General features: G+C 55.5%; 56 protein-coding genes and 1 other RNA gene (2 of these 57 only partly in view). 35 read left to right on the forward strand and 22 right to left on the reverse strand.

Going from position 1 to position 56065, the window contains the following annotated elements; genetic code table 11:
* The 7 genes from queA to ACZ6J2_RS13040 form a co-directional block, all read left to right on the forward strand.
* On the forward strand, positions 1-376 hold the 3' portion of the coding sequence (gene queA, locus ACZ6J2_RS13010) for a tRNA preQ1(34) S-adenosylmethionine ribosyltransferase-isomerase QueA (RefSeq protein ID WP_143347476.1). 695 nt of this gene lie to the left of the window's left edge; only the last 376 of its 1071 coding nucleotides appear in the window; the start codon falls outside the window, past its left edge; it ends in the stop codon at positions 374-376.
* 53 nt (positions 377-429) lie between these two features.
* Entirely contained in the window at positions 430-1557 is a 1128-nt protein-coding gene (gene tgt, locus ACZ6J2_RS13015; protein WP_003859110.1) for a tRNA guanosine(34) transglycosylase Tgt, read from the forward strand.
* A 22-nt stretch (positions 1558-1579) separates the two neighbouring features.
* Positions 1580-1912: a preprotein translocase subunit YajC gene (gene yajC / locus ACZ6J2_RS13020; protein WP_003859109.1), complete on the forward strand. Its 333-nt coding sequence runs from the start codon at positions 1580-1582 to the stop codon at positions 1910-1912.
* Positions 1913-1939: 27 nt separating this feature from the next.
* Positions 1940-3787 carry a protein translocase subunit SecD gene (gene secD / locus ACZ6J2_RS13025; RefSeq protein WP_471725898.1) on the forward strand — a complete coding sequence of 616 codons (1848 nt, stop codon included), beginning with the start codon at positions 1940-1942 and terminating at the stop codon, positions 3785-3787.
* A 10-nt stretch (positions 3788-3797) separates the two neighbouring features.
* Positions 3798-4769, forward strand: coding sequence for a protein translocase subunit SecF (gene secF / locus ACZ6J2_RS13030; RefSeq protein ID WP_008503342.1), 972 nt, complete (start codon positions 3798-3800; stop codon positions 4767-4769).
* A gap of 142 nt (positions 4770-4911) precedes the next feature.
* Entirely contained in the window at positions 4912-5277 is a 366-nt protein-coding gene (locus tag ACZ6J2_RS13035; protein ID WP_023310553.1) for a VOC family protein, read from the forward strand.
* 14 nt (positions 5278-5291) lie between these two features.
* Positions 5292-5972 (forward strand): helix-turn-helix transcriptional regulator, encoded by a 681-nt coding sequence (locus ACZ6J2_RS13040; protein ID WP_039263922.1) that lies wholly within the window; start codon positions 5292-5294, stop codon positions 5970-5972.
* Positions 5973-6116: 144 nt separating this feature from the next.
* Here the strand turns inward: ACZ6J2_RS13040 and ACZ6J2_RS13045 are convergent, their stop codons facing one another.
* Entirely contained in the window at positions 6117-6995 is an 879-nt protein-coding gene (locus ACZ6J2_RS13045; RefSeq protein WP_039264090.1) for a nucleoside-specific channel-forming protein Tsx, read from the reverse strand.
* Between the two features lie 267 nt (positions 6996-7262).
* A complete protein-coding gene (locus tag ACZ6J2_RS13050; RefSeq protein ID WP_471725899.1) occupies positions 7263-7802 on the reverse strand; it encodes a SadB/YajI family lipoprotein in 540 nt (179 codons plus the stop codon).
* A 152-nt stretch (positions 7803-7954) separates the two neighbouring features.
* Here ACZ6J2_RS13050 and nrdR point away from each other — a divergent pair, with 152 nt between their 5' ends.
* The 5 genes from nrdR (at position 7955) to thiL (ending at position 11560) form a co-directional block, all read left to right on the forward strand.
* On the forward strand, positions 7955-8404 hold the full coding sequence (gene nrdR, locus ACZ6J2_RS13055) for a transcriptional regulator NrdR (RefSeq protein ID WP_008503337.1): 450 nt from the start codon (positions 7955-7957) through the stop codon (positions 8402-8404).
* A 4-nt stretch (positions 8405-8408) separates the two neighbouring features.
* On the forward strand, positions 8409-9512 hold the full coding sequence (gene ribD, locus ACZ6J2_RS13060; RefSeq protein ID WP_471725901.1) for a bifunctional diaminohydroxyphosphoribosylaminopyrimidine deaminase/5-amino-6-(5-phosphoribosylamino)uracil reductase RibD: 1104 nt from the start codon (positions 8409-8411) through the stop codon (positions 9510-9512).
* Positions 9513-9599: 87 nt separating this feature from the next.
* Entirely contained in the window at positions 9600-10070 is a 471-nt protein-coding gene (gene ribH, locus ACZ6J2_RS13065; protein ID WP_006176874.1) for a 6,7-dimethyl-8-ribityllumazine synthase, read from the forward strand.
* A 21-nt stretch (positions 10071-10091) separates the two neighbouring features.
* Positions 10092-10511, forward strand: a complete 420-nt coding sequence (gene nusB, locus ACZ6J2_RS13070) for a transcription antitermination factor NusB (RefSeq protein ID WP_006809908.1) — start codon at positions 10092-10094, stop codon at positions 10509-10511.
* Between the two features lie 77 nt (positions 10512-10588).
* On the forward strand, positions 10589-11560 hold the full coding sequence (gene thiL / locus ACZ6J2_RS13075) for a thiamine-phosphate kinase (RefSeq protein WP_471725902.1): 972 nt from the start codon (positions 10589-10591) through the stop codon (positions 11558-11560).
* A 62-nt stretch (positions 11561-11622) separates the two neighbouring features.
* On the opposite strand, the gene ACZ6J2_RS13080 is transcribed toward thiL, so the two are convergent.
* From ACZ6J2_RS13080 to xseB, 4 genes are all read right to left on the reverse strand, one after another.
* Entirely contained in the window at positions 11623-12597 is a 975-nt protein-coding gene (locus tag ACZ6J2_RS13080) for an aldo/keto reductase (protein WP_471725903.1), read from the reverse strand.
* A gap of 64 nt (positions 12598-12661) precedes the next feature.
* Positions 12662-14524, reverse strand: a complete 1863-nt coding sequence (gene dxs, locus ACZ6J2_RS13085) for a 1-deoxy-D-xylulose-5-phosphate synthase (RefSeq protein WP_471725904.1) — start codon at positions 14522-14524, stop codon at positions 12662-12664.
* A 24-nt stretch (positions 14525-14548) separates the two neighbouring features.
* On the reverse strand, positions 14549-15448 hold the full coding sequence (gene ispA, locus ACZ6J2_RS13090; protein WP_318591749.1) for a (2E,6E)-farnesyl diphosphate synthase: 900 nt from the start codon (positions 15446-15448) through the stop codon (positions 14549-14551).
* Positions 15449-15691, reverse strand: coding sequence for an exodeoxyribonuclease VII small subunit (gene xseB, locus ACZ6J2_RS13095; protein ID WP_008503331.1), 243 nt, complete (start codon positions 15689-15691; stop codon positions 15449-15451). It lies immediately after the preceding gene.
* Positions 15692-15882: 191 nt separating this feature from the next.
* On the opposite strand from xseB, the gene thiI reads away from it, so the two are divergent.
* Positions 15883-17331, forward strand: a complete 1449-nt coding sequence (gene thiI, locus ACZ6J2_RS13100) for a tRNA uracil 4-sulfurtransferase ThiI (protein ID WP_048978945.1) — start codon at positions 15883-15885, stop codon at positions 17329-17331.
* Positions 17332-17458: 127 nt separating this feature from the next.
* On the opposite strand, the gene yajL is transcribed toward thiI, so the two are convergent.
* Positions 17459-18052 carry a protein deglycase YajL gene (gene yajL, locus ACZ6J2_RS13105; RefSeq protein ID WP_471725905.1) on the reverse strand — a complete coding sequence of 198 codons (594 nt, stop codon included), beginning with the start codon at positions 18050-18052 and terminating at the stop codon, positions 17459-17461.
* The gene (panE, locus tag ACZ6J2_RS13110) at positions 18015-18926 is read right to left on the reverse strand and encodes a 2-dehydropantoate 2-reductase (protein ID WP_471725906.1); all 912 of its coding nucleotides are present in this window, start codon (positions 18924-18926) and stop codon (positions 18015-18017) included. Before panE ends, yajL begins: the two co-directional genes overlap by 38 nt.
* Positions 18927-19047: 121 nt before the next feature.
* Between panE and ACZ6J2_RS13115 the strand changes: the two genes are divergently transcribed.
* A complete protein-coding gene (locus ACZ6J2_RS13115; RefSeq protein ID WP_033144770.1) occupies positions 19048-19539 on the forward strand; it encodes a YajQ family cyclic di-GMP-binding protein in 492 nt (163 codons plus the stop codon).
* 30 nt (positions 19540-19569) lie between these two features.
* On the opposite strand, the gene ACZ6J2_RS13120 is transcribed toward ACZ6J2_RS13115, so the two are convergent.
* The 8 genes from ACZ6J2_RS13120 to ACZ6J2_RS13155 all read right to left on the reverse strand — a co-directional run bounded on the left by ACZ6J2_RS13120 (position 19570) and on the right by ACZ6J2_RS13155 (position 28442).
* Entirely contained in the window at positions 19570-20931 is a 1362-nt protein-coding gene (locus tag ACZ6J2_RS13120; RefSeq protein WP_045887932.1) for an MFS transporter, read from the reverse strand.
* Positions 20932-21079: 148 nt separating this feature from the next.
* The gene (gene cyoE, locus ACZ6J2_RS13125) at positions 21080-21967 is read right to left on the reverse strand and encodes a heme o synthase (protein WP_013095848.1); all 888 of its coding nucleotides are present in this window, start codon (positions 21965-21967) and stop codon (positions 21080-21082) included.
* Between the two features lie 11 nt (positions 21968-21978).
* Positions 21979-22305, reverse strand: a complete 327-nt coding sequence (locus ACZ6J2_RS13130; RefSeq protein WP_006176899.1) for a cytochrome o ubiquinol oxidase subunit IV — start codon at positions 22303-22305, stop codon at positions 21979-21981.
* Complete coding sequence (locus tag ACZ6J2_RS13135) at positions 22305-22919, reverse strand: cytochrome o ubiquinol oxidase subunit III (protein ID WP_023334703.1); 615 nt, start codon at positions 22917-22919, stop codon at positions 22305-22307. The genes ACZ6J2_RS13130 and ACZ6J2_RS13135 overlap by 1 nt, the downstream gene beginning before the upstream one ends.
* Complete coding sequence (cyoB, locus tag ACZ6J2_RS13140; RefSeq protein ID WP_014168864.1) at positions 22909-24900, reverse strand: cytochrome o ubiquinol oxidase subunit I; 1992 nt, start codon at positions 24898-24900, stop codon at positions 22909-22911. Before cyoB ends, ACZ6J2_RS13135 begins: the two co-directional genes overlap by 11 nt.
* 16 nt (positions 24901-24916) lie before the next feature.
* Positions 24917-25864 carry a cytochrome o ubiquinol oxidase subunit II gene (gene cyoA / locus ACZ6J2_RS13145; RefSeq protein ID WP_014882770.1) on the reverse strand — a complete coding sequence of 316 codons (948 nt, stop codon included), beginning with the start codon at positions 25862-25864 and terminating at the stop codon, positions 24917-24919.
* Between the two features lie 477 nt (positions 25865-26341).
* Positions 26342-27817 (reverse strand): muropeptide MFS transporter AmpG, encoded by a 1476-nt coding sequence (gene ampG, locus ACZ6J2_RS13150; RefSeq protein ID WP_471725907.1) that lies wholly within the window; start codon positions 27815-27817, stop codon positions 26342-26344.
* A gap of 46 nt (positions 27818-27863) precedes the next feature.
* Complete coding sequence (locus ACZ6J2_RS13155; RefSeq protein WP_023310568.1) at positions 27864-28442, reverse strand: lipoprotein; 579 nt, start codon at positions 28440-28442, stop codon at positions 27864-27866.
* 305 nt (positions 28443-28747) lie between these two features.
* On the opposite strand from ACZ6J2_RS13155, the gene bolA reads away from it, so the two are divergent.
* The 9 genes from bolA to ACZ6J2_RS13200 all read left to right on the forward strand — a co-directional run bounded on the left by bolA (position 28748) and on the right by ACZ6J2_RS13200 (position 39108).
* Entirely contained in the window at positions 28748-29065 is a 318-nt protein-coding gene (gene bolA, locus ACZ6J2_RS13160; protein ID WP_021241655.1) for a transcriptional regulator BolA, read from the forward strand.
* Positions 29066-29395: 330 nt separating this feature from the next.
* Positions 29396-30694, forward strand: a complete 1299-nt coding sequence (tig, locus tag ACZ6J2_RS13165) for a trigger factor (RefSeq protein WP_471725908.1) — start codon at positions 29396-29398, stop codon at positions 30692-30694.
* 259 nt (positions 30695-30953) lie between these two features.
* On the forward strand, positions 30954-31577 hold the full coding sequence (gene clpP / locus ACZ6J2_RS13170) for an ATP-dependent Clp endopeptidase proteolytic subunit ClpP (protein ID WP_010428105.1): 624 nt from the start codon (positions 30954-30956) through the stop codon (positions 31575-31577).
* A gap of 126 nt (positions 31578-31703) precedes the next feature.
* The gene (gene clpX, locus ACZ6J2_RS13175) at positions 31704-32978 is read left to right on the forward strand and encodes an ATP-dependent protease ATP-binding subunit ClpX (protein WP_023310570.1); all 1275 of its coding nucleotides are present in this window, start codon (positions 31704-31706) and stop codon (positions 32976-32978) included.
* A gap of 182 nt (positions 32979-33160) precedes the next feature.
* Complete coding sequence (gene lon / locus ACZ6J2_RS13180) at positions 33161-35515, forward strand: endopeptidase La (RefSeq protein ID WP_023334706.1); 2355 nt, start codon at positions 33161-33163, stop codon at positions 35513-35515.
* A 210-nt stretch (positions 35516-35725) separates the two neighbouring features.
* Complete coding sequence (hupB, locus tag ACZ6J2_RS13185; protein ID WP_002444653.1) at positions 35726-35998, forward strand: nucleoid-associated protein HU-beta; 273 nt, start codon at positions 35726-35728, stop codon at positions 35996-35998.
* 212 nt (positions 35999-36210) lie between these two features.
* The gene (gene ppiD, locus ACZ6J2_RS13190; RefSeq protein WP_223605248.1) at positions 36211-38082 is read left to right on the forward strand and encodes a peptidylprolyl isomerase; all 1872 of its coding nucleotides are present in this window, start codon (positions 36211-36213) and stop codon (positions 38080-38082) included.
* Between the two features lie 147 nt (positions 38083-38229).
* On the forward strand, positions 38230-38610 hold the full coding sequence (locus tag ACZ6J2_RS13195) for a helix-hairpin-helix domain-containing protein (protein ID WP_471725909.1): 381 nt from the start codon (positions 38230-38232) through the stop codon (positions 38608-38610).
* Positions 38611-38709: 99 nt separating this feature from the next.
* Entirely contained in the window at positions 38710-39108 is a 399-nt protein-coding gene (locus tag ACZ6J2_RS13200) for a YbgC/FadM family acyl-CoA thioesterase (RefSeq protein ID WP_471725910.1), read from the forward strand.
* Positions 39109-39168: 60 nt separating this feature from the next.
* Here the strand turns inward: ACZ6J2_RS13200 and queC are convergent, their stop codons facing one another.
* Both queC and ACZ6J2_RS13210 read right to left on the reverse strand, forming a co-directional pair.
* The gene (gene queC, locus ACZ6J2_RS13205; RefSeq protein ID WP_023310577.1) at positions 39169-39864 is read right to left on the reverse strand and encodes a 7-cyano-7-deazaguanine synthase QueC; all 696 of its coding nucleotides are present in this window, start codon (positions 39862-39864) and stop codon (positions 39169-39171) included.
* Between the two features lie 66 nt (positions 39865-39930).
* On the reverse strand, positions 39931-41631 hold the full coding sequence (locus tag ACZ6J2_RS13210; RefSeq protein ID WP_471725911.1) for an SgrR family transcriptional regulator: 1701 nt from the start codon (positions 41629-41631) through the stop codon (positions 39931-39933).
* A gap of 101 nt (positions 41632-41732) precedes the next feature.
* On the opposite strand from ACZ6J2_RS13210, the gene cof reads away from it, so the two are divergent.
* Positions 41733-42551, forward strand: a complete 819-nt coding sequence (gene cof, locus ACZ6J2_RS13215) for an HMP-PP phosphatase (RefSeq protein ID WP_471725912.1) — start codon at positions 41733-41735, stop codon at positions 42549-42551.
* 40 nt (positions 42552-42591) lie between these two features.
* On the opposite strand, the gene ACZ6J2_RS13220 is transcribed toward cof, so the two are convergent.
* Entirely contained in the window at positions 42592-43641 is a 1050-nt protein-coding gene (locus ACZ6J2_RS13220; protein ID WP_233467333.1) for a PLP-dependent cysteine synthase family protein, read from the reverse strand.
* A gap of 112 nt (positions 43642-43753) precedes the next feature.
* On the opposite strand from ACZ6J2_RS13220, the gene ACZ6J2_RS13225 reads away from it, so the two are divergent.
* The 5 genes from ACZ6J2_RS13225 to amtB all read left to right on the forward strand — a co-directional run bounded on the left by ACZ6J2_RS13225 (position 43754) and on the right by amtB (position 49673).
* Positions 43754-44212, forward strand: coding sequence for an Lrp/AsnC family transcriptional regulator (locus ACZ6J2_RS13225; RefSeq protein ID WP_008503307.1), 459 nt, complete (start codon positions 43754-43756; stop codon positions 44210-44212).
* Between the two features lie 30 nt (positions 44213-44242).
* A complete protein-coding gene (locus ACZ6J2_RS13230; RefSeq protein WP_471725913.1) occupies positions 44243-46015 on the forward strand; it encodes a SmdA family multidrug ABC transporter permease/ATP-binding protein in 1773 nt (590 codons plus the stop codon).
* Positions 46008-47789, forward strand: coding sequence for a SmdB family multidrug efflux ABC transporter permease/ATP-binding protein (locus ACZ6J2_RS13235; protein ID WP_471725914.1), 1782 nt, complete (start codon positions 46008-46010; stop codon positions 47787-47789). Before ACZ6J2_RS13230 ends, ACZ6J2_RS13235 begins: the two co-directional genes overlap by 8 nt.
* 220 nt (positions 47790-48009) lie before the next feature.
* Positions 48010-48348: a P-II family nitrogen regulator gene (gene glnK / locus ACZ6J2_RS13240; protein ID WP_008503304.1), complete on the forward strand. Its 339-nt coding sequence runs from the start codon at positions 48010-48012 to the stop codon at positions 48346-48348.
* A gap of 35 nt (positions 48349-48383) precedes the next feature.
* A complete protein-coding gene (gene amtB / locus ACZ6J2_RS13245; protein ID WP_023310584.1) occupies positions 48384-49673 on the forward strand; it encodes an ammonium transporter AmtB in 1290 nt (429 codons plus the stop codon).
* 189 nt (positions 49674-49862) lie between these two features.
* Here the strand turns inward: amtB and tesB are convergent, their stop codons facing one another.
* Complete coding sequence (gene tesB / locus ACZ6J2_RS13250) at positions 49863-50723, reverse strand: acyl-CoA thioesterase II (RefSeq protein ID WP_023334719.1); 861 nt, start codon at positions 50721-50723, stop codon at positions 49863-49865.
* 200 nt (positions 50724-50923) lie between these two features.
* On the opposite strand from tesB, the gene ACZ6J2_RS13255 reads away from it, so the two are divergent.
* Positions 50924-51451, forward strand: a complete 528-nt coding sequence (locus ACZ6J2_RS13255; RefSeq protein WP_008503301.1) for a YbaY family lipoprotein — start codon at positions 50924-50926, stop codon at positions 51449-51451.
* 33 nt (positions 51452-51484) lie between these two features.
* On the opposite strand, the gene ACZ6J2_RS13260 is transcribed toward ACZ6J2_RS13255, so the two are convergent.
* Positions 51485-51796 carry an MGMT family protein gene (locus ACZ6J2_RS13260; RefSeq protein WP_029741631.1) on the reverse strand — a complete coding sequence of 104 codons (312 nt, stop codon included), beginning with the start codon at positions 51794-51796 and terminating at the stop codon, positions 51485-51487.
* A 170-nt stretch (positions 51797-51966) separates the two neighbouring features.
* On the opposite strand from ACZ6J2_RS13260, the gene ffs reads away from it, so the two are divergent.
* The 3 genes from ffs (at position 51967) to ACZ6J2_RS13275 (ending at position 52787) form a co-directional block, all read left to right on the forward strand.
* Positions 51967-52063: signal recognition particle sRNA small type (gene ffs, locus ACZ6J2_RS13265), an RNA gene on the forward strand.
* A 260-nt stretch (positions 52064-52323) separates the two neighbouring features.
* On the forward strand, positions 52324-52575 hold the full coding sequence (locus tag ACZ6J2_RS13270) for a hypothetical protein (RefSeq protein WP_029741630.1): 252 nt from the start codon (positions 52324-52326) through the stop codon (positions 52573-52575).
* Positions 52572-52787, forward strand: coding sequence for a hypothetical protein (locus ACZ6J2_RS13275; RefSeq protein ID WP_023310588.1), 216 nt, complete (start codon positions 52572-52574; stop codon positions 52785-52787). Before ACZ6J2_RS13270 ends, ACZ6J2_RS13275 begins: the two co-directional genes overlap by 4 nt.
* An 81-nt stretch (positions 52788-52868) precedes the next feature.
* Here ACZ6J2_RS13275 and yczR read toward each other — a convergent pair whose 3' ends face one another.
* Positions 52869-54290, reverse strand: coding sequence for a MocR-like transcription factor YczR (yczR, locus tag ACZ6J2_RS13280; protein ID WP_471725917.1), 1422 nt, complete (start codon positions 54288-54290; stop codon positions 52869-52871).
* 86 nt (positions 54291-54376) lie between these two features.
* On the opposite strand from yczR, the gene yczE reads away from it, so the two are divergent.
* Both yczE and ACZ6J2_RS13290 read left to right on the forward strand, forming a co-directional pair.
* On the forward strand, positions 54377-54988 hold the full coding sequence (gene yczE, locus ACZ6J2_RS13285) for a membrane protein YczE (RefSeq protein ID WP_471725918.1): 612 nt from the start codon (positions 54377-54379) through the stop codon (positions 54986-54988).
* Between the two features lie 77 nt (positions 54989-55065).
* Positions 55066-56065, forward strand: the 5' portion of a protein-coding gene (locus ACZ6J2_RS13290; protein WP_471725919.1) for a LacI family DNA-binding transcriptional regulator. It continues 71 nt past the right edge of the window; the window shows 1000 of its 1071 coding nt (coding positions 1-1000); it begins with the start codon at positions 55066-55068; the stop codon falls past the right edge of the window.

Raw genomic sequence — 56065 nt, forward strand, 5'->3', positions numbered from 1 at the left:
GCCTCAGGATGTTGTGGACGCGGTGCTGGCGGCGAAAGCGCGCGGTAGCCGCGTCGTGGCGGTCGGTACAACGTCCGTGCGCTCACTCGAGAGCGCCGCGCAGGCGGCGAAGCGCAATCTTATCGAGCCGTTCTTTGGCGATACGCAGATCTTTATCTACCCGGGCTATCAGTACAAAGTGATTGACGCGCTGGTGACCAACTTCCATCTGCCTGAATCGACGCTGATTATGCTGGTGTCGGCATTTGCCGGTTATCAGCATACGATGGCGGCCTACAAGTCTGCGGTAGAACAAAAATATCGCTTTTTTAGCTACGGGGACGCGATGTTTATCACGTACAATCCGCTGGCTTTGAATGAGCGTGTCGGGGAATAAGTCCGCGGCACCGTTTTACAACGTTGGACTGTTTTTCTGACGTCGGAGAAAAAATGAAATTTGAACTCGATACCACCGACGGCCGCGCGCGTCGCGGTCGCCTGGTGTTTGATCGCGGCGTGGTGGAAACCCCCGCGTTTATGCCTGTGGGCACGTACGGCACCGTAAAAGGGATGACGCCGGAAGAAGTAGAAGCCACTGGCGCACAGATTATCCTCGGCAACACCTTCCACCTGTGGCTGCGTCCGGGTCAGGAGATCATGAAGCTCCACGGCGACCTGCACGATTTCATGCAGTGGAAAGGCCCAATCCTGACCGACTCCGGCGGCTTCCAGGTCTTCAGCCTGGGCGATATCCGCAAGATCACCGAGCAGGGCGTACACTTCCGTAACCCGATCAACGGCGATCCGATTTTCCTCGATCCCGAAAAATCGATGGAGATTCAGTACGATCTCGGCTCTGACATCGTGATGATCTTCGACGAATGTACGCCGTATCCGGCGGATTGGGATTACGCAAAACGCTCCATGGAGATGTCTCTGCGCTGGGCAAAGCGTAGCCGTGACCGTTTTGACTCCCTGCAGAACAAAAATGCGCTGTTCGGCATTATCCAGGGCAGCGTTTACGAAGATTTACGCGATATCTCTGTTAAAGGTCTGGTAGAGATAGGTTTTGATGGCTACGCTGTCGGCGGTTTGGCTGTGGGTGAGCCGAAGGAAGACATGCACCGCATTCTGGAGCATGTCTGCCCGCAAATCCCGGCGGATAAACCGCGATACCTGATGGGCGTGGGTAAACCAGAAGATCTGGTTGAAGGCGTACGCCGCGGCATTGATATGTTCGACTGCGTCATGCCAACCCGCAACGCGCGTAACGGCCATTTGTTCGTTACCGATGGCGTGGTGAAAATCCGTAACGCGAAGCATAAGAGTGACACCAGCCCGCTCGATTCCGAGTGCGATTGCTATACCTGTCGCAATTATTCTCGCGCGTATCTGCATCATCTCGATCGTTGCAACGAGATTTTGGGCGCGCGTCTCAATACCATTCATAATCTTCGTTATTATCAGCGCTTAATGGCTGGTTTACGTAAGGCTATCGAAGAGGGTAAATTAGAGAGCTTCGTGACCGATTTCTACCAACGTCAGGGGCGGGATGTTCCACCGTTGAACGTTGATTAATTTTAATAATGAGGGAATTTGAATGAGCTTTTTTATTTCTGATGCGGTAGCGGCAACAGGTGCTCCAGCGCAGGGCAGCCCGATGTCTCTGATTCTGATGCTGGTTGTGTTCGGTCTGATCTTCTACTTCATGATCCTGCGTCCACAGCAGAAGCGCACCAAAGAGCACAAAAACCTGATGAACTCCATTGCCAAAGGCGATGAAGTACTGACTAACGGTGGTCTGGTGGGTCGCGTAACCAAAGTGGCTGAAAACGGCTACATTGCTATCGCCCTGAACGACACCACTGAAGTGGTCATCAAACGTGACTTCGTAGCTGCCGTTCTGCCGAAAGGCACCATGAAGGCGCTGTAATCCCAACTTTTCCCAAAGGGAACTGCCGTGTTAAACCGTTATCCTTTGTGGAAGTACATCATGCTGGTCGTCGTGATTCTCGTCGGCCTGCTGTACGCGCTTCCCAACCTGTATGGTGAGGATCCGGCTGTTCAAATCACTGGCGCGCGCGGTGCCGCCGCCAGTGAGCAAACGCTGATCCAGGTCCAGAAAACGTTACAAGAAGAAAAAATTACCGCTAAGTCTGTGGCTCTGGAAGAGGGTGCAATTCTTGCTCGCTTCGACACCACCGACACGCAGCTCCGCGCTCGCGAAGCGCTGATGGGCGTGCTGGGTGACAAATACGTCGTGGCGCTTAACCTTGCCCCTGCAACCCCGCGTTGGCTGGCTGCGATGAAAGCAGAGCCAATGAAACTCGGTCTTGACCTGCGTGGCGGCGTTCACTTCCTGATGGAAGTGGATATGGATACCGCGCTCGGCAAGCTGCAGGAACAGAATATCGACAGCCTGCGCAGCGATCTGCGTGATAAAGGCATCGCTTACACCACCGTGCGTAAAGAAGATAACTACGGCATGAGCATCACGTTCCGCGACAGCGCGGCGCGCGATCAGGCTGTAGATTACCTGACCCAACGTCACCGTGACCTGGTGATCACCTCTCAGGGCAGCAACCAGCTGCGCGCGGTGATGACCGATGCGCGTCTGAAAGAAGCGCGTGAATATGCCGTTCAGCAGAACATCAACATTCTGCGTAACCGTGTAAACCAGCTGGGCGTGGCCGAGCCGCTGGTACAGCGTCAGGGTGCTGACCGTATCGTGGTTGAATTGCCGGGTATCCAGGATACCGCGCGTGCGAAAGAGATTCTGGGTGCGACCGCAACCCTGGAATTCCGTCTGGTGAACTCCAACGTCGATCAGTCCGCTGCTGCCGCAGGGCGTATTCCGGGTGACTCCGAAGTGAAACAGACCCGCGAAGGTCAGCCAGTTGTGCTGTACAAACGCGTGATTCTGACCGGTGACCACATCACCGACTCCACGTCGAGCCAGGACGAATACAACCAGCCGCAGGTTAACATCTCGCTGGATAGCGCGGGTGGTAACATCATGTCCAACTTCACCAAGGACAACATCGGTAAACCGATGGCGACCCTGTTCGTGGAGTACAAAGACAGCGGTAAGAAAGATGCAAACGGTCGTGCGGTGCTGGTGAAAGAGGAAGAGGTGATTAACATCGCCAACATCCAGTCTCGTCTGGGTAACAGCTTCCGTATCACCGGTATTAATAACCCGAACGAAGCGCGTCAGCTCTCCCTGCTGCTGCGTGCCGGTGCGCTGATTGCGCCAATACAGATTGTTGAAGAACGTACCATTGGTCCAACTCTGGGTATGCAAAACATCCAGCAGGGTCTGGAAGCGTGTCTGGCTGGTCTGGTGGTCTCTATCCTCTTCATGATCTTCTTCTATAAGAAGTTTGGTCTGATTGCGACCTCCGCGCTGATCGCCAACCTGGTGCTGATCATCGGCATTATGTCCCTGCTGCCGGGGGCGACGCTGACCATGCCGGGGATTGCGGGTATCGTTCTTACCCTTGCGGTGGCGGTCGACGCCAACGTACTGATTAACGAACGTATCAAAGAAGAGTTGAGCAACGGTCGCTCTGTTCAGCAGGCGATTGACGAAGGCTATAAAGGCGCGTTCAGCTCCATCTTCGATGCGAACGTAACAACACTGATTAAGGTTCTTATCCTGTATGCAGTGGGTACTGGCGCGATTAAAGGCTTTGCGATTACAACCGGTATCGGTGTCGCAACGTCAATGTTTACCGCTATTGTCGGCACCCGTGCCATCGTGAACCTGCTGTACGGCGGCAAGCGCGTCAAAAAGCTGTCTATCTGAGGAGTGCGTTGTGGCACAGGAATATACTGTTGAACAATTGAACCACGGCCGTAAAGTCTGGGACTTTATGCGCTGGGACTACTGGGCCTTCGGCATTTCAGGTTTCCTGCTGATTCTGTCCATCGTCATTATGGGCGTGAAAGGCTTTAACTGGGGTCTGGATTTCACCGGCGGTACGGTCATCGAGATCTCCCTGGAAAAACCGGTCGATATGGACCAGATGCGCGAATCGCTGCAGAAAGCGGGCTTTGAAGAGCCGCTGCTGCAGAACTTCGGCAGCAGCCGCGACATCATGGTGCGTATGCCGCCGGTGCACGATGCCAACGGCAGCCAGGAGCTGGGCAGCAAGGTTGTTAGCGTGATTAACGAAACAACCAGCCAGAACGCGGCGGTCAAGCGTATTGAGTTCGTCGGCCCAAGCGTGGGTGCTGACCTGGCACAGACCGGTGCGATGGCGCTGCTGGTGGCGCTGATCTCCATCCTGGTGTACGTCGGTTTCCGCTTTGAGTGGCGACTGGCGGCCGGTGTGGTTATCGCTCTGGCGCACGACGTGGTGATCACCATGGGCATACTGTCGCTGTTCCACATTGAGATTGACCTGACGATTGTGGCATCCCTGATGTCCGTTATCGGTTACTCCCTGAACGACAGTATCGTGGTATCTGACCGTATCCGTGAAAACTTCCGTAAGATCCGTCGCGGTACGCCGTACGAAATCTTTAACGTGTCGTTGACCCAGACGCTGCACCGTACCTTGATCACATCCGGTACCACTTTGATGGTGATCCTGATGCTGTTCCTCTTCGGTGGTCCGGTACTGGAAGGCTTCTCGCTGACCATGCTGATCGGTGTCACCATCGGTACGGCGTCGTCTATCTACGTCGCGTCCGCTCTGGCACTGAAACTCGGCATGAAGCGCGAGCACCTGCTCCAGCAGAAAGTCGAGAAAGAAGGGGCGGATCAGCCGTCTATTCTGCCGTAAGGCGAGGTTTAGCGCGTTATCGAAATCCCGGTCGGTTGACCGGGATTTTTTTTACCTGCTCCTGACAAACACTCCTGACAGTATGCTGTCAGGAGCCCTGTCGTAGACTCCTTCTGAACCCAAACAACAGTCAGGAGGATGTATGAAAAGCGTCATTAACTGGTTTGAAATTCCGGTCGCGGATATGGATCGCGCCATCAAATTTTATGAGCCGGTGATGCAGCTCGCGCTGCGTCGCGAGAAAATGGACTGCGCGGAGCTGGCCGTTTTCCCGCATGAGGATCCGGGTACCGGCGGGGCGCTGGCAAAATTTGACGGCGTTACACCGTCTTTGCAGGGCGCTATTATTTACCTGCATACTGACAATCTGGCGGCCACGCTCGATCGCATCGCCTCCGCGGGCGGCGAGTGCGTGTTTGGCCCGCTGGAACTGCCGCATGGCATTGGCACTATCGCATTATTTACCGACAGCGAGGGTAACCGCGTCGGCCTCCATCAACCTGCCTGAGAGCGGAATAGGATATGACCCGACGCGCTGACCGTTTGTTTCAGATTGTGCAGATCCTGCGGGGCAGGCGTCTGACAACGGCAGCGCATCTGGCGGACCGGCTTGGCGTGTCCGAGCGCACGGTCTACCGCGATATCCGCGACCTGTCGCTTTCCGGCGTGCCGGTGGAAGGTGAGGCGGGGAGCGGATATCGGCTGATGTCGGGTTTTGACCTGCCGCCGCTGATGCTGACAAATAAGGAGTCAGAGGCGCTGATCGTCGCGATTCGCCTGCTCAAAACCTGGGGAGGGGAATCGCTGTCGCGCGAGCTGGAGTCGGCTCAGGAGAAGGTGCTGGCTATCCTGCCTGAGGAGAGTCGTCGAAAGGCGGAGCAGACCCGGATCTACGCCCCGGATTTTTGCATGCAAAGCCACTCCCGCAGCGATTTTGACAGGATCCATCAGGCGATTTCCGCCCAGCGTGTGCTGGCGCTGCATTACCGTGACGAGGCCGGGCAGCTCTCTAAACGTGAGGTTCAGCCGCTGGGGCTGTTCTTCTGGGGGGAGCGTTGGCTGCTGGCAGCGTGGTGCGAACGGCGCGATGACTATCGCTGTTTCCGGCTCGACCGCTGTCTCAATATTGTGCAGACGGAGAGGCGGTTTAGTGAGAGTGCGGACAGATCGCTGGCGGATTTTTTGCGAAAGGTTAAGCAGTAAAAAGCCAGCTCTTGAGCTGGCTTTTTTTGCCCGGCGGCGAGGTAAAAGTAAAACGGCAACGTATGTTGCCGTTTTTAGTATTGTTCCCTCTCCCTGTGGGAGAGGGTCAGGGTGAGGGCATCAGCCCGCACAGTCCCGAACAGGTTAGAAGTTATAACCTACAACCAGGTAGCCACCCCAACCGGTAGAACGGACGTTTTCGTTCATCCATACCAGTTTCGCGTCGTCGTTCCACTGACCGCCGTTGTGCCAGTAACGCGCAACAACAGAGTAGTGCCAGTGATCGTAGTTCAGCGCCAGAATGTGGCTTGAGGCGATGGAATTGTTGGTACGCTGCTTGATACCGTTCTCTGCGTAACCGCTCTTATCGCCCAGCTCTGAACCCCAGTCGAAGTTGGTGAAGCCGATATAGCTCAGGTTACCGCCCCACAGCTGAGTGATTGGCACAAAGTATTTCACTTTGAAACGGTAGCCATCCCACTCATTCTGGTTTTCGGCACCGTAGTTCTGCCACTGGTATTTCGCGTACACGTTCAGGGACAGGCTCATTGGCAGGCCGGTGTCAACGTCGGTACCCAGACCCATATACCAGGTGCTCTGACGACCAGACTCGTTGCGCCCCATGTCGTAGATATAGTTGTTCGCGAAGTACCACTCTTTGAACGGGCCGAAGCTCAGGTCTGTGCCGGTCAGCTTGTCGATGGAGAAGCGCGGTTCGATCTCCATGAACAGTGGAGAACCGTGGTTCCAGATACCTTTAGCCTGCGAGTTACCGCCGAAGAAGACCGGTGCATCCATATAGCCGTAGAAATCAAACCAGTCTTTCTTGGCGAATGCTTCGTACTCCAGGTAGGTATCGTTGCGGATCTGAGGTCCGAAACGGGTGTGGTAGCTGCCTACCACGTTAACGCTCTGGTGCCACCAGTCGGAGAGGTATTGTGGTTTATCGTTTTCCGCTGCGTTAACAGTGAAAGAAGAGGAGAGTGCCAGTACAGCGCCAGCTGCGAGTAATGTTTTTTTCATAATCATGCCACTGATTGAAATTCCCTTCCGGGAGTGAAAAATGCGCGAATTGCGTTTCTAAATATTTCGTGTTTCTGCGGTGCCTATTATAGGAATCCCTGCTCACAAAAATATGTGTTGTTTCACATATCTCTCACACGCGTAATCGATTGCGTTCACGTTTGCGTACTTTAAACGGGCGGGATTGTAGCGGCAATCATTTATGTTGCCAATCCATACGAAATGTAAATGTTAGCGGAGTGACATTGCACTCCGCTAAAGGGAGGGTTATTGCGCGGCGGGCTGGATATCGTGAATGCGGATGAAACCTAACCGATCCGGAGTGAGTCCGTTAAGCTGCAGCGGAATGTCAATATCGCTTGGAGCCAGCACGCTGGCCGGTGCGGTGAACAGCTGACTGTTAACATTCACCTCCTGGTAGCTCTCAGTGGTGCCCTGGATCTGTCCCCATTCGACGGTGCCGCTGAAGGCGGGCAACGGATCGTTGGACTCACCCTGAATGCGTAATGTTGCGCGAGTACCATTTGCATTCGCCGCCACATTCACCAGAGACATTTTTAGCGTGCCAATCTGACTATTGAGACGAGCAGGCGTATTCGCTCCCGGGAGCAGATAAACCCCGCTGCTGGATTTGGCATTTAGCGCGTTTTGCTGGGTGATCTTCACCGTTTCTTTGTTCAGTTTGTCCATCGCCGCATTGAGCGTGTTCACGCTCTGTTTCATCTGACGGACTTCGGTTTGCTGTGCACAGGCGCTAAGGGTGAAGAGGCTCCCCACCAGCAAAATTTTAAGGTAACGTCTTGTCATTGCGTTTATTTCCTTGAAATAACGGATCGCCTTAATGGTAGCCAGCCTCGACGTGTCAGACATAGATCCTTTGTCTCAAAAAGCTCTTCCTTTGTTGTCAGGCCAGATCAGGGTAAAATGAAAATTAGTTAACCACATAACAGGGATACCGTATGCATTGCCCATTCTGCTCCGCTGTGGATACCAAAGTCATCGACTCTCGTCTTGTGGGCGAAGGGTCATCCGTACGCCGTCGTCGGCAGTGTCTGGTGTGCAACGAGCGTTTCACGACCTTTGAGGTTGCAGAGCTGGTAATGCCGCGCGTGGTGAAAAGCAACGACGTGCGCGAGCCGTTTAACGAAGAGAAACTGCGCAGCGGGATGCTGAAGGCCCTGGAAAAACGTCCCGTCAGCGCGGATGACGTTGAGATGGCGTTAAACCACATAAAATCTTACCTTCGTGGTTTGGGTGAGCGTGAAGTGCCAAGCAAAATGATCGGTAACCTGGTGATGGAGCAGCTGAAAAAGCTCGATAAGGTTGCCTATATCCGCTTCGCCTCGGTCTATCGCAGCTTCGAAGACATCAAAGAGTTTGGCGAAGAGATCGCCCGCTTACAGGATTAAGCTCATGCAGGATGAGATTTACATGGCGCGAGCCATGAAGCTGGCGCAGCGCGGTCGTTTTACCACCCATCCCAACCCGAACGTCGGGTGCGTTATCGTTAAAGATGGCGAGATCGTGGGGGAGGGGTTTCACTATCGTGCCGGCGAGCCGCATGCCGAGGTTCATGCGCTGCGCATGGCCGGTGAGAAGGCGCGCGGCGCCACAGCCTACGTCACGCTGGAGCCCTGCAGCCATCACGGACGCACGCCGCCGTGCTGCGAAGCGCTGATCGCGGCAGGCGTTTCACGCGTGGTCGCCTCGATGCAGGACCCGAATCCGCAGGTTGCCGGACGCGGTCTGTATCGCCTTCAGCAGGAAGGCATCGACGTCAGCCATGGGCTGATGATGCAGGACGCGGAAGCGATCAACAAAGGCTTTCTGAAGCGCATGCGCACGGGGTTCCCGTATATTCAGCTTAAGCTGGGCGCCTCGCTGGACGGTCGTACGGCGATGGTAAACGGCGAAAGCCAGTGGGTAACCTCACCACAGGCAAGGCGCGATGTGCAACGTCTTCGCGCGCAAAGCCATGCTATTCTCACCAGCAGTGAAACCGTTCTGGCTGACGATCCGGCCATGACCGTGCGCTGGGACGAACTGAATGCCGATACCCAGGCGCTGTACCCGCAGGAGAACCTGCGCCAGCCGCTGCGTATTATCATTGATAGCCAGAACCGCGTGACGCCGGAGCACCGCATCGTGCAGCAGCCGGGTGAAACCTGGATTGCCCGCACTAAAGAAGATGCGCGCGAATGGCCGGAAGGCGTGCGCAGCATTATGGTGCCGGAGCATAAAGGTCATCTGGATCTGGTGGTACTGATGATGCTGCTCGGCAAGCAGCAGGTGAACAGCATCTGGGTGGAAGCGGGGCCAACGCTCGCCGGTGCGCTTTTACAGGCCGGGCTGGTGGATGAGCTGATTGTTTACGTTGCGCCTAAACTGTTAGGTCACGACGCGCGCGGCCTGTTTGTGCTGCCCGGCCTTGAAAAACTGGCCGACGCACCGCAACTCAAATTTAGCGAGATTCGTCCGGTAGGCCCGGATGTCTGCCTCCACTTAACGACAGCGTAATTGCTCCTGAAATAGGGAAGCAGTGCGCAAAGTATTATGATAAAATCCGCCCCCCTGCGGGGCCAAATGAACCCGTAAAGGAAGAGTATGAACATTATTGAAGCTGCTGTAGCTACCCCGGACGCTCGCGTCGCCATCACCATTGCGCGTTTCAACAACTTCATCAACGACAGCCTGCTGGAAGGTGCGATTGACGCCCTGAAACGTATCGGCCAGGTTAAAGATGACAACATTACCGTTGTTTGGGTTCCAGGCGCTTACGAACTGCCACTGGCGGCGGGCGCGCTGGCGAAAACCGGTAAATACGACGCGGTGATTGCGCTGGGTACCGTTATTCGTGGCGGCACTGCGCACTTCGAATACGTTGCGGGCGGTGCAAGCAACGGTCTGGCACACGTTGCGCAGGATGCTGAAATTCCTGTCGCGTTCGGCGTGCTGACCACCGAAAGTATTGAACAAGCCATCGAACGTGCTGGCACCAAAGCCGGTAACAAAGGTGCAGAAGCTGCACTGACCGCGCTTGAAATGATCAATGTATTGAAAGCCATCAAGGCCTGATTTTTTTGTAAGGGGAATTCCGTGAAACCTGCTGCTCGTCGCCGCGCCCGTGAATGTGCCGTCCAGGCACTTTACTCCTGGCAGTTGTCCCAGAACGACATCGCTGATGTCGAATACCAGTTCCTGTCAGAACAGGACGTAAAAGACGTTGACGTTCTGTACTTCCGCGAACTGCTGTCGGGAGTGGCGACTAATAGCGCGTATCTCGATGGTCTGATGAAGCCATACCTGTCCCGTCTGCTCGAAGAGCTGGGCCAGGTGGAAAAAGCAGTGTTGCGTATCGCGCTGTTTGAGCTGTCTAAACGTGATGATGTGCCGTATAAAGTGGCCATCAACGAAGCGATCGAGCTGGCGAAAACCTTCGGCGCTGAAGACAGCCACAAGTTTGTAAACGGCGTACTTGATAAAGCAGCACCTGCGATCCGTCCCCACAAAAAGTGATCCGCAAACCGGAGTCCTGCATTGCCTGACGGGCAGTGCGGCTCCGGTTTTTTCTTTTATTTGCTGAGGCATAACGTATGGCATGCGGCGAATTCTCCCTGATTGCCCGTTATTTCGACCGTGTCAGAACCTCTCGTCTTGATGTTGAAACCGGCATTGGCGATGACTGTGCACTTCTCAATATTCCCGAAAAACAGACGCTGGCAATCAGCACCGACACCCTGGTGTGTGGCCGTCATTTCTTACCGGATATCGATCCTGCCGATCTAGCGTATAAAGCGCTGGCGGTTAACGTCAGCGATCTGGCGGCGATGGGTGCCGATCCCGCGTGGCTGACGCTGGCTCTGACCCTGCCAGAGGTGGATGAAGCCTGGCTGGAAGCCTTTAGCGATGCGCTGTTTGAGCAGCTTAGCTATTACGATATGCAGCTGATTGGCGGCGACACGACTGCCGGTCCGCTGTCGATGACGCTGGCTATCCATGGCTATGTGCCGCTCGGCCGCGCGCTGAAGCGCTCGGGCGCAAAACCGGGCGACTGGATCTACGTGACCGGTACGCCGGGCGACAGCGCGGCAGGGCTGGCGATCCTGCAGAACCGTTTAACGGTTGATGATGCTGACGACGCGGCATATCTGGTGAAACGCCATCTGCGGCCGATGCCGCGTATTTTGCACGGCCAGGCGCTGCGCGAACGGGCAAGCTCGGCTATCGATCTCTCTGACGGGCTGATCTCAGACCTCGGGCATATCCTGAAGGCCAGCGGCGTAGGCGCGCGCGTTGACCTCGATTTGTTCCCGCTGTCAGAGCAGCTGCTCCGCCATGTAGAGCCTGAGCAGGCCCTGCGCTGGGCGCTGTCCGGCGGTGAAGACTATGAGCTGTGCTTCACGGTGCCTGAGCTCAACCGTGGAACGCTGGACGTGGCGTTAGCGCATCTCGGCGCGAAATTTACCTGCATCGGTCAGATCATGCCGGAGAGCGAAGGGCTGAAGTTTGTGAAAGACGGTGCGCCCGTTACGCTGGACTGGAAAGGGTACGATCACTTCGCGTGATATTGTGCGCTCTGTATTGCCGGGTGGCGGCTCCGCCTTACCCGGCCTACCAAAGATGGAGCTTACTTGAACCCCACTACCGGATGCTGCTGATATGGCGTCTCCAGCTCGGCAATCTGCTCCGGCGTCAGCGTGATATCCACCGCATTCAGCAGCTCATCCAGCTGTTCTTCCCGCGATGTTCCGATAATCGGCGCCGCGACCCCGCGCTTGCCCAGCAGCCACGCCAGGGCCACCTGAGCGCGGGTTGCACCGGTATCGTCGGCGATCCCGGCTAACCGTTCGGCAATCAGCGCATCGCTGGCTTCTGTACCGGAATAAAGATTTTTTCCCACTTCATCCGATACCAGCCGAGCCGTGGTTTCACCCCACGGACGGGTCAGGCGACCGCGCGCCAGCGGGCTCCACGGGATCACCGCCACGCCCTCCTGATGGCATAGCGGCAGCATCTCACGTTCTTCTTCACGATAGATCAGATTGTAGTGATCCTGCATGGTGACAAAGCGCGCCCAGCCGTGCTGCGCCTGGAGATCCAGCGCCTGGGCAAACTGTGACGCGTGCATAGACGACGCGCCGATGTAGCGAGCTTTCCCGGCTTTGACCACGTCATTCAGCGCTTCAAGCGTCTCCTCGACTGGCGTGTTGTAATCCCAACGGTGAATTTGCAGCAGGTCGACGTAATCCATGTTCAGGCGTCTGAGGCTGTCATCAATGGAGCGCAGGATCTGCGCGCGAGAAAGGCCCTCAGCCAGATCGCCCACCGGATAGTAGACCTTGGTAGCGACGACGATGTCATCACGACGGGCAAAATCGCGCAGGGCGCGGCCAACAATCTCCTCGCTGCTGCCGTCGGAGTAGCTGTTGGCGGTGTCAAAGAAGTTAATACCGCCCTCGATGGCGCGTTTGATAATCGGACGGCTGCTCTCTTCCGGCAGCGTCCAGGCGTGGTTTCCCCGATCGGGCTCGCCGAAGGTCATGCAGCCCAGACAAAGTCGGGAAACCTTAAGGTCCGTTTTTCCTAATGTTGTGTATTGCACGGTTCCGCTCCTGCTATTTAAACACCAGGTTTAAGCATAGCAGGAGCGGAAAAGGGGGGAGGGGTCAGTCCAGCCAGATACGGATTTTGGCTTCGATACCGGCGGCGTCCAGGCCTATCGCCGCACGGGCTTCGTCCTGAGTACCTTGCGGAATAAAGCGATCCGGCAGGCCGAGGTTCAGCACCGGCACGGCTTTACGGTTCGCCATCAGCACCTCATTCACGCCGCTGCCCGCGCCGCCCATGATGGCGTTTTCTTCCAGCGTGACCAGCACATCATGCGTCTCAGCCATACTCAGGATCAGAGAGTCGTCGAGCGGCTTCACAAAGCGCATGTCCACCAGGGTGGCATTCAGCGCTTCAGCCGCTTTCGCGGCCTCGGGCATCAGCGTGCCGAAGTTCAGGATCGCCACTTTTTCACCGCGACGCTTCACCAGACCTTTACCGATCGGCAGTTTTTCCAGCGGCTGAAGCTCAACGCCCACCGCATTGCCGCGCGGGTAGCGAACGGCGCTTGGGCCATCCTGATAGTGGTAGCCGGTAAACAGCATCTGACGGCATTCGTTCTCGTCGCTTGGCGTCATGATAACCATATCGGGAATGCAGCGCAGGAAGGAGAGATCAAACGCGCCCTGGTGCGTCTGGCCGTCGGCACCGACGATGCCCGCACGATCGATAGCAAACAGCACCGGCAGCTTCTGAATCGCCACGTCGTGGATCACCTGATCGTAGGCGCGCTGCAGAAAGGTGGAATAGATCGCGACAACCGGCTTGTAGCCGCCAATCGCCAGGCCCGCTGCAAACGTCACCGCATGCTGCTCGGCAATGGCAACGTCAAAATACTGGTCAGGGTATTTTCTGGAGAACTCCACCATGCCGGAGCCTTCACGCATGGCCGGGGTGATCGCCATCAGCTTGTTGTCTTTGGCTGCGGTTTCGCACAGCCAGTCGCCGAAGATTTTGGAATAGCTCGGCATGCCGCCGCTGCTTTTTGGCAGGCAGCCGCTGGACGGGTCAAATTTCGGTACCGCGTGGAAGGTGATCGGATCTTTTTCCGCCGGCTCGTAGCCGCGCCCTTTTTTGGTCATGATATGCAGGAACTGCGGGCCTTTCAGGTCGCGCATGTTCTTGAGCGTGGTCACCAGACCGAGCACGTCATGGCCGTCAACCGGGCCAATATAGTTAAAGCCCAGCTCTTCAAATAGGGTGCCCGGCACCACCATGCCTTTGATGTGTTCTTCGGTACGCTTGAGCAGCTCTTTAATCGGCGGTACGCCGGAGAAGACTTTCTTGCCGCCTTCGCGCAGCGAGGAGTAAAGCTTGCCGGAGAGCAGCTGGGCCAGATGGTTGTTAAGCGCGCCGACGTTCTCGGAGATCGACATTTCGTTATCGTTGAGGATAACCAGCATGTCCGGCTTGATGTCGCCCGCGTGGTTCATGGCTTCGAAGGCCATACCGGCGGTAATGGCCCCATCGCCAATCACGCAGACGGTGCGGCGCTGCTTGTTCTCTTTCTCGGCGGCAACGGCAATACCGATGCCCGCAGAAATGGAGGTGGAGGAGTGGCCGACGCTCAGCACGTCATACTCGCTCTCACCGCGCCACGGGAACGGGTGCAGGCCGCCTTTCTGACGAATGGTGCCAATTTTATCGCGACGTCCGGTCAGAATTTTGTGCGGATAAGCCTGGTGGCCCACGTCCCAGATGAGCTGATCGAACGGCGTGTTATAGACGTAGTGCAGCGCCACGGTCAGCTCTACCGTGCCAAGCCCGGAGGCGAAATGGCCGCTGGAGCGGCTTACGCTGTCGAGCAGGTAGCGACGCAGCTCGTCGCACAGCTTCGGCAGGCTCTCTTTCGGCAACAGACGTAACTCCTGGGTGGAGTCAACTAACGCCAGTGTCGGGTATTTGGCAATATCAAAACTCATCAAAGGCTCATCGAGATATATAGTTTATTTATCACGCTGGATTATATAGTCCGCTAGCGCTTCCAGTGCCGAGGTATCCAGCGATTGCGCGGCCAGTTCATTTAGCGACTGGCGGGCATCGTCAATCAGATCCCGGGCTTTACGTTGGGCTTGCTCAAGACCCAGCAGGGCGGGGTAGGTACTTTTGCCAAGCTGCTGGTCCGCACCCTGACGTTTACCCAATGTTGCAGTATCGCCCACCACATCCAGAATGTCATCCTGAACCTGGAACGCCAGACCGATACTTTCTGCGTATCTGTCCAGAATCGGCAGGGCTTTGCGCCCTTGTTCACCCGCGCTCAGCGCGCCCAGGCGAACGGCGGAACGAATCAACGCCCCGGTTTTATGGCGATGAATACGCTCCAGCTGTTCCAGATTAACCTGACGTCCTTCCGCTTCAAGATCCAGCGCCTGTCCACCGCACATGCCGGCCACGCCGCTGGCCGTTGCCAGTTCGGAGATCATCGCCAGGCGGTCGCGGTCAGCTACTTCCGCCATCGGCGCATCGCTCAAAATCGAGAATGCCAGCGTTTGCAGGGCATCACCCGCCAGAATGGCATTCGCCTCGCCAAACTTGATATGGCAGGTGGGTTGACCCCGACGCAAATCGTCGTCGTCCATGGCCGGGAGATCGTCGTGGATCAGCGAGTAGGCGTGGATACACTCCACGGCGGCTGCCGGGGCGTCCAGCGTGTTATCGCTGATGCCAAACATATTGCCTGTGGCGTAGACCAGGAACGGGCGCAGGCGCTTTCCACCCAAGAGTGCGCCATAGTGCATGGCTTCAACCAGAGGAGTGTTCTGAAAAGGCTGTGGCGCAATAAAACGGCGCAGGGCGTCGTTGGCGCGTACGACACGCGCCTGAAGCTCGTTGGCAAAATCCATTTACTCGGCGTCCGGTGTAAAAGGCGTGGTTTTCGCGTCTTCGCTGTCGGAAAGCAGGATCTGCACGCGCTGCTCGGCCTGCTGCAGTTTGACCTGCCCCTGGCGCGCCAGCTGCACGCCACGCTCGAATTCATTGAGCGCCTCTTCCAGCGGGAGATCGCCGCTCTCAAGACGGGTAACGATTTGCTCCAGTTCACTCAGCGCAGTTTCGAAACTGGCCGGTGCGTCGTTCTTCTTCGGCATAGTGAATTGACTCTTATATTCTCAGCCCCGACATGGTAACGGACTCAGGGCAATTATCAAATAACGCGCAATGTGCACAGGAGCGGCGCGATGGTGGTATACTTGCGCGCCTGGATGCAGCCACGGGTGTGGGCTGCTGTACTCTTTTCCATTACAAGCCTTAATACGCTTGCCTAAGAAACATTGCCGCCATGAAGTTTATCATTAAATTGTTCCCTGAAATCACCATCAAAAGCCAATCTGTGCGTTTGCGCTTTATTAAAATTCTCACCGGGAACATTCGTAACGTATTAAAGCACTACGACGAAACCCTCGCCGTGGTGCGCCACTGGGACCACGTTGAAGTGCGCGCCAAAGACGAAAACAAACGTCAGGATATTCGCGACGCGCTGACCCGTATTCCGGGGATCCACCATATCCTGGAAGTGGAAGATGTTCCGTTCAGCGATATGCACGACATCTTCGAGAAAGCGCTGGTCCAGTACCGCGACCAGATCGAAGGCAAAACCTTCTGCGTGCGCGTGAAGCGTCGCGGCAAGCACGAGTTCAGCTCCATTGAAGTGGAACGTTACGTCGGCGGCGGTTTGAACCAGCACGTTGAAACGGCGCGCGTTCGTCTGACCAACCCGGACGTGACCGTGAACCTGGAGATCGAAAACGATCGCCTGCTGCTGGTGAAAGGGCGCTATGAAGGTATCGGCGGCTTCCCGATTGGCACCCAGGAAGACGTATTGTCCCTGATCTCCGGCGGCTTCGACTCCGGCGTCTCCAGCTATATGCTGATGCGTCGCGGCTGCCGCGTGCACTACTGCTTCTTCAACCTGGGCGGCGCGGCGCACGAAATCGGCGTTCGTCAGGTCGCGCATTACCTGTGGAACCGCTTCGGCAGCTCCCACCGCGTGCGTTTCGTGGCGATCAACTTCGAACCCGTGGTCGGCGAAATCCTCGAAAAAGTGGACGACGGCCAGATGGGCGTGGTGCTGAAGCGCATGATGGTGCGTGCGGCGTCCAAAGTTGCCGAGCGCTACGGCGTGCAGGCGCTGGTCACCGGTGAAGCGCTGGGCCAGGTATCCAGCCAGACGCTGACCAACCTGCGTCTGATCGACAACGTGTCTGATACCCTGATCCTGCGCCCGCTGATCTCCCACGATAAAGAGCACATCATCGACCTGGCACGCGAAATCGGTACCGAAGATTTTGCCCGCACCATGCCGGAATACTGCGGCGTGATCTCAAAAAGCCCAACGGTGAAGGCGGTGAAGGCGAAGATCGAAGCGGAAGAAGAGAACTTCGATTTCAGCATTCTGGAAAAAGTGGTGGAGGAAGCCTCCAACATCGACATCCGCGAGATTGCCCAGCAGACCGAGCAGGAAGTCGTTGAAGTTGAAACCGTGAGCGGTTTTGGTGCTAACGATGCGATTCTGGATATCCGCTCTATTGACGAGCAGGATGACAAGCCGCTGCAGGTTGAAGGCGTCGACGTGGTTTCTCTGCCGTTCTATAAGCTGAGCACCAAGTTTGGCGATCTCGACCAGAGCAAAACGTATCTGCTGTGGTGCGAGCGCGGGGTGATGAGTCGCCTGCAGGCGCTGTACCTGCGCGAGCAGGGCTTTGCGAACGTGAAGGTGTATCGCCCGTAGCTTTTTGCCGGGGAGTGCGGCCTGAAGGCCGCACTCCCCGGCCCTCTCCCACGGGGAGAGGGAGAAAAGATAGATGAGCACGTGTAGGCCGGGTAAGGCGTAGCCGCCACCCGGCTTTTTTTATGCACTACTCTTCATAGTAATTATAAATCCCCGCAGGCATCACCAGCGACGATGCCACTTCGTACGCTTTCTCGCGCCCGACCAGCAGGTCAATAATCTTTAAGCCAAAATCAATCGCGGTGCCTGGCCCCTGGCTGGTCAGCAGGTTGACGCGCGGATCCCAGACGACGCGTTTATCCACCCAATGCTCTTCCGGGATCGTATCCTTCATCCCCGGGAAGCCTGTCATATTGCCGATGGGGAAGATATCGTGCGGAATCAGAACCGTTCCGGCAGCGGCACAGATTGCTGCGACGATGCGGCCGGATAAATGAAACTGACGCACGGTCTCGACCAGCAGCGGGCTGTCGCGAAAACATTCCGCGCCTTTTAAGCCGCCGGGCAGCACGATGATGTCGTAATCGCCGTCAGCCACCTGAACGAGGGGGGCATCCGCGAGGATTTTCACCCCGCGCGAGCAGGTAATTGCCAGATTACCGTCGCTGGCGACGCTGGCGGTGGTAACCTTAATGCCGCCGCGCACCATCAAATCAATGGTGGTGACCGCTTCCATCTCTTCGCTACCAGGGGCGAGACAGATCAGTGCTGACGCGCTCATATTCACTCTCCTTACGTTTAACCAGGTCATACAGACGGGCGTTTTCCGGCACGGAAATACCGTGCGCGCGGGCGCGTTTTAGCAGATAGCCGGTAATGTAGTCGATCTCCGTGTGGCGTAATGCCCGAACATCCTGCAACATCGAGGAGATATTTTCTGCCGTGCTCTCGATGACCTGCTCGACATAGCAGCGTAAATCGTCGGCCGAGGTATGCAGGCCTTCCCGCTCAACGACTGCCGCGACTTCCGCACACAAAATCGCAACGTCCTGCGGATGATTTTTCAGCTCCCCGTTCGGGCAGTTCCACAGCGCCGTCAGCGGATTGATCACGCAATTTACCGCCAGCTTGCGCCACAACTGAGGGCGGATGTTGTTGTGCCAGGCCACGTCCGGCAGCACCTTCTGCAGCACATCGGCAAGATAGCTGTAGTCGCCATCCTGAGTTCTGGCGGGCCCGATGTGCGTCACGCCGCTGGCGACATGCACGATGATGTTGCCGTCGCGACGCGCAGCGTGCGTGGTCGTCGCCATCAGCAGGGGCTGCGGGACGTTTTTCAGCTCATCAAGGGTCCCCATGCCGTTATGCAGCAGCAGTATGGGCGAAGTGGGGGGGAGCTGCGCGGCCAGTGTCTTTACCGCGTCTGAGACCTGCCACGCTTTGAGCGTCACCAGTAAAAGATCGCTTTGCGCCAGGAAATCAGGATCGTTCGCGGTGAGGGATTCGTTAAAGATGCTTCCGTCTTCACCTATCAGGTTTACACTGCAATAGGGCTGGGGCACGCGCAGCCAGCCCTGAACCTCATGTCCGTGCTTGCACAACGCGGTCAGCCATAGCTGACCAAGCGCTCCGCATCCGAGCACCGTAATTTTCATTGTTCCTCCTCACCTGCAACTGCGCCAGGTGTTACAGCTTAATTATACAGCTAAGCTTCTGTTGAGTTATGCCTCGTAGCGGGTATTATGCAACGCAACAAAAGTGAAGGGAGAAGAAAAGATGCCATCTTTCGATATTGTTTCCGAAGTTGATATCCAGGAAGTTCGCAACGGCGTTGAGAACGCAACCCGCGAAGTTGAGTCACGTTTCGATTTTCGTGGCGTTGAGGCGTCGTTTGAGCTGAACGACGCAAATAAGACCATTAAGGTGCTGAGCGAGTCTGATTTTCAGGTGAATCAGCTGCTCGACATTCTGCGCGCCAAGCTGTTAAAGCGCGGCATCGAAGGGACGTCTCTGGACGTGCCGGAAGAGTTTGTGCACAGCGGTAAAAACTGGTTTGTTGAAGCCAGGCTGAAGCAGGGCATCGAGAGCGCGGTGCAGAAGAAGATCGTTAAGCTTATTAAAGACAGCAAGCTGAAGGTGCAGGCGCAGATCCAGGGCGAAGAAATTCGCGTGACCGGTAAGTCCCGCGATGACCTCCAGTCCGTAATGGCGCTGGTGCGCGGCGGCGATCTGGGGCAACCGTTCCAGTTTAAAAACTTCCGCGATTAATATAAAAAGCCCGGTTTAACCGGGCTTTTTTTACGCTTTGAGCGCCTGCTCGACCTCGAAGCGGTTGGTCATTTTACTGTCTATTTTGACGTAAGCGCTGCGCTCTTCCGGGACGATGAGCACCTCTGTTACACCCTCTTTGGCTTCCAGACGCTGCTTAAGCACATCGCTGATTTCCACATCATCCGGGATTTCCACGCGCAGGCTGCTCACGTAGCGCGGCTCTTTCATGGTGCTGGCGACCAGCAGCCAGACTGTCGCCAATAGCGCACCGGCGAGAAACACGGTTTGTGAATCAAACAGGCCGTCCACCCAGCCGCCGAGCGAGCCGCCGATCGCCACGCCGAGAAACTGGCTGGTGGAGTAGATGCCCATCGCCGTGCCTTTGTAGCCGGCGGGGGACTCTTTGCTGATCAGAGACGGCAGCAGCGCTTCCATCAGATTAAAGGCCAGGAAGAAAAGCTGCACGCCTGCAATCAGCTCCCAGAAGTGCGGGCCGGCACCCCAGAGCACAATTTCGGCAATCAGCAGGACCGCCACGCAGCCCACGAAGACGCGCTTCATTTTGCGCTTCACTTCGGCGTAGATGATGAACGGCACGACGGAGACAAACGAAATCAGCATCGTGACCAGATAGATTTTCCAGTGCTCAGCCGCCGGGAAACCCGCTGCGGCAAGCTGGCCGGGCAGGGCGACAAAGGTCGACATCAGCAGGATATGCAGGCACATAATGCCAAAATTGAGCTTCAGCAGGCGCGGCTCGACAATCACTTTGCTGAAGCAGCCTTTTACCATCCCTGATTCGCGGTTCAGAACGTGGTTTTTGCTGTCCGGCACGACCCACAGGGTTAAGGCAATACCGATGGTCGCCAGCACGGCAATCATCCAGAACAGGGCGTGCAGACCCAGCGTGTGCGTAATGATGGGGCCCAGCACCATCGCAATCGCAAAGGTCACGCCAAAGCTCACGCCGATGAACGCCATTGCTTTGGTACGGTTCTGCTCACGGGTTAAGTCTGACAGCAGCGCCATCACCGCGGCGGCAATCGCGCCTGAACCCTGCAGGGCGCGGCCGAGAATAATCCCCCAGATGGAGTGGGAGAGGGCGGCAATCACGCTTCCGAGCACAAAGACCAGCAGCCCGCCGACGATCAGCGGCTTTCGGCCCACCCGATCAGAGAGCAGGCCAAACGGGATCTGGAAAACCGCCTGCGCCAGACCGTAGATGCCGATCGCGAGTCCAATCAGCGCCTCGCTGGCCCCCTGCAGCGCCATACCGTACGTGGTCAGAACAGGCAGGACCATAAACATGCCAAGCATCCGTAGCGAGAAGACAGTCCCTAAGCCCCAGGTCGCGCGTAGCTCACCTGGCGTCATTTTATAATCGTTCATTACCACCTCAGTTCAAAAGCAGGCCATAGTGTAGTGCGGGGAAGGGGCGGGGTAAATAAAGGGTTATTTAACAAATATTACATGCGTTATTAGTAGATTCAGTGAATAAAAAAGGGTGCCGAAGCACCCTTTTATTGACCTGTTTGGCTTACCAGACGTAAGTCAGCAGGTTGTGTGAATCTGGCACCATGAAGTCCACGGACATCATCACGGACAGCGAGGTGATGGCCACAATCGAGAACACAAACAGTTTGCGCGCCCAGACTTTGTCATCTTCCACTTTGTAACCGCGCAGCGCCATACCGAGCCACCAGACGCTCACCGCGGCCGCTACAGCCAGATATTTATACCCGGCGTAACCACCCAGAGAGAGCATCAGCGTTGCCACGGCAAAGGCGATGATGTACAGCGTGATGTGGTTCTTGGCAACAGAAATGCCTTTCACGACCGGCAGAACCGGGATGTTCGCCGCCTGATAATCCTTAAAGCGGAAAATCGCGATGGCATAGGAGTGCGGCATCTGCCACAGGCTAAAGATAGCCAGCAGGATCAGCGCACCGCTGTCGAACTCGTTCGTGACCGCGCAGTAGCCAATCACCGGCGGCGCAGCGCCGGAGAGAGAACCAATCAGCGTGCCGTAGACGGAGTGGCGTTTCATATACAGGCTGTAGACGCCCACATACACCACGAACCCCATCACCCCCAGCCAGCAGGCCAGCGGGTTAGCACCAAACCACAGCAGCATAAAGCCAGCAATACCCAGCAAGGTGGCGTACACCAGCGAGACGGAAGGGGCGATCAGGCCTTTCACCAGCACCCGATTTTTGGTCCTTTCCATCTTCTTGTCGATATCCATGTCGATGTAGTTGTTAAATACACAACCGGACGCAACAACCAGTGACACACCGACCAGCGTGTAGATAAAGAGGGTGTAATCAATGCTGCCCTTAGAGGCCAGCAGGAACCCTCCGATCACGGAGATCAGGTTGCCAAAGATGATGCCTGGTTTCGTTACTTGCAGGTATTGCTTAAACATACTCGCCGCTCTTAGTGAACCATCATGTTGTAGTTGAGGTTCCACATAATCCAGATGGAACCGACTACCAGGATAGCGATGATAATCACGGTAAAGATAAAGGCGGTCATATTCCAGCCTTCATCGGACTTGGTGTTCATGTGCAGGAAGCAAACCAGATGCACCAGAATCTGAATCACCGCGGTCACCAGGATTGCACCCAGAATAACCGGTTTAGACGCAGAACCGCTCATCACCATCCAGAACGGGATCACCGTCAGGATGATCGACAGGATGAAACCTGTCATGTAGGTTTTTACGCTACCGTGGGAAGCGCCATGATCGTTTGAATGACTCATTACATCGCCCCCATCAGATATACAACAGAGAACACACAGATCCACACCACGTCCAGGAAGTGCCAGAACAGGCTCAGGCACATGATACGGGTACGGTTAGTGCTGGTCAGGCCGCGACGGGATACCTGGAACATCAGTACCGCCATCCAGATCAGACCAGAGGTCACGTGCAGACCGTGGGTACCGACCAGCGCGAAGAACGCTGACAGGAAGCCACTGCGATCCGGACCGAAACCTTCCAGAATCAGGTGATGGAATTCATAGATTTCCATCCCGATAAATCCAGCACCAAACAGCCAGGTCAACGCCAGCCAGGACACAACCTGGCTCTTGTTGTTTTTGTACATGGCGATAGCCGCCATGCCGTAGGTGATGGAGCTGAATAACAGCAGTGCGGTTTCAACCAGAACGAACGGCAGTTCAAAGATGTCCTTGCCAGCCGGGCCGCCCGCCGTGCCGTTCACCAGAACGGCATAGGTCGCGAACAGACAGCAGAACAGAATGCAGTCGCTCATCAGGTAGATCCAGAAACCGAAGACTTTGGTCGGTCCTGTATCGTGGTGCGCATGTTCATGCGCGTGGGCAGTTGAGTGCGCCAGAGTATCAGTTGCCATTTTTCAGCCCCGCTTTAGAAATCTCGTCGAAATGCTGATTTTCCAGCTTCTCAACTTCACGGACTGGTACGTAGTAGTCCACGTCCTCGTCAAAGCTCTTCACAATCCAGCTGATTACGATGCCGGCGAAGCCAACAATCGCCATCCACCAGATGTGCCAGATCATTGCGAAACCAAATACCGTTGCGAAGGCGGCAATCACAATGCCCGCACCGCTGTTTTTCGGCATGTGGATCTCTTCGTAATGAGCTGGTTGCTTGTACGCTTCACCTTTCTCTTTCATTTCCCAGAATGCGTCGCGTTCATGAACCTGCGGCACGATGGCAAAGTTATAGAAAGGAGGTGGAGAAGAGGTCGCCCACTCCAGCGTACGGCCACCCCATGGGTCACCGGTCAGGTCACGGTTCTGGTCGCGGTCGCGAATAGACACGTAGAACTGAATCAGCTGAGACGCGATACCGCAGGCAATCAGCACGGCGCCGCCCGCTGCAACCATCAGCATTGGGTGGAACTGCGGATCGATCTGCTGGCTCAGACGACGGGTCATACCCATGAAGCCCAGCACGTACAGCGGCATAAATGCCACGAAGAAGCCGATGATCCAGAACCAGAACGCGCGTTTACCCCATTTTTCGTTCAGCGTGAAGCCGAACGCTTTTGGCCACCAGTAGGTTACGCCAGCGAAGCAGCCGAAGACCACGCCACCGATGATAACGTTATGGAAGTGCGCAATCAGGAACAGGCTGTTGTGCAGAACGAAGTCAGCACCTGGTACCGCCAGCAGTACGCCGGTCATCCCACCTACGGAGAAGGTCACGATGAAGCCGATGGTCCACAGCATCGCTGAGTGGAACACGATACGGCCCTGGTACATGGTGAACAGCCAGTTGAAGATCTTCACCCCGGTAGGGATGGCGATAATCATGGTGGTAATACCGAAGAAGGCGTTTACGTTCGCGCCCGCACCCATGGTGAAGAAGTGGTGCAGCCAAACGATGAACGACAGAACGGTAATACACACGGTTGCCCACACCAGAGAGGTGTAACCAAACAGACGTTTACGCGAGAAGGTTGCCGCGATTTCGGAGAACACACCGAACACAGGCAGAACCAGAATGTACACTTCCGGGTGACCCCAGGCCCAAATCAGGTTGATGTACATCATCATGTTGCCACCCATATCATTCGTGAAGAAATGGGTGCCCAGGTAGCGGTCCAGGGTCAGCAGCGCGATGGTGACGGTCAGAATTGGGAAGGAGGCAATAATCAGGATGTTGGCGCACAGAGATGCCCAGGTAAATACCGGCATCTTGAACATGGTCATGCCAGGGGCACGCATCTTGATAATGGTCACGAAGAAGTTGATACCGGTCAGGGTAGTACCGACACCGGAGAGCTGAAGCGCCCAAATCCAGTAGTCGACGCCAACGCCCGGACTGTACTCAATTCCTGACAGCGGCGGGTAAGCCAGCCAGCCGGTCTGCGCGAATTCGCCCACACCCAGTGACAGGTTAACCAGGATAACGCCGACAACCGTGAACCAGAAGCTCAGGTTGTTCAGGAACGGGAACGCCACGTCGCGCGCGCCGATTTGCAGCGGAACGACAACGTTCATCAGACCGATAACCAGCGGCATCGCCACGAAGAAGATCATGATAACGCCGTGGGCGGTAAAGATCTGATCGTAGTGGTGCGGTGGCAGGAAGCCGGCTTCACCCGCAGAAGCGAGTGCCTGCTGGCTACGCATCATGATCGCATCCGCAAAGCCACGAATTAACATGACGATACCGACGATGCAGTACATGATACCGAGTTTTTTGTGGTCAACCGAAGTCAGCCACTCGTTCCACAGGTAGCTCCACTTACCGAAGTAAGTGATCAGGGCCAGTAAGGCCGCGCCACCAATGATAATTGCAGCCACCGTAACCACGATAATCGGTTCATGGTAGGGCACTGCATCCAGTGTCAATTTTCCGAACATTTTCTTCCTCGGCCCCTTAGTGAGCGGTTTCCGCGTGGCTCATGTCCATGCCTTCCATACCTTCGTGCGCGCTGTGCTCGCCTTCAGGCTGGGTCATGTCCATGCTCTTGCCGTGATCCATAAATTTGCCAATAACGTCTTTGAACAAATCTGGTTTCACATTAGAGAAGTACTCCACCTTGTTGTATTCGCTAGGTGCAGCCACTTTTTCGAACGCCGCCATGTCAGACATGGTGTTTGGAGACTGCTTCGCTTTTTCAACCCACTGGTCGAAAGCGGCACGGTCTGGCGTCGCAATAGCTTTGAACTTCATACCTGAGAAGCCCGGGCCGCTATAGCTGGCGGAGATACCATCATAGGTGCCTGCTTCATTCGCGATCAGATGCAGGTTGGTCTGCATACCGGCCATCGCGTAAATCTGGCTACCCAGACGTGGGATGAAGAAGGAGTTCATTACGGAGTTGGAGGTCACTTTGAACTGAACCGGAGTGTTCGCCGGGAAGGCGATTTCATTCACGGTAGCAATACCCTGCTCTGGATAGATGAAGAACCATTTCCAGTCCATGGAGACCACTTCAATGGTAATAGGTTTCTCATCGTGAACCAGCGGTTTGCTTGGCTCAAGTGCGTGAGTGGTTTTCCAGGTCAGTACGGCAAGGAACAGGATGATCAGAATAGGAACCGTCCAGACCACAGCTTCCACTTTATTGGAGTGTGACCAGTTAGGGCTATACTTCGCATCTTTATTGCTCGCACGATACTTCCAGGCGAAACCAACAGCCATCAAAATGGCAGGAATAACCACAATCAACATCAGGCCAAAAGCCGTCAATATCAGTGAACGTTGTTCCAGTCCAATCTGTCCTTTGGGGTCTAGTAGTGCAGAATCGCAGCCACTGAGTAATACAGTGCCCGCGAATAATGACAACCATCCCAAACTTTTATTGTATTTCCCGAGTCTCATTTAACGACCTCAATTCCACGGAGTCTGGTGGCGTTTAAAGTGTGCGGGCATTTTACGGGAAGGTTACATTACTGTAAACATCATTAGGCCTGTGTCAGGAAGGTGTTACCGGGTTCTGCCGCACGTGTCACAAGTGTTGCAAATTATGTCGGTTTTTATGACCGAAGCCGCACGGCATGGGCTTTATAACGAAAGGACCCCCAAGCATACCCTAAAAGGGGCAATTGGTATAACCATTGTTGAAAATAAACAAAAAATTAACAATTAATTATCAATAAAAAGACATCTGAAAAACGAAAAATCAAACTCTCGTATGCTGAATCGTTTAATGAAAAATAGCGTTTTGGAATGGGAGCCAATAATTTCCAAATCCTATCCCGCACAAAACAACAAATATTTTTTTTGCGCCTGGCGGCTATTTCGCCGTTATAATTTCAGTTAGTGATTACAACGGGAAATAACCTTTCGCATTTTTCTTCAGGTCATCTGCGTTTTACGCAACGCCATGAAATCAAGCAGACCTCCGATCAGGATCCCGGCGATAGCCAGCAGGGCGCCTGCGTCCAGCAGAAGGGCTTCGAAAGGGAGTTCCAGAGAGGTGCTGGCATTGATAATAAGCACCACAAGCCAGAGCGCCAGAGAAATGCAGCCCGCCATTAACAGACGTAGCGCAAAACGGTAGGCGCGGCGATATTCGGTGCGCGGCATAAAATGTTCTGTCCGCTGGGTATATTCCAGCGTCTGACGGCAGACCAGCAGCAATAAAATCCCCGGCACGGCAGCCACGACCGAGAAGAGATAAAATGTTGGCCAGCCGTGGGCTTCCACGAACCAGCCGGCAATCGGGCCAACGTACACGCGGCCAACGGCGGAGAGCGCCGAGAGCAGAGCGAACTGGGTGGCGGAAAACGACTTGTTGCACAGGGTCATCAGCAGGGCGACAAACGCCGCTGTTCCCATGCCGCCGCAGAGGTTTTCGAAGAACACCGCCGCGGCCATGCTGATCGTATGTTTGTCGGTAATCGACAGCAGCCAGTAGCCTGCGTTAGAGGCGCCCTGAAGGATGCCGAAAATCAGCAGCGCGCGAAACAGCGTCAGGCGCTGCATCAGCACGCCGCCATAAAGCGCGCCGACGATGGTCGCAAACAGCCCCAGCGTTTTATTCACCACACCCACTTCACCGGCGTCAAAACCGACGCCCCGGATCAGGAAGGTGGTGGTGAGGCTCATGGCAAAGGCATCACCCAGCTTATAAAGGACGATGAGCAGCAGGATCAGCCAGGCGTTGTTGCGGCCAAAGAAGTCACGGAGCGGTTCGGCGACGGCCTGCTCCAGCGAGCGGGGAACCGGAATAACGTCACTCGGTTCGGGCGCGAACAGCGTCGCGATGATGCAGGGGATCAGCAGGGCGGCCATCAGCCAGTACATGCCCTGCCAGCCGAGGTAACGGTCGGCCAGCCACAGCGCCAGCCCGCCGGAGACCAGCATCCCGAGGCGATAGCCCAGCACGCTGATTGCTGCACCAGCGCCGCGCTCTTCAGCAGGTAACACGTCCGTCTTCCAGGCGTCGAACACGATATCCTGAGAGGCGGAACAGAAGGCAATCACCACCGCAAGCGCTGCCATCCAGCGAAGCTGGGTGGTGGGTTCAAGAAACCCCATTGCCGCAATAGCCAGCAGCAGCAGGATCTGCGTCATCACTAGCCAGCCGCGTCGACGTCCGAGGAAAGGCGGCGTGTAGCGATCCATGACCGGAGACCACAGAAACTTAAAGACATAGGCCTGGCCGACAAGCGAGAAGAAACCAATGGTTTTAAGATCGATGTTCTCAACCGTCATCCACGCCTGAAGCGTGCCGGAAGTGAGTGCGAGGGGTAAACCCGAGGCGAAGCCGAGGATCAGCAGGATCGCTGATTTCGGTTGCTGGAAAATGCGTAAGTAGTGGCTGGACATGTTCTTATAAAACTGACCCGGTGATACACCGGGTCAGAGAGCGGGATTAACGCGCGTTCTGCTTGATGAAGTCGTGAATGCTGGTGTCCTGCGCCATATCGGCGATGGTATCGGTCAGCACGCTGTTCACGGCGTTAGCAATGTTCTGGTTAGAAGCCTGGAAGGCACCTTCAACAGAGTAGCTGGCGCGGTAGTTTTTGGTCATCTTGTTGCCATTCTTCGCGGTGGCAATGATGGCGATATCCGCTTTGGTGGCAATGTTGTAGCGCACGTTGCCCTGAGACACGTCAGCGTACAGGTTGTTGACGATGATCTGCAGATCGACCGCGCCGCTTGGGCCAATCATGTAGCCGCGAGCGGTCATCTGTTTCTCCAGCACTTCCTGGAGCAGGAAGCGCAGGTCGCGGGACGCGGTGAGGGTAACCTGCTGGTTATCGCGGGTCACTTTAGCCAGCGCCTGATCCTGACGCTGATCGGCACCGTTAATGCTCACGGTGACGCCCATCAGGCTTGGATCCTGCTGAGGCAGGGTGATTTTTGGTGAGACATCAATGGTGGTAGGCGGGGTAGCACAGCCTGCCAGCATAAAAAGGGCTACCAACGGAAAGAAGAGTTTTTTTAACATTTTCGGGTTCTCAACGAATCGTAAGCATATAAAGAGAAAAATTGCCGCCATCATAACATCGCCAACGGCGAGGGGAAGTGGTCAACGCATGTAAATTCATCGCCTTGTCCGAAAACTGACCAGATCACCCTTTTTCCCAATCCGTGTATGACAAAACGTATGAGTCTCACAGTGAACTTCATTCGTTTGAATGAGAAAATCAGACGAAAGCTAAATATTTGTTGTCAAGGTGTAATGGAAACGGTAAAAGCGGCTAACATTTAAAGGGATGGGTGACATCCTGGCGTTGTCGGAGGAGTAATTTCATGATGATACGTGAGCATATAGAAGATAAATTAAGGGCAGCGTTCAACCCTGTGTTCCTCGAAGTCGTCGACGAAAGCTATCGTCATAACGTGCCGGCAGGTTCTGAAAGCCACTTTAAAGTGGTTCTGGTTAGCGATCGCTTCACGGGAGAACGTTTCCTGAATCGACACCGCTTGATCTACAGCACCTTGACGGAAGAGCTCTCCACGACCGTGCATGCGCTGGCACTGCATACCTACACCATTAAGGAATGGGAAGGCCTGCAGGATACGGTTTTCGCATCGCCGCCCTGTCGCGGTGCAGGCACTATCGCCTGATAAATCGGATTTGCAACGGCTGGAGCTTTTCCAGTATGTTGCTTACAGATTTCCTCAAAACGGCCTCCGGGCCGTTTTGTTTTGTCTGAGTTTTGAGCGAATGGAGCGATTTTAAGACTAAAAATAGCCTTAAAGTGTGAAAAAAGCCGCAGCAACATGCCCCAACCGTTCTCGACTCACCTAAGTGATGCCGCTATAATGCCGCGTCTTATTGAATGTCTTCGGGATGATTCTGGCGACAGGGAATGTGAATCTGCACTAAGAGAGCATCCCGGTATAACAGACAGATTCAGAGTTGACCGAGCACTGTGATTTTTTTGAGGTAACAAGATGCAAGTTTCAGTTGAAACCACTCAAGGCCTTGGCCGCCGTGTAACGATTACTATCGCTGCTGACAGCATCGAAACTGCTGTGAAAAGCGAGCTGGTCAACGTAGCAAAAAAAGTACGTATTGACGGCTTCCGCAAGGGCAAAGTACCAATGAATGTTGTTGCTCAGCGTTATGGCGCTTCCGTGCGTCAGGATGTGCTGGGTGAACTGATGAGCCGTAACTTTATTGATGCGATCATCAAAGAAAAAATCAATCCGGCCGGCGCGCCTAACTACGTTCCAGGCGAATACAAACTGGGCGAAGACTTCACTTACTCTGTTGAGTTCGAAGTGTACCCGGAAGTTGAGCTGAAAGGTCTGGAATCTATCGAAGTTGAAAAACCAGTTGTTTCCGTGACTGACGAAGACGTTGACGGCATGCTGGATACCCTGCGCAAGCAGCAGGCGAACTGGAAAGAGAAAGAAGGCGCTGTTGACGCTGAAGATCGTGTCACCATCGACTTCACCGGTTCTGTAGACGGCGAAGAGTTCGAAGGCGGTAAAGCGTCTGACTTCGTACTGGCGATGGGCCAGGGTCGTATGATCCCAGGCTTCGAAGACGGTATCAAAGGCCACAAGGCTGGCGAAGAGTTCACCATCGACGTGACCTTCCCGGAAGAATACCACGCTGAAAACCTGAAAGGGAAAGCAGCGAAGTTCGCTATCAACCTGAAGAAAGTTGAAGAGCGCGAACTGCCAGAACTGACTGTAGAATTCATCAAGCGTTTCGGCGTGGAAGATGGTTCCGTAGCGGGTCTGCGTACCGAAGTACGTAAGAACATGGAACGCGAACTGAACGGCGCGGTGCGTAACCGCGTGAAATCTCAGGCGATCGAAGGTCTGGTGAAAGCCAACGAAATCGACGTTCCAGCGGCCCTGATCGACAGCGAAATCGACGTTCTGCGCCGTCAGGCTGCACAGCGTTTCGGTGGCAACCAGCAGCAAGCGATGGAATTGCCTCGCGAGCTGTTCGAAGAGCAAGCGAAACGCCGCGTTGTTGTTGGCCTGCTGCTGGGCGAAGTGATTCGTACCCACGAGCTGAAAGCTGACGAAGAGCGTGTGAAGGGCCTGATCGAAGAGATGGCTTCTGCATACGAAGATCCATCAGAAGTGATCGAGTTCTACGGTAAGAACAAAGAGCTGATGGACAACATGCGCAACGTTGCCCTGGAAGAGCAGGCTGTTGAAGCGGTACTGGCGAAAGCGAAAGTGACCGAAAAAGCGACCTCTTTCAACGAACTGATGAACCAGCAGGCGTAATTTCGCCCCAACGGTTTAAAGTTTGAACAGAAAACCCGTTGCCTTGCGGCAGCGGGTTTTTTTATCGCAGCGATAGCCCAGGAAGAGTGCTAAAACGCCCTTTCGGTGTTAGCGTAACAACAAAAGGTTGTTATGCTTGAAATAGGGCACTGTGAACCCCATAAGTACGTAATCATGATGAATGAGACTGGCTGATAATCCGTCCGTAAGGTTACAATCAGTACAGCAGGTGTTTTCAATTTTGATCCAGGAGACGGAAATGTCATACAGTGGCGAACGAGATAACTTTGCACCCCATATGGCTCTGGTGCCAATGGTTATTGAACAGACCTCACGTGGTGAGCGTTCTTTTGATATCTATTCCCGTCTGCTCAAGGAACGCGTTATCTTTCTGACCGGCCAGGTGGAAGACCACATGGCTAACCTGATCGTGGCGCAGATGCTGTTTCTGGAAGCGGAAAACCCGGAAAAAGACATTTACCTGTACATTAACTCCCCGGGTGGGGTGATTACAGCAGGAATGTCCATTTATGACACCATGCAATTCATCAAGCCTGATGTAAGCACTATCTGTATGGGTCAGGCTGCATCTATGGGCGCGTTCCTGTTAACAGCAGGGGCGAAAGGTAAGCGTTTCTGCTTGCCAAATTCCCGCGTGATGATTCACCAGCCGCTGGGCGGTTACCAGGGGCAGGCGACGGATATCGAAATCCACGCCCGCGAAATTCTGAAGGTAAAAGCGCGCATGAATGAACTTATGGCGCAGCATACGGGTCAACCACTCGAGCAGATCGAGCGAGATACCGAGCGCGATCGCTTCCTCTCTGCTCCAGAGGCAGTTGAGTACGGCTTAGTCGACTCCGTGTTGACCCATCGTAATTGATGCCCGCGACGCGAGTGTGCCGCTATACTAAGGTAGGGCGGCACGCTGCTGATTGCAGCTTGCGTCTTAGAATGGCATTTGCGTCGTCATGTGCGGCACAAAGAACTTAAAAAGAGGTTTGGACTCATGACAGATAAACGCAAAGATGGTTCGGGCAAACTGCTGTACTGCTCTTTTTGCGGCAAAAGCCAGCATGAAGTGCGTAAACTGATTGCCGGGCCGTCCGTGTATATCTGCGACGAATGTGTCGATTTATGTAACGACATCATTCGCGAAGAGATTAAAGAAGTCGCACCGCACCGTGAGCGCAGCGCGCTGCCAACGCCGCATGAAATTCGTCATCACCTTGACGACTACGTCATCGGACAGGAGCAGGCCAAGAAAGTGCTGGCGGTAGCGGTCTATAACCACTACAAACGTCTGCGTAACGGCGACACCAGCAATGGCGTAGAACTGGGTAAAAGTAACATTCTGCTGATCGGCCCAACCGGTTCCGGTAAAACGCTGCTGGCTGAAACCCTGGCACGCCTGCTTGATGTTCCGTTCACGATGGCGGATGCCACCACCCTGACCGAGGCCGGTTATGTGGGTGAGGACGTCGAAAACATCATTCAGAAACTGCTGCAGAAGTGCGATTACGACGTACAGAAAGCCCAGCGCGGGATTGTGTACATCGATGAGATCGACAAGATCTCCCGTAAATCTGACAACCCGTCCATTACCCGTGACGTATCGGGTGAAGGCGTACAGCAGGCACTGCTGAAGCTGATTGAAGGTACGGTTGCTGCCGTTCCGCCACAGGGTGGTCGTAAACATCCGCAGCAGGAGTTCCTGCAGGTTGATACCTCTAAGATCCTGTTCATCTGTGGTGGCGCGTTTGCTGGTCTGGACAAAGTCATCTCCCACCGTGTTGAAACCGGCTCCGGCATTGGTTTTGGCGCAACGGTGAAATCGACGTCCGAAAAACCAAACGAAGGCGAACTGCTGTCTCAGGTTGAACCGGAAGATTTGATCAAATTCGGTCTGATCCCTGAATTCATCGGCCGTCTGCCGGTTGTGGCAACGCTGAATGAGCTGAGCGAAGACGCGCTGATCCAGATCCTGAAAGAGCCGAAAAATGCGCTGACCAAGCAGTATCAGGCGCTGTTCAACCTGGAAGGCGTTGATCTGGAATTCCGCGACGAAGCGCTGGATGCTATTGCCAAGAAAGCGATGGTCCGTAAAACCGGTGCCCGTGGTCTGCGTTCAATTGTTGAAGCGGCACTGCTCGACACCATGTACGATCTTCCGTCGATGGAAGACGTTGAGAAAGTGGTGATTGACGAGTCCGTCATTAGCGGCCAAACCAAGCCGCTGCTGATTTACGGCAAACCGGAAGCGCAGCAGGCATCTGGCGAATAATTAACCAAATCATACAAGCAGTTAATCAAAAAGGGGGGATTTTATCTCCCCTTTACTTTTTCCGTATTCATAGCGTTGAATGTGTGGGAAACATCCCCATATACTGGATACATGTTAATGGTTATGTGAAGCACAGTGACATGACCAGCTTACCTGGCGGACACTAACTAAGAGAGAGCTCTATGAATCCTGAGCGTTCTGAACGCATTGAAATCCCCGTATTGCCGTTGCGCGATGTGGTGGTTTATCCGCACATGGTCATACCCTTATTTGTAGGGCGGGAAAAATCTATCCGTTGCCTCGAAGCCGCCATGGATCATGATAAAAAAATCATGCTGGTAGCGCAGAAAGAAGCATCAACGGATGAGCCGGGTGTAAACGATCTTTTCACCGTCGGGACCGTGGCCTCTATTTTGCAGATGCTGAAGCTGCCTGACGGCACCGTGAAGGTGCTGGTAGAAGGCCTGCAGCGTGCGCGTATTACCACTTTGTCAGACGACGGCGAGCACTTCTCTGCAAAGGCAGAGTACCTTGATTCGCCTGAGCTTGATGAGCGCGAACAGGAAGTGCTGGTTCGCACCGCGATTAGCCAGTTTGAAGGCTATATCAAGCTGAACAAGAAAATTCCACCAGAAGTGCTGACGTCGCTGAACAGCATCGACGATCCTGCGCGTCTGGCGGACACCATCGCTGCACATATGCCGCTGAAGCTGGCTGACAAACAGTCCGTGCTGGAAATGTCCGACGTTAACGAACGTCTGGAATACCTGATGGCGATGATGGAGTCTGAAATCGATCTGCTGCAGGTTGAGAAACGTATTCGCAACCGCGTCAAAAAGCAGATGGAGAAATCTCAGCGCGAGTACTATCTGAATGAGCAAATGAAGGCCATTCAGAAAGAACTGGGCGAGATGGATGACGCGCCGGACGAAAACGAAGCGCTGAAGCGTAAGATCGACGCGGCGAAGATGCCGAAAGAGGCGAAAGAGAAGGCTGAAGCAGAACTGCAGAAGCTGAAAATGATGTCTCCAATGTCGGCTGAAGCGACCGTTGTACGCGGCTACATTGAGTGGATGGTGCAGGTTCCGTGGAACGCCCGCAGCAAGGTCAAAAAAGACCTGCGTCAGGCGCAGGAAATCCTGGATACCGACCACTACGGCCTGGAACGCGTGAAAGACCGCATTCTTGAGTACCTCGCGGTACAAAGCCGTGTAAACAAAATCAAGGGCCCAATTCTGTGCCTGGTAGGACCGCCGGGGGTAGGTAAAACCTCTCTGGGTCAGTCCATCGCCAAAGCGACCGGACGTAAGTATATCCGCATGGCGCTGGGTGGCGTACGTGATGAAGCGGAAATCCGGGGTCACCGCCGTACCTACATCGGTTCTATGCCGGGTAAACTGATCCAGAAGATGGCGAAAGTGGGGGTTAAAAACCCGCTGTTCCTGCTCGATGAGATCGACAAGATGTCGTCGGACATGCGTGGCGACCCTGCGTCTGCGCTGCTGGAAGTGCTTGATCCAGAACAAAACGTGGCGTTCAGCGATCACTACCTGGAAGTGGACTACGACCTGAGCGATGTGATGTTCGTGGCGACCTCCAACTCCATGAACATTCCGGCCCCGCTGCTGGACCGTATGGAAGTGATCCGTCTCTCCGGTTATACCGAAGATGAGAAGCTGAACATCGCTAAGCAGCACCTGCTGCCGAAACAGATTGAGCGTAACGCACTGAAAGCCAACGAGCTGACCGTAGAGGACAGCGCGATTATCGGCATCATTCGCTACTACACCCGTGAAGCGGGCGTGCGTAGCCTTGAGCGTGAAATCTCTAAACTGTGTCGTAAAGCGGTGAAACAGCTGCTGCTGGATAAGAGCCTGAAACACATTGTGATTAACGGCGACAATCTGCATGCCTATCTCGGCGTTCAGCGCTTCGACTACGGTCGCGCGGACAACGAAAACCGCGTTGGCCAGGTGACCGGCCTCGCATGGACGGAAGTGGGCGGCGATCTGCTGACCATCGAAACCGCCTGTGTCCCGGGCAAAGGCAAGCTGACCTACACCGGCTCGCTGGGTGAAGTGATGCAGGAATCCATCCAGGCTGCGCTGACCGTGGTGCGCGCGCGCGCGGAGAAACTGGGTATCAACCCTGATTTCTACGAAAAACGCGACATTCACGTGCACGTTCCGGAAGGGGCGACGCCGAAAGATGGCCCAAGCGCGGGTATTGCTATGTGTACCGCTCTGGTTTCCTGCCTGACAGGTAACCCGGTGCGTGCCGATGTGGCAATGACCGGTGAAATTACGCTGCGTGGTCAGGTTCTGCCGATTGGTGGTTTAAAAGAAAAACTGCTGGCGGCACACCGCGGTGGGATCAAAACCGTATTGATCCCTTACGAAAATAAACGCGATCTGGAAGAGATTCCGGATAACGTGATTGCCGACCTGCAGATCCATCCTGTGAAGCGAATTGAGGAAGTTCTCAGTCTCGCATTGCAGAATGAACCCTCCGGAATGCAGGTTGTAACCGCAAAATAGTGACCTCGCGCAAAGAGCGTCAATAAAAACAAGGCTGGTAAGTCATTTCGCACTTGCCAGCCTTTTTTTGTATAGCTAATTTAGATTGCTGATTAGGTCAGCCATCAACAACGGGTGTTGTAAGGTCATGGCAGGCCTGATATAACTGCTGCGCGGTCGCGTTGTGAAGGATTCAGGCGCGATATAAATTATAAAGAGAGGAAGAGAACAGTGAATAAATCTCAACTGATTGACAAAATTGCTGCTGGTGCTGATATTTCTAAAGCTGCAGCTGGACGTGCGTTAGATGCCTTAATTGCTTCTGTTACTGAATCTCTGCAGGCTGGGGACGACGTTGCACTGGTAGGCTTCGGTACTTTTGCTGTTAAAGAGCGTGCTGCCCGTACTGGCCGCAACCCTCAGACCGGTAAAGAGATCACCATTGCTGCTGCTAAAGTGCCGGGTTTCCGTGCAGGTAAAGCGCTGAAAGACGCAGTAAACTGATTGCTTTCCCGTTTCAGGGAAGCCGGAAAGTACAAGGGCGCATCATTTGATGTGCCTTTTTTGTTTGTCCAGACCTGATTTGTGCGAGTTTATGCGAGTTGTGGGCTGACAATCGCCCCGTTTTCTTGTCACAATACGCCTTCACGCGCGACGGGCAGGATTTTCCGTCAGCGTCAGGTAACCAGTCACCTACAGCGGAGTGTTGTTACACCATGATGGACAGCTTACGCACGGCTGCTAACAGTCTCGTGCTCAAGATTATTTTCGGTATCATTATCGTGTCGTTCATATTGACCGGCGTGAGCAGTTACCTTATTGGCGGTGGCGCAAACTATGCCGCAAAAGTGAATGGCCAGGAAATCAGCCGTGGTCAGTTCGAGAATGCTTTTGCCGGTGAACGTAACCGTATGCAGCAACAGCTGGGCGACCAATTCTCTGAACTGGCGGCGAACGAAGGGTACATGAAGACCCTGCGCCAACAGACACTGAACCGTCTTATCGACGAAGCGCTGCTTGATCAGTATGCCAAAAAACTGGGCCTTGGCATCAGCGATGAGCAGGTGAAAAAAGCCATCTTCTCCACGCAAGCCTTCCAGTCTAACGGTAAATTCGACAACGCGCGCTACAACAGCATCGTCAATCAAATGGGGATGACGGCCGACCAGTACGCTCAGGCGCTGCGTAACCAGCTGACCACCCAGCAGCTCATCAATGCCGTCGTGGGCACCGATTTCATGCTCAAAGGTGAAACGGACGAACTGGCCGCGCTGGTGGCGCAGCAGCGTGTTGTACGTGAAGCGACCATTGATGTGAACGCCCTGGCGGCGAAACAGCAGGTGAGCGACGCTGACGTCAACGCTTACTACGAGCAGAACAAGAATTCCTTTGTTTCTCCAGAGCAGTTCCGCGTGAGCTACATCAAGCTGGATGCGGCCGCGCTGCAGGAAACCGCGTCTGATGCTGAAATCCAGTCTTACTACGATCAGCATCAGGATCAGTTCACTCAGCCGCAGCGTAACCGCTACAGCGTGATTCAGACGAAAACTGAGGCCGATGCTAAAGCGGCGCTGGATGAGCTGAACAAAGGCGCTGATTTCGCGACCGTTGCGAAAGCGAAATCCACCGACATTATCTCTGCGAAAAACGGCGGTGATATGGGCTGGCTGGAAGACGCGACCACGCCGGACGAGCTGAAAAATGCCGGTCTGAAAGAGAAAGGCCAGCTTTCAGGCGTCATTAAGTCTTCAGTTGGTTTCCTGGTCGTGCGTCTGGACGACATCACCGCGGCGAAAACCAAGCCGCTGGCTGACGTTCGCGATGATATCGCGGCGAAAGTGAAACAGGAAAAAGCGCTGGATGCCTACTACGCGCTGCAGCAGAAGGTGAGCGATGCTGCCAGCAACGACAACGAATCTCTGGCAGGTGCAGAGCAGGCGGCGGGCGTGAAGGCGGTTGAGACGGGCTGGTTTGGTCGTGACAACCTGCCGGAAGAGCTGAACTTCAAACCGGTTTCTGATGCTATCTTCAACGGCGGTCTGGTGGGCGAGAACGGCACGCCGGGCAGTAACTCTGACATCATTACCGTCGACGGCGATCGTGCGTTTGTGTTGCGCGTCAGCGAACACAAGCCAGAAGCGGTCAAACCGCTGGCGGAAGTGAAGGATCAGGTTATCGCTCAGGTTAAGCACAACAAAGCGGAACAGCAGGCGAAACTGGATGCTGAGAAGATTCTGTCCGATCTGAAAGCGGGTAAAGAAGACGCGCTGAAAGCGGCTGGACTGAGCTTCGGTGAAGCGAAAACGCTGAGCCGTACCGGTCAGGACCCAATCAGCCAGGCCGCGTTTGGTCTGACTCTGCCTGCCAAGGACAAGCCAAGCTTCGGTACCACCACCGATACGCAGGGCAACGTCGTTCTGCTGGCGTTGGATGAAGTGAAAGCCGGCACCCTGCCAGAAGCGCAGAAGAAAGCGATGGTTCAGGGAATTACCCAGAACAATGCCCAGATTGCCTTCGAAGCTATGATGAGTAACCTGCGTAAAGAAGCCAAAATCAAGCTGGGTGATGTAATGACTCAGCAGCAGTAATTACGTGTCTGCTCGCAGATTTTCGTAACGCTCTGCAAAAACTAAAGGCCGCTTTCGCGGCCTTTTCCATTTCTGCAATCTGCTGTTTGTGCCGGTTTTATCTGGCGGCTATTGTGACCTGGCTGTCAACAAACAAGGAGATACAGCATGAAATGTGGAATCAAAGCACTGTTAATTACGCTGGCTATTGCCACTACCGGGATGAGCGCGGGTGCGATGGCGTCGGCCCCCGCAGCCAAAACACAAGCTACGCAGAGCAAGTCTGACGCGGCAGCGCTGGCGCAAGGGCAAACCAAAGCGACAGACGCTGGTAAAAATGCGGATGATGACGGTACGCGGGTCAGTATCAATTCGGCCTCAGCGGAAGATCTCGCCCGCGCGATGAATGGCGTGGGCCTGAAAAAAGCGCAGGCCATCGTCAGCTACCGTGAAGAGTATGGTCCTTTCAAAACGGTCGACGATCTCAAGCAGGTGCCGGGCATGGGCAGCGCGCTGGTTGAGCGCAACCTCTCACACCTGACGTTGTAATTACGCAATTTCTTGCACTGCGGCAAATTTTTGCCAGGATAAAGAGGTCATACCAGTTATGACCTCTCTTCCTACAATAACAGTAAAGGCTATTGCGCTATGCAGACAAAAATCAAAGTACGCGGTTTTCATCTCGACGTTTATCAGCATGTGAACAATGCTCGCTATCTTGAGTTTCTTGAAGAAGCGCGCTGGGACGGGCTGGAAAACAGCGAAAGCTTTCAGTGGCTGACCGCGCACAACATCGCGTTTGTGGTCGTCAATATCAACATCAACTACCGCCGTCCGGCCGTGCTGGGTGATGTGCTCACGGTTACCAGCCAGGTGCAACAGATCAATGGCAAAAGTGGCGTATTAAGCCAGATGGTGACGCTCGATCCAGAAGGGCAGATGGTCGCAGATGCGTTGATCACGTTTGTCTGTATCGATTTGAAAACGCAGAAAGCGCTGCCGCTGGAAGGGGAACTGCGGGAAAAGCTGGAGTTGATGATCGTGTAAGACATGTTAAGGCGTACTCGTGCTGTCGACACTTGTTTGCGACAGCACGGTCAAGTAGCCCTATTTAAGACCGGTCTTTTTCTGCATCGCGGCCATCACGCCGGATTTATCGGCAAGATAGTGGTTCAGCCCGTTAGCGCGTAGATTACAGGCCGCACACTGGCCGCAACCGTCGCCTTTGATGCCGTTATAGCAGGTGAGCGTTTCGCTGCGAACAAGGTCCAGCTTGCCCCAGTAGTCCGCCAGCGCCCAGGTTTCGGCTTTATCCAGCCACATGAGCGGAGTTTCAAAGCGCGTCTCTTTCGCCATCCCCAGATTGACGGCGTGGTTTAATGCTTTTACGAACTCATCACGACAGTCCGGGTAGCCGGAGAAGTCGGTCTCGCACACGCCCGTGATCACCGCTTCGGCTTTTACCTGATAGGCGTAGATCGCCGTCAGGGTCAGGAAGAGGATATTACGGCCCGGCACGAAGGTATTCGGAATGCCGCTGGCATCGGGTTCGTAGTCAGGTACAGGAATACTGTCTCGGGTGAGGCTGCTCACGGCCAGTTCATTTAACAGCGTAACGTCCAGCACCTTGTGCGCGCGTGCGCCCAGTTTCAGGGCTAGTTCACGAGCAACGTCGATTTCAGCGCGATGACGCTGACCATAATCGAAAGTGACACAGTGAACTTCATCGTACTGATGAAGGGCCTGGACCAGGCAGGTAGTAGAGTCTTGTCCTCCGCTGAACACGACGACGGCACGTTTCATAAATCATCTCGACTGTTACGGTAAAAACGTTATGTTACCGTCTGACCACGACGGCGACCAGCTTCTTCACGATTTGGGCGCGGGCAGCCAGGCTTCTGTAAAGTCAAACCAGCCGCGGGTATTGAGGCGTATACCATTCACGCCAGGCGGAGCACTGATTTGGTATTGATAATTAAAGAGTGGCGTCAGCACCGCACTCTCCATTAACCGGTTGAAGATGGCTTGCAGTCCCGCGTGTCTATCCCGAGCCTCGGCCTGAGTCTGTACCGCATCCAGCGTCGCTTGCAGGTGGGCGTAAGCCGGTGCGCTAAGAACGTGCGGCCAGAGGGCATCGCAGCGCAGCCACTGTTCAAGCGTATATTCCGGCGCTTCACCAATCAGCCTGTCCCCCATCATGATGTCTGCATCGGCAAGCTCCAGGCATCCGTCCCACGTCTTGGCGTCGTGAAAGATGACGGTCAGTTGACACCCCTGTAGCGCCAGGTATGCCTTCAACTGGCTGGCCATGGTGTGAAGCTCAACAGGGAGATGGTAAACCAGCGTCAACGCTTCAGGGAGGGTTACGTCCGATAAATCAGGCCATTCGGGGATTGTCCAGTCGGGAAGCAGTTCCTGGGTGGGCGTGATGAGCCCTTCATTTAGCGGAAGTGTGTGTAGAAGCCTGGAGAGATGAATGATATTGATAAGCCGTTTTGCCTGGATCTCACTCAGGCGCGCGCTTTGTTTAAGCGTGAGGTAACAGAACCCCAGGCTGGTGCTGCTGCTTACCAGCCGCAGACTTTCCAGCTCGTCAGCCTCGCCGATCGCGATTTGCACCGGGTGGCGACAGCTGGTGCCCAGGCTGTAATCAAAAAGCTGGGGAGTAATCCAGTATTCGATGGCTTTGAGCAGCGGATGGCTCAGGTGATACTGCTCATGGCTTTCCAGACGAACCAGGTCGGGCTCAAAGGCAGCCAGCCGAAACGGGCCACTGCCAACCGCAGGATGGTCGGGATGCGCCAGACGGCTACAGTAGGTTGCCAGCCTGTGCGGTAGCCAGTAGTCCGGTTGATGCAGCGTAAACGTCAGACACTGTGGATGCGATGTTTCAATACATAAGACGCTCTGAAACAGAGTGCGCAGGGCGGGAAGCGTCAACAGCGCTGTCAGACTTCGCTGGAGTTGCGCCGTTTCTATTTTATCGCCGTTATGCCAGTGCAGGGTGGAGCGAATGTAGAAATGCCAGCGCAGGCCGTCAGCAGAGACATCCCAGTGATGCGCCAGATCGCCCGTAGGTTCACTGCTGTTACCGTTAAAACGCGTCAGGCCTGAGAAGACCTGTCCCGCCAGATGCTGCTCTGCCCGGCCCGGTAAAAACCCCGGCTGAAGCGGCTCCAGCGAGCGATAGTAGGGGATGCGTAGCGTCGGCGTGTCGTTTTGCCACTGCCCGCCCAAAAAAGGATGCAGCAATGACCGCAGCGCTTCAGGGGCAAGCTGGGCCAGTTCCAGCGCGTTATGCTGCTGCCCGCTTTTCAGCGCTTCTTCCATCATCGCATTGCGCAGTGACTCCGGGGCGACATGGAACGTTAGCTCACCGCGCTTACCGCGGCCAGACTGCGATCGCCAGCTGAGCCAGCCCGCCTCCTGGGCCTGGCGCAGCAGGGTTCGGACATGCCGCTCGCTACAAAAACAGCGGGCGGCCAGCTCGCTGATGGTGACCTGTTGCGTTGCACCCTGAGAAGGCTGCCAGAGGCGGTGATACTGGTTGAGTCGATTGAGCTGGCGCATAAGAAACCCGGAACAATAATTTTCATCTATTCACTATTACTTCCGTATATCTCACACGATACTGTTGCACAAGTTAACCGCATCACATTTCGGGAGTAATCATGGCTCGGCTCGCTGCATTTGATATGGACGGTACGCTGTTAATGCCGGATCACCGTTTAGGGGAAAAAACCCTGAACACGCTGAAGCGTCTGCGCGAGCGTGATGTCACCCTGACGTTTGCCACTGGCCGCCATGTGCTGGAGATGCGCCACCTGCTGGGCGCGTTTTCCCTCGACGCCTTTCTAATTACCGGCAACGGGACGCGAATTCACTCCGTAGAAGGGGATGTGCTGCACCGGCAGGATCTCAACCCGGAAGTGGCGGACATCGTGCTGCACAGCACCTGGAACACGCAGGCCAGTATCCACGTCTTTAACGATCGGGGCTGGTTTACCGGACGTGAAATTCCTGAACTGCTGCACGCGCATGTATACAGCGGTTTCAAATATCAGCTTATCGATCTGCGTCGGATCCCCGCTCATGCGGTAACCAAGATCTGCTTCTGCGGCGATCATGACGATCTGTGCCGTTTAAGGATTCAGCTGAATGAGGCGCTGGGTGACCGGGCGCACCTTACTTTCTCGGCGGTGGATTGTCTGGAAGTGCTGCCGGTGGGTTGTAACAAAGGCTCCGCTCTGGCGGTACTCAGCGACCACCTGGGCTTAACGCTGCAGGAGTGTATGGCGTTTGGTGACGCCATGAACGACCGCGAAATGCTGGGTAGCGTAGGTCGCGGTCTGATCATGGGGAATGCGATGGCGCAGCTGAAAGCAGAACTTCCCCATCTGCCGGTTATTGGCCACTGCCGCAATGAAGCAGTGTCCCATTTTTTGACGCATTGGCTGGACAACAATAATCTCCCGTATTCCCCCGAATAGTGAGACCCTTCCAGCAAGCCAGACTTCGGTCTGGCTTTTTTTATTTCACCAGGTCTGCAATCTGCGCTTTCCACGGGGCGATATCGCCGATGTTGGCCTGCACCCACTCCGCGTTGTAGTAGGTATCGAGATAACGCTCGCCGCTGTCGCACAGCAGCGTGACGATGGAACCGGTACGGCCCTCTTCGCGCATACGGGCGGCAAGCTGCAGTGCGCCCCACATATTTGTACCCGTCGATGCGCCCACTTTGCGGCCCAGCTGCGTTTCCAGCCAGTGCGCCGTTGCCACGCTTGCGGCATCCGGCACGCGCATCATCTCATCCACAACGTCGGGGATGAAAGAGGGCTCCACGCGCGGGCGGCCAATCCCTTCAATTTTACTGCCCACCGGGCTGCGCAGCTCCGCATTGCGGTTTTGCCAGTAGTCGAGGAATACGGAGTTCTGCGGGTCAACCACCATCAGTTGGGTATCGTAGCCCTGACAGCGGATATAGCGTCCAATCGTGGCTGACGTGCCGCCGGTACCGGCGCTCATGACGATACAGGACGGAACCGGATGCGGTTCGTGGGTCATCTGGCGGAAAATACTGTCGGCAATGTTGTTATTGCCGCGCCAGTCCGTCGCGCGCTCGGCGAAGGTGAACTGGTCCATGTAGTGGCCGTTCAGCTCGCGGGCCAGCATTTCGGAGGCGGCGTAGATTTCGCAGGCGCTTTCCACAAAGTGGCAGCGTCCGCCGTAAAATTCGATCTGTTCGATTTTGCGTTTTGCGGTGCAGGACGGCATTACCGCGATAAACGGCAGGCCCAGCAGGCGGGCGAAATAGGCTTCGGACACCGCCGTTGAACCGGACGAAGATTCAATAATAGTGGTGCCTTCTTTAATCCAGCCGTTACATAAACCGTATAAAAACAGCGAGCGCGCCAGGCGATGCTTCAGGCTACCGGTGGGATGGGTGCTTTCATCCTTCAGATAGAGCTGAATGCCGTCAAATCCCGGCAGGGAAAGACGAATCAGGTGCGTATCCGCCGAGCGCTGATAGTCGGCATTGATTTCGCTGATCGCATGTTTAACCCAGGTGCTATTCATCATCGTTATCCGTTTGTCATTTTGTGCCTAGGATAGCGAAAAGCACAGAAAAAATTGTTGCTATCTGGCCTTTAAAATAGAATGAAGAGAGAAAAATTTTCTCTGTGAGGTGGGTATGCTAGATAAAATTGACCGCAAGCTCCTTTCATTGCTGCAAAGTGACTGTACCCTCTCTTTGCAGGCGCTGGCAGATGCCGTTAATCTGACCACCACTCCGTGCTGGAAGCGCCTAAAGAAGCTGGAAGATGACGGCATTCTTCTGGGGCGCGTCGCGTTGTTAGATCCCGAAAAGCTGGGGCTTGGGCTGACGGCATTTGTGCTGATAAAAACCCAGCATCACAGCAGCGAGTGGTATTGCCGCTTCGTTACTCAGGTGTCTGAGATGCCCGAGGTGCTCGGTTTCTGGCGTATGGCCGGAGAGTATGATTACCTGATGCGCGTCCAGGTGGCCGACATGAAGCGCTATGATGATTTCTACAAGCGGCTGGTGAACAGCGTACCGGGTTTGTCGGACGTCACCTCAAGCTTCGCCATGGAACAGATTAAATACACCACAGCATTACCCATTGAATAACTTCGTAAAATACCTTCAGGAACAAACCGCGTGCGATTATTTGCCCAATTAAGCTGGTACTTTCGTCGGGAGTGGCAACGCTACCTCGGTGCAGTCGCCCTGCTTATTATTATTGCCATCCTGCAGCTGATCCCGCCGAAAGTGGTGGGGTACGTCGTGGATGGCGTCACCGAACAGCATTACACCACCGCACGGGTGTTGATGTGGGTCGGCACGCTGGTGCTGACTGCCGTCATTGTTTATCTGCTGCGCTACGTCTGGCGCGTGCTGCTGTTTGGTGCGTCCTATCAGCTGGCCGTTGAGCTGCGTGAAGATTTTTACCGCCAGCTGAGCCGACAGCATCCCGAATTTTATCTGCGTCATCGCACCGGGGATCTCATCGCCCGCGCGACAAACGACGTCGATCGCGTGGTCTTTGCCGCCGGGGAAGGGGTGCTGACGCTGGTGGACTCGCTGGTGATGGGATGTGCGGTGCTGATCGTGATGTCCACGCAGATCAGCTGGCAGCTAACCCTGCTCGCCCTGCTGCCGATGCCGATCATGGCGCTGGCGATCAATCGCTATGGTGAACAGCTGCACGAGCGCTTCAAGCTGGCGCAGGCGGCGTTTTCATCTCTGAACGATCGCACCCAGGAGAGCATGACCAGCATCCGCATGATCAAAGCGTTTGGTCTGGAAGACCGACAGTCTGCGCTGTTTGCCGCCGATGCGGCAGACACGGGGGCGAAAAACATGCGCGTCGCGCGTATCGACGCCCGCTTTGACCCGACGATTTATATCGCAATCGGCATGGCAAATATGCTGGCCATTGGCGGCGGAAGCTGGATGGTGGTGCAGGGCACGCTTACCCTGGGGCAATTGACCAGCTTTGCGATGTATCTGGGTCTCATGATCTGGCCGATGCTGGCGCTGGCCTGGATGTTTAACATCGTGGAGCGCGGCAGCGCCGCCTACAGCCGCATTCGCGCCATGTTGGCCGAAGCGCCGGTTGTCATTGACGGTAGCGAAACCGTACCGGAAGGGCGCGGCGTCATGACCGTCGACGTCCGCAAGTTTGTCTACCCGCATACGGAGCATCCGGTGCTGGAGAACGTCAGCTTTACCCTGCAGCCAGGGCAGATGCTGGGCATCTGCGGCCCGACGGGATCCGGCAAAAGTACCGTGCTCTCTCTGCTTCAGCGCCACTTTGACGTCACCGAGGGCGATATCCGCTTTCACGATATTCCCCTGACCAGACTGCAGCTGGACGAGTGGCGCGGTCGCCTGGCGGTCGTCAGCCAGACGCCGTTTTTATTTTCGGACACCGTGGCGAACAACATTGCCCTGGGGCGCCCTGGGGCGACGCAGGAAGAAATTGAACATGTGGCACGTCTGGCCAGCGTTCATGATGATATTTTGCGTCTGCCGCAGGGGTACGAAACGGAAGTCGGGGAACGTGGCGTCATGCTGTCCGGCGGGCAAAAGCAGCGTATCTCGATTGCCCGCGCGCTGCTGCTGAATGCTGAAATCCTGATCCTGGATGATGCGCTTTCCGCCGTGGACGGCCGTACCGAGCATCAAATTCTGCATAATCTGCGCCAGTGGGGCGACGGCCGCACGGTGATTATCTGCGCCCACCGTTTGTCAGCGCTCACTGAGGCCAGCGAAATTCTGGTCTTACAGCACGGGCACATTGCCCAGCGCGGGCAGCATGAAGCGCTTGTCGATCAGCCGGGCTGGTATCGCGATATGTACCGCTATCAACAGCTTGAGGCGGCGCTGGACGATGCGCCGGAGCAGGATGAGGAGGCCGCCAATGCGTAAGCTCGGAACGATGTGGCCGACGCTCAAGCGTCTGCTGGCCTACGGCTCGCCGTGGCGTAAACCGCTCTCTGTGGCCGTGCTTCTACTCTGGATTGCGGCGATTGCTGAAGTGAGCGGTCCGCTGCTCATCAGCTATTTTATCGACAACATGGTCGCCAAAAGCTACCTTCCGCTGGGGCTGGTGGCGGGCTTAGGCGTGGCCTACGTTGGCCTGCAGCTGGCGGCGGCAGGGCTGCACTATGCGCAGTCGCTGCTGTTTAACCGTGCAGCAGTGGGCGTTGTTCAGCAGCTGCGTACGGATGTGATGGACGCGGCGCTTCGCCAGCCGCTTAGCGAGTTTGATATCCAGCCGGTCGGGCAGGTGATTTCGCGCGTGACCAACGATACCGAGGTGATCCGCGATCTGTACGTTACCGTGGTCGCGACGGTGTTACGCAGCGCGGCGCTGATTGGCGCGATGCTGGTGGCGATGTTCAGCCTCGACTGGCGCATGGCGCTGGTGGCGATCGCCATCTTCCCGGCGGTGCTGATTGTCATGGTCATTTACCAGCGCTACAGCACGCCGATCGTGCGTCGGGTGCGTGCTTATCTGGCCGACATCAACGATGGCTTCAACGAAGTGATCAACGGCATGAGCGTCATCCAGCAGTTCCGCCAGCAGGCGCGCTTTGGCGAACGCATGGGGGAAGCCAGCCGTTCGCACTACATGGCCCGTATGCAGACGCTGCGGCTTGATGGTTTCCTGCTGCGTCCGCTGCTGAGCCTTTTCTCGGCGCTGGTGCTTTGCGGGCTGCTGATGCTCTTCGGGCTGAGCTCAAACGGTACGATTGAAGTGGGCGTGCTGTACGCCTTTATCAGCTATCTCGGGCGTCTTAACGAGCCGCTGATCGAGCTTACCACCCAGCAATCGATGCTGCAGCAGGCCGTTGTCGCCGGTGAGCGCGTGTTTGAGCTGATGGACAGGCCGCGCCAGGCCTACGGCAATGACGAGCGACCTCTGCAAAGCGGGACTATCGCCTTTGATAACGTCTCGTTTGCCTATCGTGAAGACCGGCTGGTGCTGCAGGACATCACGCTTGACGTTCCGTCGCGCGGTTTCGTGGCGCTGGTGGGGCATACCGGCAGCGGTAAGAGCACGCTTGCCAGCCTGTTGATGGGCTATTACCCGGTCACGCACGGCGAAATCCGCCTCGACGGGCGCCCGCTCGCGTCTCTCAGCCACACCGTGTTGCGTAAAGGCGTCGCGATGGTGCAGCAGGATCCGGTCGTGCTGGCCGATACCTTCTATGCCAACGTGACCCTGGGGCGAGACTACTCGCAGGAGCAGGTCTGGGACGTGCTGGAAAAAGTGCAGCTGGCAGAGCTGGCGCGCGGGTTTAGCGATGGGATCAATACCAAACTGGGCGAGCAGGGGAACAATCTCTCCGTCGGGCAAAAGCAGCTCCTGGCGCTGGCGCGGGTACTGATTGAAACGCCGCAGATTCTGATTCTGGATGAAGCCACGGCCAGTATTGACTCCGGTACCGAGCAGGCCATTCAGCAGGCGCTGGCCGCGGTACGCGACCATACAACGCTGGTGGTGATTGCCCACCGTCTTTCCACCATCGTCGATGCCGATACCATTCTGGTGCTACATCGCGGACAGGCCGTTGAACGCGGTACGCACCGTGAACTGCTGGAAGCAAAAGGGCGCTACTGGCAGATGTACCAGCTGCAGCTGGCGGGCGAAGAGCTGGCGGCCAGCGTGCGTGATGAAGAGTCGCTTAGCGCCTGATGCACCAAAATGAGGCGACGCGCTAACAGTCATTCCTGTTGGTGCAAAACTGAAACGCACCGTGCACCGGCATGGTGCGTTTTTTTTCGCCTGTTCGTTTATTACGGCCGCGTAATGCTCTGTGCGCCGCCGTTCCCCCTCGTTTTCATTTCTGGCACACCCCTTGCAGTACCTTCTGCGTAAGCTGCGGCCATTACCGAATTCTGACTGGAGGGGATCTATGAAGCTGGTTACGGTTGTAATCAAACCATTCAAACTCGAAGACGTGCGTGAAGCGTTGTCTTCAATGGGTATTCAGGGACTGACTGTCACCGAAGTGAAAGGCTTTGGTCGTCAGAAGGGTCATGCCGAGCTTTATCGCGGGGCGGAATACAGCGTTAACTTTCTGCCAAAAGTAAAAATTGATGTCGCGATTGCTGACGATCAGCTTGATGAAGTCATTGATGTCATTAGCAAAGCGGCCTATACCGGCAAAATTGGCGACGGCAAAATTTTCGTTGCCGAACTGCAGCGCGTCATTCGCATCCGTACCGGCGAATCTGACGAAGCGGCATTGTAAATAACGCCTGGCACACAGTGATAGGGATCGAGAAAATGAAGATAGCAACACTTAAAACGGGTCTGGGTTCGCTGGCGCTGCTGCCGGGCCTGGCGCTGGCTGCTACCCCTGCGGTGGTCGACAAAGCCGATAACGCCTTTATGATGATCAGCACCGCACTGGTGCTGTTCATGTCAATTCCGGGCATTGCGCTATTCTACGGCGGCCTGATCCGTGGCAAAAACGTTCTCTCCATGCTGACGCAGGTTGCCGTGACGTTCGCACTGGTCTGCGTGCTGTGGGTGGTTTACGGTTACTCGCTGGCGTTCGGTACGGGCAACGCGTTCTTTGGTAACTTCGACTGGGTGATGCTGAAAAATATTGAGCTGACCGCGCTGATGGGCAGTTTCTATCAGTACATCCACGTTGCGTTCCAGGGCTCCTTCGCCTGTATTACCGTCGGGCTGATTGTGGGCGCGCTCGCCGAGCGTATTCGCTTCTCTGCCGTGCTGATCTTCGTAGTGGTCTGGATGACGCTCTCCTATGTGCCGATTGCGCACATGGTCTGGGGTGGCGGTCTGCTGGCAACGCACGGCGCGCTGGACTTCGCGGGCGGTACCGTTGTACACATCAACGCCGCGGTAGCGGGTCTGGTGGGTGCTTACCTGATTGGCAAACGCGTGGGCTTCGGTAAAGAAGCGTTTAAACCGCACAACCTGCCGATGGTGTTTACCGGTACGGCTATCCTCTACTTTGGCTGGTTTGGCTTCAACGCCGGCTCGGCAAGTGCAGCAAACGAAATCGCCGCGCTGGCCTTCGTGAACACCGTTGTGGCGACGGCGGGTGCAATCCTCTCCTGGGTGTTTGGCGAGTGGGCGGTACGCGGTAAACCTTCTTTGCTGGGTGCCTGTTCGGGTGCCATTGCCGGTCTGGTTGGCATTACGCCAGCGTGTGGTTATGTCGGCGTGGGTGGCGCGCTGCTGGTCGGCCTGGTGTCCGGTTTGGCGGGTCTGTGGGGCGTGACCGCACTGAAACGTGTGCTGCGCGTTGATGACCCATGCGATGTGTTTGGCGTGCACGGCGTGTGCGGCATCGTGGGTTGTATCATGACCGGTATCTTTGCCGCGAAGTCGCTCGGTGGCGTGGGCTACGCAGAAGGCGTGACCATGGTTCATCAGGTGCTGGTGCAGCTGGAAAGTATTGCTATCACCGTTGTCTGGTCTGCCGTTGTGGCCTTCATTGGCTATAAGCTGGCGGATATGACGGTGGGTCTACGCGTACCGGAAGAGCAGGAGCGCGAAGGTCTGGACGTCAACAGCCACGGCGAGAATGCGTATAACGCATAATAAACAGCAAAACGGCAACCCAGGTTGCCGTTTTTAATGTGTATTCCCTCTCCCCGTGGGAGAGGGTCAGGGTGAGGGCATCAGGCCGCACAAGGCAAAAGCAAAACGGCAACTTCGGTTGCCGTTTTTATTGTGTATTCCCTCTCCCGGTGGGAGAGGGTCTGGGTGAGGGCATCAGGCCGTACACAATCACCCGCGATTACGCATTACCCCTTCCTGCACCGTAGAAGCGACCAGCACGCCGTCCTGAGTATAAAACTCCCCGCGCACAAACCCGCGCGCGCTCGACGCTGACGTACTCTCCACGCTGTAAAGCAGCCACTCATTCATGTTGAACGGACGGTGGAACCACATGGAGTGATCGATCGTCGCGACCTGCATCCCTTTTTCAAGGAACCCGACACCGTGCGGCTGCAGCGCCACCGGCAGGAAGTTGAAATCTGACGCATAGCCGAGCAGATACTGATGCACGCGGAAATCTTCCGGTACGGTCCCGTTGGCACGGATCCAGACCTGGCGTTTCGGCTCGGCGGTATGGCCTTTCATCGGGTTGTGGAACTCAACCGGGCGGATCTCCAGAGGCTTATCACAGAGAAATTTCTCTTTGACCTGCGGCGGAAGCAGATGCGCCAGCGCGCGGGCGATATCCGTCTCTGATTTTAAAGAGTCGGGCGACGGAGCCGGGGGCATCACTTTTTGATGCTCGTAGCCGGGTTCCGGCGCCTGGAAAGAGGCGGTCATGTAAAAGATCGGCTTGCCGTTTTGAATGGCCGCTACGCGGCGTGCGCTGAAGCTGTTGCCGTCTCGCAGGACTTCAACGTCATATACAATCGGTTTTGCGCTATCGCCAGGGCGTAAGAAGTAGCTGTGGAATGAATGCACCAGACGGTCTGCCGGGACAGTCTCCTTTGCGGCGTACAGTGCCTGTCCGACGACTTGCCCCCCGAAGACCTGGCGTAAGCCGAGATCTTCGCTCTGTCCGCGAAAGAGTCCTTCCTCAATTTTTTCCAGATTCAGTAATGTCAGCAGATTGTTCAGTGCCTGACTCATAGTTGTCCTCAATAAACGCCGTAGCGAAAGATAGGCAGAGTATAACGCAGAAATGAAAGTGGTCCGATGGGTAGAATAATCTGAATATCGGCACGTTTTCAGGCATAAATCGGTGATCTGTGCCACACTTGAATACGTTATGTGATTGAAACGACATCGGATGGGATCGATCCCGCTGGTGCATTGATAAGGAGACTTCAATGAAACTCGTGCCCATGCTAAGTGGTGTAGCTATTGCGGTGGCGTTGTCCGCCTGTGCCGGTAAGAGTGCCCAGGTGCCGGTACCAGCAGCAGATCCGAACGGGATTAATACCCTTTCGCAGCAATCCATTCAGCAGCCTAATGTTTCCGGTACCATCTGGATTAAACAGAAAGTGGCGTTGCCCCCGGATGCGGTATTAACCGTGACGCTGTCTGATGCTTCTCTGGCCGACGCGCCGTCGAAAGTCGTTGCCCAGCGTGCCGTTCGTACTGAAGGTAAGCAGGCGCCGTTTAGCTTCGTGTTGCCGTATAACCCGTCGGACGTGCAGCCTAACGCCCGTATCCTGCTGAGCGCAGCGGTAACCATCAACGGCAAGCTGGTGTTTATTACCGATACGGTCCAGGAAGCGATCAACAACGGTGGGACAAAAATCGACCTGAACCTGGTGCCGGTGCAGCAGACCGAAGTGCCGGTTGCACCGCAGACCAATCAGCCGTCTCTGCCAACTCCACCGACTCAGATGTAATTTCTGCATTTCCCCTCTCCTCCGGGAGAGGGGTCAATACACCCAGCGAAACTTCTGCAAATCGATCTGACCCGACCCTGACACCTGCACACCCTCTGAAAGTAACGCCTGACGCTGACGCTGAAGATCCGGCCCGGTGAGTGAAATGGCGCCATGACGGTTCACCACCCGATGCCAGGGCAGCGTACTGCCTTCCGGCAGCCGTTTCAGGACGCCTCCAACCTGTCGCGCCGCGCGCGGGGAGCCGGCCAGACGCGCGACATCACCATAGGTGGTGACGTAGCCTTCCGGGATTGAGGCCACGATTTGCCATACGCGCTGTGGAAAGGAGTCGTGTTCGTCCATACCTTTACCTGTGGGGAGTTTCTGGAAAGCTATGGTAAACGAAGATCTTCATGATTGCTGCGCCTGTTTGCGCAAGAAACCAGCATCCGGTTGCTGGTCGCTTGCAATTGGGCTTTAGCACAGGGATAATGCGCCAGCGCGTTGGTTATCAACGCTCTCAATGGGGGCTCTGTTGGTTCTCCCGCAACGCTACTCTGTTCACCAGGTCAGGTCCGGAAGGAAGCAGCCAGGGCAGACGACGTGTGTGCCGGGATGTAGCTGGCAGGGCCCCCACCCATTTGTGGCCTCATAAGATTCTTCAGCTTCACCTCTCCCTTACATCATTACTCCACAATAAAACTACGCCTGTATCGTGTAATATATATTTCATTCTAATGAAATATTATTGTCATAAACCTGTAATAATAGACTGTCATTTTATAATCGGACGGTTATTTTCTTCCATAACTCAAAAAAATATATATCTGGATAACATTGTTAAGTTCGTGTATTAAATAAAGTACTTATTCCGAAGGGAAGTGACAAACATGGCTACAGCGGTATTAAACGTTAAGATTGATGACGCGCTAAAAGAAAGGCTTCGCCACTATGCGGAAGTAAATAACGAGAATTTAAGCGTGACGACAGAGAAACTGCTGCTGCTGGCGTTCGAAGCAGTAGAAGAGGCGGGAGTATCGGAAGAGGATATTGATAATCAGCATACGGAAGAAGAGAGTGTTTCTCCTTTTACTCCTAAAGAAATCAAGGCTCTACGTAAAATTCTGAAGAAGAGAAAATGAAACAACAACTGTCAACCGCCAGTGACTACAACGAGGCCTGCGATCTGTTGCGTTCAGGCTACGTGAAGCATGTACGTCTTGGCTGGAATGTTGGAAGCGATGAGTTCTTTCGAATTGCGTCTGACTGGTGTGATACCGGTGCAAAAATTAAGAAAGACGGTGATAACTTCGTTATTTCACTAAAAGGCTTTCCTATTCCTCCTCAGCATTAAACCCTGACCAGTGAAAACTGCTGACTGCATATGTTACAGTCAGCAGTTTTTATTTTATGATCTGCTTCAACTATTTTAATATTAGACCACGCTGCGTTTTAACGATGACACGTTTTTATTCAGGGCGAGCCATAACGGTTTGATCCTCAGCAACGCCTGCTCAAGCTCTGTCGATTCCAGCGAGAAGGGCATACGTAAATAGCGGTCAAACGCCCCCGATAAACCAAATCGCGTCCCGGTTCCCAGGTTAATCCCGATTATTTCTGCCCGTGCGGCAAGCTGTGTCGCCAGCATGCCCGGGAGCTCTATCCAGTAAGATAGCCCGCCTTCCGCCTCGTGGAATTTCCACTCCGGGAAATGTTCGCGCAGCAGGTCACCGCATCGATCGCGCCGTTCCGCCAGCATCTTCCGGCGTGCGGGCAGAAACGTCTCGCTGTTGTTAATGAGCCACTGCATTGCCAGCTGTTCGAGCAGCGGCGAGCCTAAATCCAGGGTATCCCGCGTCTGGGCAAGTGTGGCGATGATGCGCGATGAGGCGCGGATCCAGCCGAGACGCAGCCCGCCCCAGAAGCTTTTTCCGGCAGAGCCTAAGGTGATGACGGTGGCCTGCGGGTTAAAGGCGGCCAGCGGCGGCGGGGGAGGCGCATCAAACCAGAGATCCACCATCGTTTCATCCACCACCAGCGCCGTGCGGGTTTGGGCTGCAATATCCGTGATGGCCTGACGGGTGGCGATATCCATACAGCGCCCGGTCGGATTATGAAAATCTGGCATAAGGTAGGCCAGGCGCGGCGCCGTCTGGGCAAGCGTTGCGGCAAAGCCATCCGTATCCCAGCCGGTTTCCGGCAGCGACACCCCGACTGGCCGACACTGCGCCCCCTGAATGGCGGCAATCGCCAGCGGATAGGTGGGATGATCGACCACGACGCGATCCCCCGGCCCGGTCATCATCCGCAGTACCAGCGCAAAGCCGCTGACGGCACCATTGACCACCATCACTTCATCTGCGCGGGTGGGAAGGCCCCGCGCGGTATAGCGCGCAGCGATGGCCTCCCGCAGCGTCGGCAACCCAAGCTGATCGTAGCCCGTCAGCGAGAGATGCGGGGTAATGGCCGTGAGCGCATGGGCATAAGCCTGATGGATCTCCGGCCCGGCATTCAGGGCGGCAGTGGAGAGATCCAGTGCGGCGCTCGCCGCGGAAAGGGTGGGAACGGCGCGCGTGTCCGGGAGAATGACCCGCGACCCGCTGCCGTGGCGGCTTTCAAGGTACCCCTCTTCACGCAGGTGGGCTAGCGCGCTGCTGACGGTGGTTCGGCTCACGTCCAGCGCCGTGGCCAGCTCACGCTCGCCCGGCAGCCGCGTATTCAGTGCCAGACGTCCATCAAGGATTAACAGACGCAGCGCGTCGGCCAGCTGTCGCCAGAGCGGGGTGCGGGATGAGGCTTGCTGCCAGTGGCCTAAAAGGCGTACCAGAGACTGGCTTCCGAAGCGACGTGATGACATATGCAGTCCACTATTTGAAAACTGGACATTAATCATAGTGCCATTTTAGGTCAGGATGAAAGCCTGGTTCACTGGAGAAGATAAAAATGGTACGTCGTCTGCTACAACTCTATGTCGGTTTAGGACTGTATGGCCTTTCCACCGCGATGTTTATTCGTTCCGATTTGGGTGTCGATCCCTGGGATGTGTTTCACCTCGGGGTGGGGATGCAGCTGGGGATGACTATCGGGACGGTGATCATTGTGACCGGCGCTGCGGTGCTGCTGCTGTGGATCCCGCTGCGCCAGATGCCGGGCCTTGGCACGATCAGCAACGTGATTTGTATCGGTCTGGCGGCGGACGCCAGCATGGTGCTTATCCCGGAGCTGGATTCGTTACCCGTTCGAATTGCTTTCCTGGTGTCGGGCATCGTGATGAACGCGATTGCGACCAGCATGTACATCGGGGCCGGTTTCGGACCAGGCCCGCGCGACGGCCTGATGACCGGCATTCACGCCCGGCTGGGGTGGTCCATTCGCAGCGTGCGCACCTCAATTGAGGTGTCCGTACTGCTGATTGGGTGCGTGCTTGGCGGCACGTTTGGAGTGGGAACCGTACTGTATGCTCTGACCATTGGCCCGCTTATCCAGCTCTGCCTGCCCTGGTTCCGTCAGAAGCCACGCATTGCGGAAATACCCCAGCCGGAGCGGGTTGTGTAATTTTGCGAAGCGCTCACATGTTTTAACGGCGTCGCTGTGCCAGAATAGACGCTTCGAAAATCGCGATGCCAGAAAGCATGAAAGCAATCACTCTCTATGATGTCGCCCTCCTTGCGGGGGTTTCTTATCAGACCGTTTCCCGCGTCATTAACGACGCGGAACATGTGTCTGCCCGCACGCGAGAAAAGGTGCAGCAGGCGATGGCGGAGCTGCACTACGTTCCTAACCTTCGGGCGCAGCAGCTGGCGGGGAAACGCACCCGTACGCTGGGCCTCATCACCACCGACCTGGCCCTGCACGCGCCTTCGCAAATTGTGTCGGCGGTCAAATCGCGTGCGGCGGAACAGGGGGCGAGCGTCCTTATCTCCATGGTAGAGCAACCCCAGCAGTGTCAGGCCGCGCTTCAGGCGCTGCTGGCACAGCGGGTGGACGCGCTGCTGGTGAATGTGCCGCTTGACGATCCGCTCGCCGAAGAGCTTGGGGCGCTGGCGTCGCCCGTCCCGGTGCTGTTCCTCGATGTATCGCCCTCAGCGCGGGTAAACAGCCTCGTGTTTAACGCGGAGCAGGGGGCGCGTTTGGGCGTTGAGCATCTGCTCTCACTGGAACATCGGAATATTGCCCTGTTGAGCGGGCCGGAGAGCTCGGTTTCTGCGCGGGCGCGCCTGGCGGGCTGGAAAGCGACGCTGGCGCAGGCGGGTCTTAACGCGACGGCTGTGGCCTACGGTGACTGGAGCGCGGCCAGCGGTTATGAGAAGGGACACGTGCTGCTGTCGGGTGCGGCATTACCGGACGCGATTCTGGTGGCGAACGATCAGATGGCGCTCGGGGTGATGCGCGCCTGCGCGGAAAAAGGGATCGCGATACCTGGCCAGCTTTCGGTAGTGGGGTTTGACGATACGGCCGACAGCGCCTGGTTTTCCCCGCCGCTGACGACCATTCGTCAGGCGTTTCGCGAGGCGGGCGAACGCAGCGTGGAGTGGCTGCTGGCACCTTCCGGGGGCGAAGCGTGCCGGCAGGTTCAGCTGCCGGTGAAGCTGGTTACCCGTCATTCCAGCGCGCGCCGCAATCCTAAGCAGG

This window comes from Enterobacter sp. E14S, assembly GCF_055666685.1.

Excerpts from the sequence above, each read along its gene's own strand:
- tgt (WP_003859110.1), top strand. The coding sequence starts at position 430 with ATGAAATTTGAACTCGATACCACCGACGGCCGCGCGCGTCGCGGTCGC.
- yajC (WP_003859109.1), top strand. The coding sequence starts at position 1,580 with ATGAGCTTTTTTATTTCTGATGCGGTAGCGGCAACAGGTGCTCCAGCG.
- ACZ6J2_RS13035 (WP_023310553.1), top strand. The coding sequence starts at position 4,912 with ATGAAAAGCGTCATTAACTGGTTTGAAATTCCGGTCGCGGATATGGAT.
- ACZ6J2_RS13040 (WP_039263922.1), top strand. The coding sequence starts at position 5,292 with ATGACCCGACGCGCTGACCGTTTGTTTCAGATTGTGCAGATCCTGCGG.
- ACZ6J2_RS13045 (WP_039264090.1), bottom strand. The coding sequence starts at position 6,995 with ATGAAAAAAACATTACTCGCAGCTGGCGCTGTACTGGCACTCTCCTCT.
- ACZ6J2_RS13050 (WP_471725899.1), bottom strand. The coding sequence starts at position 7,802 with ATGACAAGACGTTACCTTAAAATTTTGCTGGTGGGGAGCCTCTTCACC.
- nrdR (WP_008503337.1), top strand. The coding sequence starts at position 7,955 with ATGCATTGCCCATTCTGCTCCGCTGTGGATACCAAAGTCATCGACTCT.
- ribD (WP_471725901.1), top strand. The coding sequence starts at position 8,409 with ATGCAGGATGAGATTTACATGGCGCGAGCCATGAAGCTGGCGCAGCGC.
- ribH (WP_006176874.1), top strand. The coding sequence starts at position 9,600 with ATGAACATTATTGAAGCTGCTGTAGCTACCCCGGACGCTCGCGTCGCC.
- thiL (WP_471725902.1), top strand. The coding sequence starts at position 10,589 with ATGGCATGCGGCGAATTCTCCCTGATTGCCCGTTATTTCGACCGTGTC.
- dxs (WP_471725904.1), bottom strand. The coding sequence starts at position 14,524 with ATGAGTTTTGATATTGCCAAATACCCGACACTGGCGTTAGTTGACTCC.
- ispA (WP_318591749.1), bottom strand. The coding sequence starts at position 15,448 with ATGGATTTTGCCAACGAGCTTCAGGCGCGTGTCGTACGCGCCAACGAC.
- xseB (WP_008503331.1), bottom strand. The coding sequence starts at position 15,691 with ATGCCGAAGAAGAACGACGCACCGGCCAGTTTCGAAACTGCGCTGAGT.
- thiI (WP_048978945.1), top strand. The coding sequence starts at position 15,883 with ATGAAGTTTATCATTAAATTGTTCCCTGAAATCACCATCAAAAGCCAA.
- yajL (WP_471725905.1), bottom strand. The coding sequence starts at position 18,052 with ATGAGCGCGTCAGCACTGATCTGTCTCGCCCCTGGTAGCGAAGAGATG.
- panE (WP_471725906.1), bottom strand. The coding sequence starts at position 18,926 with ATGAAAATTACGGTGCTCGGATGCGGAGCGCTTGGTCAGCTATGGCTG.
- ACZ6J2_RS13115 (WP_033144770.1), top strand. The coding sequence starts at position 19,048 with ATGCCATCTTTCGATATTGTTTCCGAAGTTGATATCCAGGAAGTTCGC.
- ACZ6J2_RS13120 (WP_045887932.1), bottom strand. The coding sequence starts at position 20,931 with ATGAACGATTATAAAATGACGCCAGGTGAGCTACGCGCGACCTGGGGC.
- cyoE (WP_013095848.1), bottom strand. The coding sequence starts at position 21,967 with ATGTTTAAGCAATACCTGCAAGTAACGAAACCAGGCATCATCTTTGGC.
- ACZ6J2_RS13130 (WP_006176899.1), bottom strand. The coding sequence starts at position 22,305 with ATGAGTCATTCAAACGATCATGGCGCTTCCCACGGTAGCGTAAAAACC.
- ACZ6J2_RS13135 (WP_023334703.1), bottom strand. The coding sequence starts at position 22,919 with ATGGCAACTGATACTCTGGCGCACTCAACTGCCCACGCGCATGAACAT.
- cyoB (WP_014168864.1), bottom strand. The coding sequence starts at position 24,900 with ATGTTCGGAAAATTGACACTGGATGCAGTGCCCTACCATGAACCGATT.
- cyoA (WP_014882770.1), bottom strand. The coding sequence starts at position 25,864 with ATGAGACTCGGGAAATACAATAAAAGTTTGGGATGGTTGTCATTATTC.
- ampG (WP_471725907.1), bottom strand. The coding sequence starts at position 27,817 with ATGTCCAGCCACTACTTACGCATTTTCCAGCAACCGAAATCAGCGATC.
- ACZ6J2_RS13155 (WP_023310568.1), bottom strand. The coding sequence starts at position 28,442 with ATGTTAAAAAAACTCTTCTTTCCGTTGGTAGCCCTTTTTATGCTGGCA.
- bolA (WP_021241655.1), top strand. The coding sequence starts at position 28,748 with ATGATGATACGTGAGCATATAGAAGATAAATTAAGGGCAGCGTTCAAC.
- tig (WP_471725908.1), top strand. The coding sequence starts at position 29,396 with ATGCAAGTTTCAGTTGAAACCACTCAAGGCCTTGGCCGCCGTGTAACG.
- clpP (WP_010428105.1), top strand. The coding sequence starts at position 30,954 with ATGTCATACAGTGGCGAACGAGATAACTTTGCACCCCATATGGCTCTG.
- clpX (WP_023310570.1), top strand. The coding sequence starts at position 31,704 with ATGACAGATAAACGCAAAGATGGTTCGGGCAAACTGCTGTACTGCTCT.
- lon (WP_023334706.1), top strand. The coding sequence starts at position 33,161 with ATGAATCCTGAGCGTTCTGAACGCATTGAAATCCCCGTATTGCCGTTG.
- ppiD (WP_223605248.1), top strand. The coding sequence starts at position 36,211 with ATGATGGACAGCTTACGCACGGCTGCTAACAGTCTCGTGCTCAAGATT.
- ACZ6J2_RS13195 (WP_471725909.1), top strand. The coding sequence starts at position 38,230 with ATGAAATGTGGAATCAAAGCACTGTTAATTACGCTGGCTATTGCCACT.
- ACZ6J2_RS13200 (WP_471725910.1), top strand. The coding sequence starts at position 38,710 with ATGCAGACAAAAATCAAAGTACGCGGTTTTCATCTCGACGTTTATCAG.
- queC (WP_023310577.1), bottom strand. The coding sequence starts at position 39,864 with ATGAAACGTGCCGTCGTCGTGTTCAGCGGAGGACAAGACTCTACTACC.
- ACZ6J2_RS13210 (WP_471725911.1), bottom strand. The coding sequence starts at position 41,631 with ATGCGCCAGCTCAATCGACTCAACCAGTATCACCGCCTCTGGCAGCCT.
- cof (WP_471725912.1), top strand. The coding sequence starts at position 41,733 with ATGGCTCGGCTCGCTGCATTTGATATGGACGGTACGCTGTTAATGCCG.
- ACZ6J2_RS13220 (WP_233467333.1), bottom strand. The coding sequence starts at position 43,641 with ATGATGAATAGCACCTGGGTTAAACATGCGATCAGCGAAATCAATGCC.
- ACZ6J2_RS13225 (WP_008503307.1), top strand. The coding sequence starts at position 43,754 with ATGCTAGATAAAATTGACCGCAAGCTCCTTTCATTGCTGCAAAGTGAC.
- ACZ6J2_RS13235 (WP_471725914.1), top strand. The coding sequence starts at position 46,008 with ATGCGTAAGCTCGGAACGATGTGGCCGACGCTCAAGCGTCTGCTGGCC.
- glnK (WP_008503304.1), top strand. The coding sequence starts at position 48,010 with ATGAAGCTGGTTACGGTTGTAATCAAACCATTCAAACTCGAAGACGTG.
- amtB (WP_023310584.1), top strand. The coding sequence starts at position 48,384 with ATGAAGATAGCAACACTTAAAACGGGTCTGGGTTCGCTGGCGCTGCTG.
- tesB (WP_023334719.1), bottom strand. The coding sequence starts at position 50,723 with ATGAGTCAGGCACTGAACAATCTGCTGACATTACTGAATCTGGAAAAA.
- ACZ6J2_RS13255 (WP_008503301.1), top strand. The coding sequence starts at position 50,924 with ATGAAACTCGTGCCCATGCTAAGTGGTGTAGCTATTGCGGTGGCGTTG.
- ACZ6J2_RS13260 (WP_029741631.1), bottom strand. The coding sequence starts at position 51,796 with ATGGACGAACACGACTCCTTTCCACAGCGCGTATGGCAAATCGTGGCC.
- ACZ6J2_RS13270 (WP_029741630.1), top strand. The coding sequence starts at position 52,324 with ATGGCTACAGCGGTATTAAACGTTAAGATTGATGACGCGCTAAAAGAA.
- ACZ6J2_RS13275 (WP_023310588.1), top strand. The coding sequence starts at position 52,572 with ATGAAACAACAACTGTCAACCGCCAGTGACTACAACGAGGCCTGCGAT.
- yczR (WP_471725917.1), bottom strand. The coding sequence starts at position 54,290 with ATGTCATCACGTCGCTTCGGAAGCCAGTCTCTGGTACGCCTTTTAGGC.
- yczE (WP_471725918.1), top strand. The coding sequence starts at position 54,377 with ATGGTACGTCGTCTGCTACAACTCTATGTCGGTTTAGGACTGTATGGC.